Annotated in this window: 52 protein-coding genes and 1 tRNA gene (1 of these 53 running past the window's edge); 22 read left to right on the top strand and 31 right to left on the bottom strand. The window is 37.6% G+C overall.

Features of this window, described 5'->3' with window-relative positions:
* Positions 1-371 precede the first annotated feature (371 nt).
* Positions 372-746, top strand: a complete 375-nt coding sequence (locus ESZ48_RS17775; RefSeq protein ID WP_129018851.1) for an endonuclease domain-containing protein — start codon at positions 372-374, stop codon at positions 744-746.
* A gap of 542 nt (positions 747-1,288) precedes the next feature.
* Here ESZ48_RS17775 and ESZ48_RS17780 read toward each other — a convergent pair.
* The 5 genes from ESZ48_RS17780 to ESZ48_RS17800 are packed head-to-tail and all read right to left on the bottom strand — an operon-like array spanning position 1,289 to position 7,443.
* The gene (locus ESZ48_RS17780) at positions 1,289-2,266 is read right to left on the bottom strand and encodes an SDR family oxidoreductase (protein ID WP_129018852.1); all 978 of its coding nucleotides are present in this window, start codon (positions 2,264-2,266) and stop codon (positions 1,289-1,291) included.
* Positions 2,266-3,558 carry a nucleotide sugar dehydrogenase gene (locus ESZ48_RS17785; protein WP_129018853.1) on the bottom strand — a complete coding sequence of 431 codons (1,293 nt, stop codon included), beginning with the start codon at positions 3,556-3,558 and terminating at the stop codon, positions 2,266-2,268. The genes ESZ48_RS17780 and ESZ48_RS17785 overlap by 1 nt, the downstream gene beginning before the upstream one ends.
* The gene (locus tag ESZ48_RS17790) at positions 3,555-4,148 is read right to left on the bottom strand and encodes a sugar transferase (RefSeq protein WP_223266501.1); all 594 of its coding nucleotides are present in this window, start codon (positions 4,146-4,148) and stop codon (positions 3,555-3,557) included. The genes ESZ48_RS17785 and ESZ48_RS17790 overlap by 4 nt, the downstream gene beginning before the upstream one ends.
* 10 nt (positions 4,149-4,158) lie before the next feature.
* A complete protein-coding gene (locus tag ESZ48_RS17795) occupies positions 4,159-6,642 on the bottom strand; it encodes a GumC family protein (RefSeq protein ID WP_129018854.1) in 2,484 nt (827 codons plus the stop codon).
* A 9-nt stretch (positions 6,643-6,651) separates the two neighbouring features.
* Positions 6,652-7,443, bottom strand: a complete 792-nt coding sequence (locus ESZ48_RS17800; RefSeq protein WP_129018855.1) for a polysaccharide biosynthesis/export family protein — start codon at positions 7,441-7,443, stop codon at positions 6,652-6,654.
* 285 nt (positions 7,444-7,728) lie between these two features.
* Here ESZ48_RS17800 and ESZ48_RS17805 point away from each other — a divergent pair, with 285 nt between their 5' ends.
* The 3 genes from ESZ48_RS17805 (at position 7,729) to ESZ48_RS17815 (ending at position 11,741) form a co-directional block, all read left to right on the top strand.
* Positions 7,729-9,588: an ABC-F family ATP-binding cassette domain-containing protein gene (locus ESZ48_RS17805; RefSeq protein WP_129018856.1), complete on the top strand. Its 1,860-nt coding sequence runs from the start codon at positions 7,729-7,731 to the stop codon at positions 9,586-9,588.
* Between the two features lie 555 nt (positions 9,589-10,143).
* A complete protein-coding gene (locus ESZ48_RS17810; RefSeq protein WP_129018857.1) occupies positions 10,144-10,914 on the top strand; it encodes an O-methyltransferase in 771 nt (256 codons plus the stop codon).
* Between the two features lie 143 nt (positions 10,915-11,057).
* Entirely contained in the window at positions 11,058-11,741 is a 684-nt protein-coding gene (locus ESZ48_RS17815) for an ABC transporter ATP-binding protein (protein WP_129018858.1), read from the top strand.
* Between the two features lie 441 nt (positions 11,742-12,182).
* Here the strand turns inward: ESZ48_RS17815 and ESZ48_RS17825 are convergent, their stop codons facing one another.
* Positions 12,183-12,638 carry a DUF4442 domain-containing protein gene (locus ESZ48_RS17825; protein WP_129018859.1) on the bottom strand — a complete coding sequence of 152 codons (456 nt, stop codon included), beginning with the start codon at positions 12,636-12,638 and terminating at the stop codon, positions 12,183-12,185.
* Between the two features lie 144 nt (positions 12,639-12,782).
* On the opposite strand from ESZ48_RS17825, the gene ESZ48_RS17830 reads away from it, so the two are divergent.
* The 5 genes from ESZ48_RS17830 to ESZ48_RS17850 all read left to right on the top strand — a co-directional run bounded on the left by ESZ48_RS17830 (position 12,783) and on the right by ESZ48_RS17850 (position 17,422).
* A complete protein-coding gene (locus ESZ48_RS17830) occupies positions 12,783-13,229 on the top strand; it encodes a DUF4870 domain-containing protein (RefSeq protein ID WP_129018860.1) in 447 nt (148 codons plus the stop codon).
* A 269-nt stretch (positions 13,230-13,498) separates the two neighbouring features.
* Positions 13,499-13,843: a PadR family transcriptional regulator gene (locus ESZ48_RS17835; protein WP_129018861.1), complete on the top strand. Its 345-nt coding sequence runs from the start codon at positions 13,499-13,501 to the stop codon at positions 13,841-13,843.
* On the top strand, positions 13,836-15,662 hold the full coding sequence (locus tag ESZ48_RS17840) for a PspC domain-containing protein (protein ID WP_129018862.1): 1,827 nt from the start codon (positions 13,836-13,838) through the stop codon (positions 15,660-15,662). Before ESZ48_RS17835 ends, ESZ48_RS17840 begins: the two co-directional genes overlap by 8 nt.
* Positions 15,663-15,757: 95 nt before the next feature.
* Positions 15,758-16,474 (top strand): head GIN domain-containing protein, encoded by a 717-nt coding sequence (locus tag ESZ48_RS17845; protein ID WP_129018863.1) that lies wholly within the window; start codon positions 15,758-15,760, stop codon positions 16,472-16,474.
* A 111-nt stretch (positions 16,475-16,585) separates the two neighbouring features.
* Positions 16,586-17,422, top strand: coding sequence for a GIN domain-containing protein (locus ESZ48_RS17850; protein ID WP_129018864.1), 837 nt, complete (start codon positions 16,586-16,588; stop codon positions 17,420-17,422).
* A gap of 293 nt (positions 17,423-17,715) precedes the next feature.
* On the opposite strand, the gene trxB is transcribed toward ESZ48_RS17850, so the two are convergent.
* Complete coding sequence (gene trxB, locus ESZ48_RS17855; protein ID WP_129018865.1) at positions 17,716-18,696, bottom strand: thioredoxin-disulfide reductase; 981 nt, start codon at positions 18,694-18,696, stop codon at positions 17,716-17,718.
* Positions 18,697-18,934: 238 nt separating this feature from the next.
* On the opposite strand from trxB, the gene ESZ48_RS17860 reads away from it, so the two are divergent.
* The gene (locus ESZ48_RS17860; RefSeq protein ID WP_129018866.1) at positions 18,935-19,330 is read left to right on the top strand and encodes an arsenate reductase family protein; all 396 of its coding nucleotides are present in this window, start codon (positions 18,935-18,937) and stop codon (positions 19,328-19,330) included.
* A 264-nt stretch (positions 19,331-19,594) separates the two neighbouring features.
* On the opposite strand, the gene ESZ48_RS19400 is transcribed toward ESZ48_RS17860, so the two are convergent.
* From ESZ48_RS19400 to ESZ48_RS17875, 4 genes are all read right to left on the bottom strand, one after another.
* The gene (locus tag ESZ48_RS19400) at positions 19,595-19,762 is read right to left on the bottom strand and encodes a hypothetical protein (RefSeq protein WP_190246298.1); all 168 of its coding nucleotides are present in this window, start codon (positions 19,760-19,762) and stop codon (positions 19,595-19,597) included.
* Positions 19,763-19,806: 44 nt separating this feature from the next.
* Positions 19,807-19,968 carry a DUF1328 family protein gene (locus ESZ48_RS17865; protein WP_129018867.1) on the bottom strand — a complete coding sequence of 54 codons (162 nt, stop codon included), beginning with the start codon at positions 19,966-19,968 and terminating at the stop codon, positions 19,807-19,809.
* A gap of 116 nt (positions 19,969-20,084) precedes the next feature.
* Complete coding sequence (locus ESZ48_RS17870) at positions 20,085-20,738, bottom strand: SOS response-associated peptidase family protein (RefSeq protein WP_129018868.1); 654 nt, start codon at positions 20,736-20,738, stop codon at positions 20,085-20,087.
* 176 nt (positions 20,739-20,914) lie between these two features.
* Entirely contained in the window at positions 20,915-21,364 is a 450-nt protein-coding gene (locus tag ESZ48_RS17875) for a ferritin-like domain-containing protein (RefSeq protein WP_129018869.1), read from the bottom strand.
* Between the two features lie 602 nt (positions 21,365-21,966).
* Here ESZ48_RS17875 and ESZ48_RS17880 point away from each other — a divergent pair.
* On the top strand, positions 21,967-23,013 hold the full coding sequence (locus ESZ48_RS17880) for a helix-turn-helix transcriptional regulator (RefSeq protein ID WP_129018870.1): 1,047 nt from the start codon (positions 21,967-21,969) through the stop codon (positions 23,011-23,013).
* Positions 23,014-23,034: 21 nt separating this feature from the next.
* Here ESZ48_RS17880 and ESZ48_RS17885 read toward each other — a convergent pair whose 3' ends face one another.
* From ESZ48_RS17885 to ESZ48_RS17895, 3 genes are read right to left on the bottom strand one after another with little or no spacing between them, the layout of a single operon-like run.
* Positions 23,035-23,238 carry a hypothetical protein gene (locus ESZ48_RS17885; protein WP_129018871.1) on the bottom strand — a complete coding sequence of 68 codons (204 nt, stop codon included), beginning with the start codon at positions 23,236-23,238 and terminating at the stop codon, positions 23,035-23,037.
* Between the two features lie 3 nt (positions 23,239-23,241).
* Complete coding sequence (locus ESZ48_RS17890; protein WP_129018872.1) at positions 23,242-23,592, bottom strand: phage holin family protein; 351 nt, start codon at positions 23,590-23,592, stop codon at positions 23,242-23,244.
* Positions 23,593-23,601: 9 nt separating this feature from the next.
* On the bottom strand, positions 23,602-23,988 hold the full coding sequence (locus ESZ48_RS17895; protein ID WP_129018873.1) for a YtxH domain-containing protein: 387 nt from the start codon (positions 23,986-23,988) through the stop codon (positions 23,602-23,604).
* Positions 23,989-24,228: 240 nt separating this feature from the next.
* Between ESZ48_RS17895 and ESZ48_RS17900 the strand changes: the two genes are divergently transcribed.
* The gene (locus ESZ48_RS17900) at positions 24,229-25,593 is read left to right on the top strand and encodes an NAD-dependent succinate-semialdehyde dehydrogenase (RefSeq protein ID WP_129018874.1); all 1,365 of its coding nucleotides are present in this window, start codon (positions 24,229-24,231) and stop codon (positions 25,591-25,593) included.
* 193 nt (positions 25,594-25,786) lie between these two features.
* Complete coding sequence (locus ESZ48_RS17905; protein ID WP_129018875.1) at positions 25,787-26,254, top strand: hypothetical protein; 468 nt, start codon at positions 25,787-25,789, stop codon at positions 26,252-26,254.
* A 24-nt stretch (positions 26,255-26,278) separates the two neighbouring features.
* On the opposite strand, the gene ESZ48_RS17910 is transcribed toward ESZ48_RS17905, so the two are convergent.
* The 9 genes from ESZ48_RS17910 to ESZ48_RS17950 form a co-directional block, all read right to left on the bottom strand.
* Complete coding sequence (locus ESZ48_RS17910; protein WP_223266502.1) at positions 26,279-27,034, bottom strand: endonuclease/exonuclease/phosphatase family protein; 756 nt, start codon at positions 27,032-27,034, stop codon at positions 26,279-26,281.
* A 195-nt stretch (positions 27,035-27,229) separates the two neighbouring features.
* Positions 27,230-28,018 (bottom strand): glycerophosphodiester phosphodiesterase family protein, encoded by a 789-nt coding sequence (locus tag ESZ48_RS17915; protein WP_129018877.1) that lies wholly within the window; start codon positions 28,016-28,018, stop codon positions 27,230-27,232.
* A gap of 170 nt (positions 28,019-28,188) precedes the next feature.
* The gene (locus ESZ48_RS17920) at positions 28,189-29,754 is read right to left on the bottom strand and encodes a glycerol-3-phosphate dehydrogenase/oxidase (RefSeq protein ID WP_129018878.1); all 1,566 of its coding nucleotides are present in this window, start codon (positions 29,752-29,754) and stop codon (positions 28,189-28,191) included.
* Positions 29,755-29,857: 103 nt separating this feature from the next.
* The gene (gene scpA, locus ESZ48_RS17925; protein WP_129018879.1) at positions 29,858-32,074 is read right to left on the bottom strand and encodes a methylmalonyl-CoA mutase; all 2,217 of its coding nucleotides are present in this window, start codon (positions 32,072-32,074) and stop codon (positions 29,858-29,860) included.
* Positions 32,067-33,437 (bottom strand): methylmalonyl-CoA mutase subunit beta, encoded by a 1,371-nt coding sequence (locus ESZ48_RS17930; protein WP_129018880.1) that lies wholly within the window; start codon positions 33,435-33,437, stop codon positions 32,067-32,069. Before ESZ48_RS17930 ends, scpA begins: the two co-directional genes overlap by 8 nt.
* Entirely contained in the window at positions 33,430-33,708 is a 279-nt protein-coding gene (locus ESZ48_RS17935; protein ID WP_223266503.1) for an FtsB family cell division protein, read from the bottom strand. The genes ESZ48_RS17930 and ESZ48_RS17935 overlap by 8 nt, the downstream gene beginning before the upstream one ends.
* Before the next feature lie 46 nt (positions 33,709-33,754).
* Positions 33,755-34,363 (bottom strand): uridine kinase, encoded by a 609-nt coding sequence (gene udk, locus ESZ48_RS17940; protein ID WP_129018910.1) that lies wholly within the window; start codon positions 34,361-34,363, stop codon positions 33,755-33,757.
* A 49-nt stretch (positions 34,364-34,412) separates the two neighbouring features.
* On the bottom strand, positions 34,413-34,820 hold the full coding sequence (locus tag ESZ48_RS17945) for a c-type cytochrome (protein ID WP_190246299.1): 408 nt from the start codon (positions 34,818-34,820) through the stop codon (positions 34,413-34,415).
* A gap of 2 nt (positions 34,821-34,822) precedes the next feature.
* Positions 34,823-35,926 (bottom strand): PQQ-dependent sugar dehydrogenase, encoded by a 1,104-nt coding sequence (locus tag ESZ48_RS17950; RefSeq protein ID WP_129018882.1) that lies wholly within the window; start codon positions 35,924-35,926, stop codon positions 34,823-34,825.
* 227 nt (positions 35,927-36,153) lie between these two features.
* Between ESZ48_RS17950 and ESZ48_RS17955 the strand changes: the two genes are divergently transcribed.
* The 3 genes from ESZ48_RS17955 (at position 36,154) to ESZ48_RS17965 (ending at position 36,835) form a co-directional block, all read left to right on the top strand.
* Complete coding sequence (locus tag ESZ48_RS17955; RefSeq protein ID WP_129018883.1) at positions 36,154-36,417, top strand: GIY-YIG nuclease family protein; 264 nt, start codon at positions 36,154-36,156, stop codon at positions 36,415-36,417.
* A gap of 101 nt (positions 36,418-36,518) precedes the next feature.
* The gene (locus ESZ48_RS17960) at positions 36,519-36,767 is read left to right on the top strand and encodes a GIY-YIG nuclease family protein (protein WP_129018884.1); all 249 of its coding nucleotides are present in this window, start codon (positions 36,519-36,521) and stop codon (positions 36,765-36,767) included.
* Positions 36,758-36,835: transfer RNA gene (locus ESZ48_RS17965), tRNA-Pro, on the top strand. The genes ESZ48_RS17960 and ESZ48_RS17965 overlap by 10 nt, the downstream gene beginning before the upstream one ends.
* A 248-nt stretch (positions 36,836-37,083) precedes the next feature.
* Here ESZ48_RS17965 and ESZ48_RS17970 read toward each other — a convergent pair.
* The 4 genes from ESZ48_RS17970 to ESZ48_RS17985 form a co-directional block, all read right to left on the bottom strand.
* Complete coding sequence (locus ESZ48_RS17970; protein WP_129018885.1) at positions 37,084-37,959, bottom strand: class I SAM-dependent methyltransferase; 876 nt, start codon at positions 37,957-37,959, stop codon at positions 37,084-37,086.
* 355 nt (positions 37,960-38,314) lie between these two features.
* Positions 38,315-39,322: an OmpA family protein gene (locus ESZ48_RS17975; protein ID WP_129018886.1), complete on the bottom strand. Its 1,008-nt coding sequence runs from the start codon at positions 39,320-39,322 to the stop codon at positions 38,315-38,317.
* A gap of 4 nt (positions 39,323-39,326) precedes the next feature.
* The gene (locus ESZ48_RS17980; RefSeq protein WP_129018887.1) at positions 39,327-41,627 is read right to left on the bottom strand and encodes an outer membrane beta-barrel protein; all 2,301 of its coding nucleotides are present in this window, start codon (positions 41,625-41,627) and stop codon (positions 39,327-39,329) included.
* 314 nt (positions 41,628-41,941) lie between these two features.
* Positions 41,942-43,141 (bottom strand): sensor histidine kinase, encoded by a 1,200-nt coding sequence (locus ESZ48_RS17985; protein ID WP_129018888.1) that lies wholly within the window; start codon positions 43,139-43,141, stop codon positions 41,942-41,944.
* A gap of 438 nt (positions 43,142-43,579) precedes the next feature.
* On the opposite strand from ESZ48_RS17985, the gene ESZ48_RS17990 reads away from it, so the two are divergent.
* Both ESZ48_RS17990 and ESZ48_RS17995 read left to right on the top strand, forming a co-directional pair.
* Entirely contained in the window at positions 43,580-44,140 is a 561-nt protein-coding gene (locus ESZ48_RS17990) for a helix-turn-helix domain-containing protein (RefSeq protein ID WP_129018889.1), read from the top strand.
* A gap of 96 nt (positions 44,141-44,236) precedes the next feature.
* Positions 44,237-44,482, top strand: coding sequence for a hypothetical protein (locus ESZ48_RS17995; RefSeq protein ID WP_129018890.1), 246 nt, complete (start codon positions 44,237-44,239; stop codon positions 44,480-44,482).
* A gap of 173 nt (positions 44,483-44,655) precedes the next feature.
* On the opposite strand, the gene ESZ48_RS18000 is transcribed toward ESZ48_RS17995, so the two are convergent.
* The 3 genes from ESZ48_RS18000 to ESZ48_RS18010 all read right to left on the bottom strand — a co-directional run bounded on the left by ESZ48_RS18000 (position 44,656) and on the right by ESZ48_RS18010 (position 49,287).
* Positions 44,656-45,042, bottom strand: coding sequence for a response regulator (locus ESZ48_RS18000; RefSeq protein WP_129018891.1), 387 nt, complete (start codon positions 45,040-45,042; stop codon positions 44,656-44,658).
* Between the two features lie 6 nt (positions 45,043-45,048).
* A complete protein-coding gene (locus ESZ48_RS18005) occupies positions 45,049-48,474 on the bottom strand; it encodes a CheR family methyltransferase (RefSeq protein ID WP_129018892.1) in 3,426 nt (1,141 codons plus the stop codon).
* Between the two features lie 393 nt (positions 48,475-48,867).
* Positions 48,868-49,287, bottom strand: a complete 420-nt coding sequence (locus ESZ48_RS18010; RefSeq protein ID WP_129018893.1) for a response regulator — start codon at positions 49,285-49,287, stop codon at positions 48,868-48,870.
* 1,060 nt (positions 49,288-50,347) lie between these two features.
* Between ESZ48_RS18010 and ESZ48_RS18015 the strand changes: the two genes are divergently transcribed.
* The 4 genes from ESZ48_RS18015 to ESZ48_RS18030 all read left to right on the top strand — a co-directional run bounded on the left by ESZ48_RS18015 (position 50,348) and on the right by ESZ48_RS18030 (position 56,266).
* Positions 50,348-51,064 carry a hypothetical protein gene (locus ESZ48_RS18015; protein WP_129018894.1) on the top strand — a complete coding sequence of 239 codons (717 nt, stop codon included), beginning with the start codon at positions 50,348-50,350 and terminating at the stop codon, positions 51,062-51,064.
* A gap of 401 nt (positions 51,065-51,465) precedes the next feature.
* Positions 51,466-52,596 (top strand): S41 family peptidase, encoded by a 1,131-nt coding sequence (locus ESZ48_RS18020; RefSeq protein ID WP_129018895.1) that lies wholly within the window; start codon positions 51,466-51,468, stop codon positions 52,594-52,596.
* Between the two features lie 489 nt (positions 52,597-53,085).
* Positions 53,086-54,672, top strand: coding sequence for a T9SS type A sorting domain-containing protein (locus ESZ48_RS18025; protein ID WP_129018896.1), 1,587 nt, complete (start codon positions 53,086-53,088; stop codon positions 54,670-54,672).
* Positions 54,673-54,784: 112 nt separating this feature from the next.
* Entirely contained in the window at positions 54,785-56,266 is a 1,482-nt protein-coding gene (locus ESZ48_RS18030) for a hypothetical protein (protein ID WP_129018897.1), read from the top strand.
* A 178-nt stretch (positions 56,267-56,444) separates the two neighbouring features.
* Here the strand turns inward: ESZ48_RS18030 and ESZ48_RS18035 are convergent, their stop codons facing one another.
* A protein-coding gene (locus ESZ48_RS18035; protein WP_129018898.1) for a helix-turn-helix domain-containing protein crosses the window boundary here: on the bottom strand, positions 56,445-57,671 show its 3' portion. 252 nt of this gene lie beyond the right edge of the window; the window shows 1,227 of its 1,479 coding nt (coding positions 253-1,479); the start codon falls outside the window, past its right edge; the stop codon is at positions 56,445-56,447.

Consider the following 57,671-nt stretch of genomic DNA (forward strand, 5'->3'; position numbering starts at 1 on the left):
GTAGTGCAACGAAGGTAAAGAAAGGGGAGTTTGAAATGGAGTTTGAATAAGAACTGAGGAATGAATTTACCGTAGTGCAACGAAGGTAAAGAAAGGGGAGTTTGAAATGGAGTTTGAATAAGAACTGGGGAATGAATTTACCGTAGTGCAACGAATGTAAAGAAAGGGGAGTTTGAAATGGAGTTTGAATAAGAACTGGAGAATGAATTTACCGTAGTGCAACGAAGGTAAAGAAAGGGGAGTTTGAAATGGAGTTTGAACAAGAACTAGGAATGATTTTACCAGAGTGAAACGAAGGTAAAGAAAGGGAAGTTTGAACAGTTGAAAATAGTTTTATTACAACCTATCCAAATATTACCTATTTTTAATACATGTCCAAACAACACATACATACCAAAACAGAATTGCAAGGCTACAGAAAAGAACTGCGTAAAAAGTTGACACCTGCAGAAGCTTTTCTTTGGACACAATTAAAAGCTAGAAAATTAGACAACAAACGCTTTACCAAACAACACAGCATCGGCTATTATATAGTTGATTTTTATTGTGCTTCTGAAAGATTAATTATTGAATTGGATGGACAAGGACACTTCACTCCCGAAGGACAGGAGTACGACAGAAAAAGAACGATTTATTTAGAGAGCTTTGGATATAAAGTTATCCGGTTTGAAAATAAGATGGTTTTTGATTGTTTGCCATCTGTTATAAAGGAAATACGGGATTGTTTTAAAAAAACTTGTGAGTAGAACTTCAAACCCTCCGCCTCTATCTCCTACCGTCAATAGAGCCACCTCCCTTTTTCCAAAGGGAGGAGCCACAGGTTTAATGTTCATGACGTGTGGGCAAAATTACAAGCCAAAATTCCCATGTTCAGCTTACTAAAAAATAAAATCCCGCAACAAATTCCCCAATCTCAATTAAAACTCACCATGCCGCTCCCCTCTTTAGTCAAAGAGGGGAATGAATTTACCGTAGTGAAACGGAGGTAAAGAAAGGGGAGTTTGAACTTATACTAAATAAATTCTTGTTAAAACAAACAAAAAAACGGGCGCTGGCAAAAGTTTGAAATGGAGTTTGAATAAGAACTGGGGAATGAATTTACCGTAGAGAAACGAAGGTAAAGAAAGGGGAGTTTGTACTACTAAAAAAAGAATGTATTTACCGTAGTGTAATGAAGGTAAAGAAAGGGGAGTTTGTACTACTAAAAAAAGTATGAATTTACCGTAGAGAATCGAAGTTAAAGAAAGGGACTCTCTCACCTCTCACACCTCTCACCTCTCACCTCTCTCTAAACAAACGCATCCCAAGTAATCTTCAACCCTTCTCTAACCGTATACCGAGGTGAATACCCCAATAACTCCTGGGCCTTTGAAATATCTGCTAATGAATCGCGGACATCACCTTGACGTTCTGGACCGTATTCTGCTTTTAACTGAGAGTTGGCAGCCGTTTTTAGGGAATCCCATAAATAATTGATATCAATGCGTTCGCCACAGGCAACGTTGAATACCTGATTGGCGGCGGCTTTTGAAGCAAACATACCTTTGACATTGGCTTGAATCACATTATCAATAAAGGTAAAATCTCTTGTTTGACCGCCATCACCATTGATTTTTGGTGAAACATCATCTTTTAAGGCTTGCATAAACAACGGAATTACCGCAGCATAGGCGCCATTGGGACTTTGCTTTGGTCCAAACACATTAAAGTATCTAAAACCTATAACATCCGTGCCATAAGTTTTACCGAACACATCTGCATAGAGTTCATTGACATATTTGGTCACCGCATAGGGTGATAAAGGCCTCCCAATAGTGTCTTCCACTTTTGGCAAGGCCTTACTATCGCCATAAGTAGAACTGGAGGCGGCGTAAACCATGCGCTTGACTTTTGGATTGTCTTTGATGGCAATCATCATATTCAAAAATCCTGAAATATTGACCTCGTTTGTAGTGGCTGGATCGTTGATCGACCTTGGCACAGAACCCAACGCGGCTTGATGGGATACATAATCCATATCTTTTACCGCGCGGTGGCAGGTGTCGATATCCCGGATATCACCTTCCATCAATTCAAAAGCGGGATTCGCCATAAATTCGGTCAGGTTTTCGCGATAGCCATTGGAGAAATTATCGAGCACACGGACTTTTTTAGCGCCGTGCTGCAGGAGGTATTGCACCAGATTGGATCCAATAAAGCCTGCACCACCAGTGATTAAAAAATTATAGGTCGATAAATCTTCGGTATGATAAGGGTGCGTGTACATTATAATCTAGAGTCTACGGATTCTTGTGGAAATAAGCATTTGACGTCAAAAATAACGCCGATGTCTGATTTTAAATTCTCCAGATCCAACTTTAAAAACTTATCGTGGGCAACCGCGACGACAATCGCGTCGTATTTAGAAGCCAATTTGGTATCGGTACAGATCAAGTCGAAGTCGTACTCGTGTTTTACTTCCGCTGAAGAAGCCCAAGGATCATAAACATCAACCTCTACATCATAACTTTTAAACTCGTTGATGATATCAATTACTCGGGAGTTTCTGATGTCTGGACAATTCTCTTTAAAGGTCACCCCTAACACCAGGGCTTTAGAACCTTTAATCGTAGCCCCTTTTTTGATCATCATTTTAACAGTTTCTTGAGCTACATAACTGCCCATACTGTCATTCATCTTACGGCCTGCCAAAATAATTTCAGGATTGTAACCCGACTCAATCGCTTTTTGGGCTAAATAGTACGGATCCACACCAATACAGTGGCCGCCCACCAATCCTGGAGACATTTTAATGAAGTTCCATTTGGTACCCGCTGCTTCCAACACCGCTTTGGTATCGATGTCCAACAATCTGAAGATTTTAGAGAGTTCGTTCACAAAGGCAATATTGATATCGCGCTGTGAATTCTCAATCACTTTCGCTGCTTCGGCAACTTTAATGGACGGTGCCATATGGGTGCCTGCAGTAATAATGGTTTTATAAAGATTATCAACTTTAACCGCAATCTCAGGGGTTGAACCTGAAGTGACCTTTAAAATTTGAGTGACCGTATGGACTTTATCTCCTGGATTGATACGCTCCGGAGAATAGCCTGCAAAGAAATCGACGTTAAATGTCAATCCGGATTCCTTCTCCAAAATGGGTACACAGATGTCTTCTGTGACTCCTGGATACACCGTAGATTCGTAAATAACGATAGCATCCTTCTTTAATACTTTGCCTACCGTTTCACTCGCTTTTATCAATGGGGTAAAAATCGGCTTGTTGAGGGCATCTGTTGGGGTTGGCACGGTAACGATATAAAAATCGGAATCTTCAATATCTGAAGGCTTATTGGAGACAAACAGACCAGTTTTGGCCTTAGGGTCTGTCACCAAAATAGACTTAAGAAAGGTGTTATCAACTTCTAAAGTTCTATCGATACCCTGATTAAGTTCGTCAATCCGTTGTTGGTTGATGTCAAAACCGATAACCAAAAACTGCTTAGCAAATTCTACAGCAAGGGGTAATCCTACATATCCTAATCCTAATATTGTAATTTTGGGGTGACTTGTCATGATGCGTTTTTTATGGATTTTAAAATAAAGAGCAAATCTACAGAAAATCTCCAATTTCGAACGTATTTTTTATTGATTTCAACCTTATCGACCCAGATTATCGTTCTATTGTAGTTTTCGGGGTCTACCTGTTGTGCTAAAATAAGTTCTTCGTCTTTATATTTTAAGGTAGCTGGTCCTGTAATGCCAGGTTTGACGTTCAAAACAATGCGGTCTTCACCTTCTAATCGGTCTGCAAAACCTGCAAGGTCTGGGCGGGGGCCAACAAAACTCATATCGCCTTTTAATACGTTAAAGAGCTGCGGCAATTCATCTAACTTATGACATCTTAAAAATTTACCGAAGCGTGTTGCACTGGCATCCAAATGTCCCAAGCGATGGCCCTCTTGTTTTAATGTGCGGATTTTGTATATTTTAAAAGGCTTTCCAAATTGTCCTATACGAAGCTGAGAAAACACCCCCCATTGTCCTGTATCAATGGTCGCCAATAACATCAGGAGCACGATAGGCATTATAAGAAATGGAAACAGAAACACCCCAAAGAACAGGTCAAATAAACGCTTTACAAGGACTTGTTTAGAGGAAATCAAAGGAAGCAGATTAGGTGTTCATTTTTAGAAATTTCTTGATCCGATATAAGAGTGGACGTCTGCCGTTACCTTCATGATAGGCATTGCCATATACGCCATAACCATAGCCGTAGCCATAGCCGTAGCCATAGCCGTAACCATAATTGTGATTGGTCTTATGTTTGTAAAAGTTAAGTACAATACTAATATTCTTGACTTCACCCATTTTATATTTGGCGTTGATTAAGGCCAACATTCCTTTTTTGGTAAAATCCAAACGCACCATAAACAGGGTAGCATCGGCATATTGCGTGAGTTCTAAAGCGTCTGTTACCAAACCTAAAGGTGGCGTGTCTAAAACAATCATATCATAATGTTGGCGCGCATGCTCCATAAGCGACTTCATTTGTGGCCCCATTAGCAATTCCGACGGATTTGGCGGTACTGGACCAGAAGGTATAACGTCGAGATTTTCAATGAACGACTCCCTATTCAATTCATCAAAGCTGCATTCTCCAATTAAATAATTAACCACGCCTTTATCATTGTTCATTCCAAAATCTCCGAAAATTTTAGGTTTTCTTAAATCCATGCCCAATAGCAAAGTTTTCTTGCCAGATAAAGCATAGACGGTAGCGATATTAATAGAGCAGAAGGTTTTTCCTTCACCACTTACCGAAGAGGTAATCATAATGGTCTTGCCACGACCTTCTTCCTTGCCTTGTTTTTTATAAATGAACTGTAAACTCGACCGGATGGATCGGAATGATTCTGCCACAGCAGATTTAGGCTTTTCAAAAACCACCAGGTTATTTTTATAATTGTATTTCCCTATCAATCCAAGTATCGGAATACTCGACAAGCGCTCCACTTCATCAGAGCCGTGAATGGTACTGTCCAATAAGAAAATCACAAAAATCAAAAACATTGGTGCGAAAAAACCAACCATCAACGCCATCATGTAGTTGAGGGATTTATTCGGACCTATAAGCCCACCTCCGATATCCTTGGCTTCATCAATAGTTGTGATATCCGAAACATTGGCAGCCTTTACTATTGCTGCTTCTCCACGTTTTGACAAATACACATCATAGGCCTGTTGACTGATGTTCATCTTCCGCTGAATTTTTAGAAACTCCTGCTGGTCTTCAGGCAATCCGCTTAATTGCGCCTCTAGTTTGCTTATGTTTTTGGTAAGCGTATTCAATTGAGACCTGATGGTACTATTTGTAGCATTTATGGTTTCCAAAAGGACATTCTTTTCAGAATCTAACTGATTATCAATATCCTTGAACAAGACACTTCCTTCTTTAGTCGTATATTCCAAATTTTGACGCTCAATGGCCAATGCTGTGATTTTTGAGACGCTTGACAAAATATTCCCCTCTTCTATGCCCACAGAAGTTGGTGCTGCAATTTTAGTGTAATCTGTTTTTGTTCTCAAGTAGGTATCTAAAGCATTGAGGTAATTCAATTTGGATTGCTCTTGCTCTTTCTGGATATCAAGACCTTTTAATTTTTCAGAAATAATCTGCATTTCATCACTCACGTCAAATACCTTGTTCTTTTTACGAAATGAATTCATTTCATCAGTAACCCCCTTCAAATCATCATTTACCGCACTTAAGCTACTGTCAATAAATTTAATGGTATTGGTGGCATACAAGTTCTTTCGCTCTAATTCCATTTTACTTAAAATAGCACTCGTGGCATTGAGGTAGTCTACAATTTTAGACTTGTTTGTTCCCGTTAAGGATAATTTCAATACCGAAGCAGACTCCTTCGAAAAAGGTGCAATTTGAACGCCATTTTGAAAACCACTTACGACGCCATCAAAATTCAGAAATCTCACAAAATATTCCGAGTCGGTTTGCGCGATTCTATTTGGTCTAGGAACTATGGTCGCATGGAAAAATGGTAGATTAATGGGTTGCCCAAAACTATAGGTTTCTTTAAATGCACCTTTAGTGACCTTAACCTGTAATCGTTCTTTATCTTCAGGTCGCTGCACATTAGCCACCTTACCTCCAAAGTCAATAGAAAGCTCAAACTGATTGTCATTTAAAAAACGAATCCTAATTGGTGGACCCAAAACCTGGCCCTTGGTTTTATCAAGTTTTACAATAAATGGCGCATTCTTATAAATGTCTTCCATTCGGTATTTCCCCTGTCTCAAATATTGCATATAAAATTCAAGAGAATCCACAACAAATTCATTATGAGTCCTCGTCTTAACGGAAGTCATGATTTTCCCTACTTTGCCGGAAACTCCACCCCAGTTAAAAGAAATACTTGTATTGGCGGTAAAAAAAGGATTTTGTTCAGTCTCTATAGATATTAGGGAATCCAGACGATAAATGTTTTGTTTTCTTACATTAATGAGATAAGCAACTATCAATGCGATACCTACACTCAAAAGCACAAGCTTCCAGAGATTTAGCGCCTTGAATAAAAATCCTCTAAAATCAAAGTGGACACCTCTTGGTCCTGAATAATCATTTTCGTGGTCTTCCATATTAATAATCTACCTTGTAATTAATACAATGGTTGTGGTAATAAGACCTAAAACAGAAACAATCGTAGCTAATGACTCCCTGCCCGTTACACCTGTCCCCCAAGTTTTTTGCTTGAGTGGTTTAACATAGATCATATCATTGGGTTGGATATAATAATAAGGCGAATTCATAACATGAATATCTGTTAAATCTAAATGATGAATTTGTTGTCCTTGTGGATATTGACGTATGATCATCACATCCTTACGATCTCCAGTCACCGGAATTTCTCCCACATTGGCAATAGCTTGAAAGATATTGACACGTTCTTGAAACAGCACCTGAGTTCCAGGACTTCCCACCTCCCCATTGGCACTGTAGCGCAGTCCCGCCAATTTAACGGTTACAAATATGTTCGCTGTCTCTTTAAATTGTTCATCCAGCAATTTGGTTTCAATCATTTTTTCAATCTCCTCGGTTGAAAAACCCAAAACATTAATTTGACCTAAAGAAGGGATTCTGATATTGCCATGAACGTCAACCGTAAAGCCATCAAAATAGGCGCGTTCACTAGAAGTCGCATTTAAATTTCCTTCGCCAATAGGGTTGAGAATACTTACTGATTTTTGGTCAATAGATTTCACCCTAATATTCAAAATATCATTGATCTGAACGCGATATGGTTTTTGCTGCTCCACCATCATCTGCAGCGTATCAGCGGCCATATCCTTATTTTGGAGGTACACAATATCTTTATGAGGAATACAGGACGTCAACAAACTACTGAGAATTAATCCCATAACCAATAAAAATCGTTTCATAAAGCGGCACATGTGTTTCGACAAATATAAGTTATCACTAGGAATATCAAAACTATTATCAATTTTTTTGGTTTATTGGCAAATTAAACCTACAATCCAAGCATTAGGTGGCTAATTGTAATGAGCTTCCTTTTGTATTTTAGTCACAAGGGATAGTAAGTATTTGATTTCATTTAAGTTCGGTTTAAATACTTTTTAAGTATTTCTATGCTCCAGAAATGCTTTAATAATTGAAGATTTTCTCTCCCTTGATATTTATTCACGTTATTTGCAAAAAAATAGACTTTGAATTACCTAACTGTTGAATCGATCTCAAAATCATATGGCGAAGTATCGCTATTTGAAGACCTGTCTTTTAGTATCCATAAAGACGATAAAATTGCCTTTGTGGCTAAAAATGGAAGTGGAAAAACGTCCATCTTAAATATCATCTCAGGAGCGGATCAGCCTGACAACGGACAAGTGGTGATCAGAAAAGGCCTGCGCCTGTCTTTTTTATCGCAATCCCCTCAATTTGAAGACGAACTCACGATAGAAGATACGATTTTCAATTCCGATTTGCCCATCTTGAAAATCATTGAAAGTTATGAAAAGGCGCTTCTAGATCCAGAAGACGCCGATGCCTATCAAAAAGCCTTTGAGGGCATGGAACGCCATAACGCTTGGGAATTTGAGTTGCGGTTTAAGCAGATTCTCTCACAATTGAAATTGGAAGACCTCAGTCAGAAGATCAAAACCTTGTCTGGAGGTCAGAAAAAACGTTTGGCGCTGGCCACCGCATTGATCAACGAACCTGATCTTTTAATTTTAGATGAACCTACCAACCACCTCGATCTGGAAATGATTGAATGGTTGGAGCAGTATTTTGCAAAAGCACAAATGACCTTGTTTATGGTCACGCACGACCGTTACTTTTTGGAGCGTGTCTGTAATGAAATCATCGAACTCGACCACGGTAAACTCTTTACTTATAAAGGTAATTATTCCTATTATTTAGAACAAAAGGAAGCACGGGTGAGCAATGAAACTGTTGAAACCGGAAAGGCCAAGCAACTCTTTAAAAAAGAATTGGAATGGATGCGCCGTCAGCCGAAAGCACGAACCACCAAGTCGAAATCACGTATTGACGATTTTCAGGATATCAAGGCCAAAGCCCACCAACGTCGGAATGACCATCAGGTGCAATTGGAAATCAATATGGAGCGATTGGGAAGCAAAATCGTGGAATTCCATAAAGTCTCAAAAGCCTTTGGAGATAAGGTGATCTTAAAGAATTTTGAATATGTGTTCAAAAGAGGCGAACGGATTGGCATTATCGGAAAAAACGGAACTGGAAAATCGACCTTTTTAAATATGCTCACCGAATCCATCGTCCCGGATGCTGGAAAAGTAATTATTGGTGACACCGTTAAGTTCGGGTATTACACCCAAAGTGGTATCAAAATAAAGGAAGGCCAAAAGGTCATTGAGGTCATCAAGGAGTTTGGCGAGTACATCCCGCTGACCAAAGGCCGTCAGATTAGCGCTTCGCAGCTCTTGGAACGTTTTCTATTCGATAGAAAAAAACAATATGATTTTGTCGAAAAATTGAGTGGTGGCGAACAAAAACGTCTGTACCTCTGTACCGTATTGATCCAAAACCCCAACTTTTTGATTCTGGATGAACCTACCAACGATTTGGACATTGTCACCTTAAACGTGCTTGAGGATTTCCTATTGGATTTCCCAGGATGTCTGCTCGTCGTATCGCACGACCGTTATTTCATGGATAAAATTGTCGATCATTTATTTGTTTTTAAAGGCGAAGGTGAGGTAGAGAATTTCCCTGGTAATTATTCCGATTATCGCGATTATGAAGCGTCCGCACCAGTCGTGGAAATCGCAAAAGCTGAACCTGGCACAGTGGATCAAACAAAGAATGAAGCCAAGAAACTTTCTTATAATGAAAAAAAAGAGCTAAAATCTTTGGAAAGCAAAATCAGATCTTTGGAATTGGACAAAAAAGCCTTTGAGGAGAAATTTCATGACACGACTTTAAGCAAGGATAAAATCAATAAATTATCATTGGACTTAGAGAAAATAATTGACGAGTTAGCGACAAAGGAAGCGCGATGGTTTGAGTTGTCGGAGAAACTAGAAGATTGACGGGTGACCGAGGACGGGTGACGGGTGACGGGTGACCGAAGACCGAAGACGGATTATTGTTTATTATAATTATTGCACATATAAATCAGTGAAAATCAGTAAAGATCCGTGTCATCAGCGTTCCATTAAAGAGTGACCGATGACGGGTGACCGAAGACTGAAGAGGGCGTGTTATTTTTAGTATTAATTAATGCCCAGATAAATCAGTGAAAATCAGTAAAGATCCGTGTCATCAGCGTTCCATTAAAGAGTGACCGATGACGGGTGACCGAAGACCGAAGACGGATTATTATTTATTATAATTATTGCACATATAAATCAGTGAAAATCAACAAAAATCGGTGCCATCAGCGTTCCATTAAAGGGTGACTGATGACGGGTGACGGGTGACCGAAGACCGAAGACGGCTTGTTATTTTTAGTATTAATTATTGCCCAAATAAATCAGTGCAAATCAGTAAAGATCCGTGTCATCAGCGTTCTATTAAAGGTTGACAGATGAGTGAAGATGGGAAACTAGAAACATTAAACAATAGAAACAAGAAACTCTTAAACATTGCATCAAATCCTCTCCTACATAAAATTCCTCCTCAAATCAAGCAACCAACATGGCGTGCATTCCCCATTTATTTATGACTTGGTCACCAAATGTTTTTATGATCGCACAGAACATCCTGAATACGCAGCACTAACAACCTATCGTTCAGAATTACTTCAAAATACTGAAAAAATCACCATCACCGATTTCGGATCGGGTTCTAAAGTTTTTAAATCTGATGAACGCGCCATAAATGGCATTGCAAAAACTTCGGGAACCTCCTTAAAAAACAGCAAATTACTATTTCGGATCGTACGGTATTTTCAATCGGCGTCCATTTTAGAATTGGGTACCAATCTTGGCATTGCCACACACGCTATGGCTTTGGCACATCCTAAAGCTGAAATAAGTACAATTGAAGGCTGTACTGCAATTTTGAAAGTTGCAGAGCAGCAGTTCTCCACCAATAAGCTATCAAACATCACCACCGTTCAAGGAGATTTTAAATCAAGAATTCAAGAGCTGACACAAAAAAACTGGGATCTGATATTTTTTGATGGTCACCATTCAAAAGAGGCCACCTTGAGCTATTTTGAAATGCTATTGCCCACGGCACATAACGATTCTGTGTTTATTTTTGATGATATTTATTGGTCTAAAGGGATGACAGAAGCTTGGGAAATCATTAAAAACCATCCGCAGGTCACCGTTACTGTTGACACCTATAACTGGGGACTAGTTTTCTTCAGAAAAGAGCAAGTAAAAGAACATTTTAAGATTAGAGTGTAACAACTCACCGATTTGAACGTCATACCAATCGTAAATCAATTATCTTGCAATCTTGAAAAGGTCAAAGTTCAGAGTTCAGAATTTGGAATTTGGAATTTGCCTACCTGTCGGGAGACAGGGAATTTTAAACATTAAAAACACCCATGGGAAACGTCATTCATATTAGAAACATCGTCAGAAACTTCCAATTAGGATCAGAAACCGTTTATGTATTAAAAGGCATTGACCTAGACATAGTACGCGGCGACTACGTAGCCATTATGGGACCTTCGGGTTCTGGGAAATCGACATTAATGAACTTGCTGGGCTGTTTGGATACGCCAACTTCGGGCAAATACATTCTGAATGATAAAGATGTGAGTCAGTTGAGTGATGATCAGTTGGCAGAAATCCGAAACAAAGAAATCGGTTTTGTTTTTCAAACCTTCAACTTGTTGCCAAGAACCACAGCATTGGACAACGTGGCTTTACCTATGATTTATGCTGGCGCCTCAAAAGCAGATCGTCAGGCTCGTGCCACTGAAGTATTGACCGATGTTGGTTTGGCCGATCGGATCCATCATAAACCGAATGAACTTTCTGGAGGACAACGGCAACGTGTGGCGGTAGGCCGTGCTTTGGTCAATAGACCCTCCATCATTCTTGCCGATGAGCCGACGGGAAATTTAGATTCAAAAACCTCTTTGGAAATTCTCCAATTATTTGACGACATCCACTTGGCAGGAAATACCGTAATTGTTGTGACCCACGAAGAAGATGTGGCGAAAAGAGCAGCACGTGTGATCCGTTTGCGAGATGGCATGATTGAAAGTGACGAGAGGAATTAGGTTTTCAGTTGGCAGTCTTCAGTTCGCAGTCTTCAGTTGGCAGTCTTCAGTTGGCAGTCTTCAGTTGGCAGTCTTCAGTTGGCAGTCTTCAGTTGGCAGTCTTCAGTTGGCAGTCTTCCGTAGACTCTGAACTCATAACTTCCTACGCACTCATCCCTAATGCCACTTCGTGCTTCAAGCTCTGCGCTTCAAACTTCAGTAAAACCATTCGTGCATTAGTGGCAACTTTATCTCAAAAATGTTTCAAGTTTCTTGTTTCTAGTTTGTCCCAACCAAAACTCTGAACTCATAACCCTGAACTAGTTTGTCCCACCCAAAACTCTGAACTTACAACAGTCTCACCTCTCACCACTCACCACTCACCACTCACCACTAATCCCTAATGCCTAATTCCTCACCCCCAAATGCCCACTTCACGCTTCAAGCTCCGAGCTTCCAACTTTATTTCCTCACCTTCACCGTCCATTCAAAATTAAAATTTGAAACCTCAATCCCTTCTTCATTGGTTCCAACAGAATTCATCCAAAACGTTTGGCCTTCCCCGGTTGCAATCGTTTTTTTAATGGCGTCATCCACTTTATGACCATCGGTACATATAAAATAAATTCGTCCGGTTGCTTTTTTTGTAAATGCAGCATTGTTGGTGGCCACCAACATGGAAATTGGTTTGCCGCTGGATTTGATTTTTGACATCACCAACGCACCGGTAGTCAATTCTGCCGCCATGCCTTGAACCGCCCAAAACATGGAATTGAATGGGTTCTGATTGATCCATCTATGCTTGACTCTTACTTTGCACTGTTCATGATCAATATAAGTTGCTCTGACGCCGCATAAAAACGCGGAAGGGAGTTTGAAACTTAAAAAAGCATTGAGTTTTCTGGGAGATATGTCCATTATGAAAATTTGATTTGCGCTAATTTATCAATTTTATTCCACACTACAATTTGTTAATCTTTTGTTAAATTATAGTACTAGGCTTTGCATAATACCTTCCTTAAGATATATATTTGCATAAGCCACTATTATACACAAATAAAAATGTTAGACACTCACCAAAAAAATATCGCCACCTTCATCCATTTATCAACCTTCGCAAGATTCATCGTTCCTTTTGGAAATTTCATAGGACCACTCATCTTATGGATTACCAATAAAGATAAATCTGAGTTTATTGATGCACACGGCAAACAAGCTATTAATTTTCAGATTAGTATTTTATTGTACGCCATTATCTTGGGCGCCTTGACGATTCCGTTTTTTATTTTCGGACTCCTAGGACATATAGACTTTCTCAACCTTAACGCATTTGACAATTTCCATTTCGATTTTCACAGAGCCTCTCCACTCCTGTTTATTGCTGGTGGATTTGGCTTTTTGGCCATTACTGGTTTTTTATTGGAATTGGTGTTTATTGTCATTGCAAGTTTAAAAGCCAGAGATGGGGAGCTTTACAAATACCCTTTGACTATTAACTTTTTAAAATAACAAGGCGGTCTATATAATATTTTATCATCAACCCGCCCATACTGAAAAGGTACGTTCGGGGAAGTCAATCAATCAATCAATCAACTCGCACGTACAGAAAAGGCACGTTAGGGCAAGTCACGACAAAAATGTCAAAAAACGAACAGTTTTATTTTATTTAATCGTATGAGGGCAGCATATAAAAATTGCCAAAAAAGCATCAATCGAACACATTATATTTCTATGCTACTGATCAGGAGCATAAGACATTTAAAACACAGAAAAGATATATGAAAATTGAAAATACAAAAGCGCAAATGCGCAAAGGTGTTCTAGAATATTGCATCCTCTCCGTCCTCAAAGATGAAGATGCCTACGTTGCGGAAATTCTTGCGACCTTAAAAGACGCGAAAATGCTTGTCGTGGAAGGCACCATTTATCCGCTATTGACGCGGCTTAAAAATGCAGGTCTTTTAGATTACAGATGGGAAGAATCGACCTCCGGACCACCCCGCAAATATTATAACCTTACGGAAAAGGGCAAATTATTCCTCCAGGAATTAACCACCACTTGGAATGAATTAAAAAACGCAGTTAACTTAGTGACCACCAAAAAACAATCAAGAAATGAATAAGACAGTCAACATAAATTTAGCAGGGATATTTTTTCATATTGATGAAGATGCTTACCTAAAGTTACAACGCTATTTGGAGGCCATCAAACGTTCATTTACAGACACGCAAGGCCGATCTGAAATCATTGCTGATATTGAAGCGCGTATTGCTGAACTTTTTAATGAGCGGGTTCAAAACGACAAACAGGTGATCAGATTAAAGGAAGTGGATGAAGTGATTTCCATTATGGGCCAACCAGAAGATTATTTGGTGGACGATGAGATTTTTGAGGATGAACCGCACAGCGATTTCCAACAAAAAAGTAAAAGCACCTTTTCCAAAAAGTTATTTAGAGACAAGGACAATTCCTATATTGGGGGTGTTGCCTCAGGGATAGGACATTATTTAGGCATTGACGCCATTTGGGTACGGCTGATTTGGATCTTGTTGGCCTTCGGCTCTGGAGGTACATTTATTTTCATCTATGTTCTATTTTGGATTTTGGTTCCAGAAGCGATGACGACTGCTGAAAAATTGACCATGACGGGAGAACCTGTCAACATCAGCAACATCGAAAAAAAGATCAAGGACGGACTTGAAAATGTCTCACAAAACGTCTCCGATGCCGTAAAAAACATGGATTTGCCAAAACAGGGCAATAAAATAAAAGCAAGTTCAAAAACATTTTTTGACACGCTTGGTGAGATCATTCTGTTTTTCCTGAAGGTCATAGGGAAATTCATCGGAATTATTCTCATAATTATTGGTGCTTCTACGTTGATCGCGCTTATCATCGGTCTGTTTTCAATTGGCGTTGCTGAGGCTATCCGCATTCCTGGAATTGATTTCCTGGAAGCCACCAATGCGGCCAACATTCCAATCTGGACCATGTCTCTTCTACTGCTTTTTGTCATCGGGATTCCTTTCTTCTTTATTTTCTATTTAGGATTGAAAATATTGATCAATAATTTAAAATCGATCGGACAGGTTGCCAAATTCTCACTACTTGGGCTCTGGTTGATGTCTATTATCGGTTTGGTCGTTGTTGGACTCAAACAAGCCAATGAATACGCCGAAGACGCCATTGTTCAACAATCTGAAAACTTAAATATTACAGCAAAAGACACACTGTATTTAAGTATGGTAAACAATAGTCTCTACAGCAAACAATTTGGGAAACATAGCAATCAATGGAAACCGGTTTATGACCAGAACGATAAAAAACTGATTTATTTGACGGATGTTCAACTGACTTTAAAATCAACCAGAGATTCGGTTGCTTCTATCAAAATTGAGAAAAGTTCGAGAGGTAATACTTATCAAAATGCTAAAAAGAGAGCAGAAAAAATCAATTACAGTTATAATATATCAGAAAACACCTTGCAACTTAATGGTTTTCTAACCACCGATTTTGAAAATAAGTACAGAGATCAAGAGGTTGATATTACCTTATATCTTCCTGAAGGCACCGTCTTATTTGCCGATCAAAACACGTATTCCTTTCATAGAAATCACTACAGCCGATCTTCTTTTAGAAACAAGAATCTCGACAACACCAGAAATATCAACAATGGTAATATCATGATGGATGGAATGGAAGGCCAGTATTTACAGATCATTAATAACGAAATCAAATGTCTGGATTGCCCGGAGGATCTTGAATTGGAGAGTGATCCCAATGACACTACTTCAGAGTTTAAAATCGATGAAAACGGTATTAAAATTAAAAACAGCACTAACTCAGTTGAAATCAACCAGGATGGTATCAAATCCAAAAGCGAGCGTGTGAAAGTAAATATTGATAGCAATGGCATAGAAATTACAACAGACGATAATTAACGATTGGTCACCCTAAATCAACAGTTCAGACGATTGTATTTACGTTGGACGCAGATTTAGTAGATATTTGATAACACTTTAAAAAACAAACAGTCATGAGCACACTCATCAAAATCATTGTCACTGGCATTTTAAGTACATTATTAAGTTCCTGCAATTTCGGCTTGGGCGTTATGGGAAATGGCAATGTGCTTACCAAAGAACGCACTATCTCTGGAAATTTCGATCAGATTGAGGCCAGCCGGGGCATCGACGTTTATCTTAGCCAAAGCGATGTGGAAAGTGTCACCGTTCAGGCAGATGAGAATTTGCATGACATCATCATCGTCAAGGTTGAAGGCAATACACTTAAAATCTATGCCGATGAAAACATTAGTCATTCTTCAGCAAAAAAAGTAATGGTCAACTTTAAAAACATTTCTAAAGTTTCCTCTTCAAGCGGGAGCGAAGTTTATAGCACAGGCATTATTTCCGCCGAAACCTTAGAACTTAGCAGCTCTAGTGGAAGCGACATGGATTTAGAAGTAAAGGTGAACAACCTACATTGTGAGGCGTCTAGCGGCAGTGACCTCAAAGTTAAAGGAACGGCTAACAACTTGGTTGCTAAAGCCTCGAGTGGCAGTGATATCAAGGCAGAAAACTTGCTAACGGCCATTACCGATGCAAAGGCTTCTAGTGGCGCAGATATTCATGTCAATGTTTCAAGAGAATTAACTGCCAAAACAGCAAGCGGCGGCGATATTACCTATTTCGGAAATCCGGAAACAATCAATAAATCTGATGGGGTTTCTGCGAGACAAAAGCAGCAATAACAAGAAGAAACCAGCAATTTACTAACGCACTTTTAGAACCATTTCAAACCTTATTAAAAGTTTGGGATGGTTTTTGTTTATATTTGTTAGTATAAACTCTAACTCGTTAAAATGAATAAAATCATTTTTGCATTTTTATTGGCATTAGTCTCCACTACTTTTATTTCCGCTCAAGTTGATGAAAAAATTAAAGGTGATAGAAATGTAACCATAAAGCAAACCTATGTTGATCCGTTTAATTCGATTGTTGTAGGCGAAGATTTTACAGTCGAAATCATCTATAATAGCAAAGCTTCAGTCGAAGTGGAAACAGACAGCAACCTTCACGAATACGTTCTTTTTGAAGTAGTTGACGGCACCCTAACATTTAAGACTGAAAAAATGATCACCTCCAGTAAACGGATGAATATTAAAGTTAATTACACGGATGGTCTGGAGAATATTGAAGTGATTGAAAATGGAGAAATCCGTTCTTTGACCTCTTTGGAACTGAAAAATACGATCTTAAAAACCACAGGATCATCACGAGCGTATCTCAATATAAAGACGAACGAATTCAATTACACCGCATCAGATAAGGCTAGGGTAAAATTGAATGTTAATGCTACAAATGTAGTAATTGTGCTTAGTGATAACGTGAGAATGGAAGCCTTGCTCAATTCTAAATCGGCGAAAATAGACCTTTACCAACGTGCTAATGCAAAGTTGGAAGGAACATTGGAGACCACGCAATTGCGCGTAGACAACTCATCTGTATTCAGTGGAAAGGAATTCCTGACCAAAACTTGCAACCTTATTGCGGATATGAGTGGTTCTGCAACCATTCGGGTGAACGAGAGCATTACTATTGAAGCTACTGGAAATAGTGAAGTCTATTTGTACAATGAGCCGAAAATTACACTCACTAAATTCGGAGGAAATTCAAAACTACAAATGAAAGAGCGCTAGTAGGTCTTGCCTTGAGCATTTCAATTATTAAAGTGCCTGAAGAATTAGTTAATCCTAATACGTCAGGCACTTTAAATTTATATGGATTTTAGAGAACAAAATAGCGTCGGGCCAAACATCAAAACCCGATGCATTACGCTTTCAAGTTTTGCCTGCCTGTCGGCAGAAAGGGGTTTACAAAAAAAGCCTAAAGCTGAGTTTTTAAACTAAACTTTAGGCACTTATAACTTTAGACATTGAAAACTGTAAGTACTTATAACTTCAAGTACTTAAAACTCCAAATACTTTATAACTTAATAGTTAGTAGCGGTGTTGACTTCAAATGACGAATCAATTGATGCCAAATAACGTTCAGCATCCAATGCTGCCATACATCCTGTACCTGCAGCGGTAACGGCCTGTCTGTATACATTATCAGCTGCATCTCCAGAAACAAACACACCATCTATACTTGTTTTGGAAGTGCCTGGGATGTTGATGATATAACCGGTTGGATCCAATTCCAAAAAGTCCTTAAAAATATCTGTATTGGGTTTGTGTCCAATAGCCACGAAAAATCCTGTGGCAGGAATATCAAACACCTCACCTGTGATATTATTCTTCGCTCTCACACCAGTAACAAGCTGTCCGTCGCCCAGTACCTCTTCGGTATTTGTATTGTAAATAATTTCAATATTCTTAGTATTCTTTACTCGGTCCTGCATAATCTGTGAGGCTCTAAACTCATCACGTCTTACCAACATCGTTACTTTCTTACAAAGTTTTGATAAGTAATGTGCTTCTTCACAAGCTGAATCTCCAGCTCCTACAATGACAACTTCTTGATTTCTATAGAAGAATCCGTCACAAACTGCACAAGCGGAAACACCACCACCTAATTTTAAATATTTTTGTTCTGAAGGAATTCCTAAATACATGGCTGTTGCTCCTGTGGAGATAATTACCGTCTCACAATGGATTTCCTTACCGTCATGCACCCATACTTTATGTACATCTCCAGAGAAATCTACCTTGGTTATCCATCCATCTCTAATTTCAGTGCCAAAACGTTCTGCTTGTTTTTGTAACTCAATCATCATTTCTGGTCCAGTAATACCATCTGGATATCCTGGGAAATTCTCAACATCATTAGTTGTTGTCAATTGTCCTCCTGGTTGTTCTCCTTGATAAAGTACTGGAAACATATTTGCTCTTGCTGCATAAATAGCGGCCGTATAACCTGCTGGTCCTGAACCTATAATTAGGCATTTTACTTTCTCGATTGCATCTGACATAATTGGAATAAATTTAGAACTTACAAAAATAGAGATTTTGTGCCGGAACTGCCATTAATTTCATTAAAAGTTATTATCAAACAATTGGTTTTGACAATACCTTATCTCATCTTTTTTTTATATATTTAAGTTTCTGCAAAAACTGTTGCCCAACTCTCACAACTATCTGTACCACAGTTTATAAGAAAATAAGCAAATACCAAACTTAGGAAGACAATAACTTTAACTATAAAACTTTATGGGTGTGATTTCAACAGATAAAAATGAAATAAAATTATATTTCAACTCTGAAAACTCGATTGGTAAACAAATAGAAGCTTATGTTATGGCTTCTGAAAGAAAACTTTTGGCAATAGATGTTTCAAAAACCAAAGTCACTGGAACACAATGGACAGAATTGGCGATAGGCTTAGGGCTTCCTATCTCAAGTCTTATCAATCAGGAACACCCAGATTTTATAAAAAATTATGGGGACCACCCCGATTTGGACGATGAAGATTGGCTAAAAATACTTGACAAAAAACCTGAAGTGCTCACAACAGCCATTGCGATTATTGGTGAACGCTATGTGCAGCTTCAATCGCCTTCTGACTTTATCAAATATATAGAACCTGACAGCAAGGGTATTGAATAAATATCATCGCGTCAAGTTTCTTTAGGTTTAGGGTTCCGATCACACTAAAAAAGAAAGATAATCCAAAGAGCTTGTCTAGACAACCATCAGAACGAAATGCATTCTCCTCATAAGTTCTGGGGTTAGATGTTGTTAAAAAGACGTGATTAGTTCAACTTAATGCGCTTCGCTTTTGGGTTTTGCCTGACTGTCGGCAGACAAGGATTTCACAAAAAAAAAGACCATCACGTGAGTAATGGCCTTTGCTATTAAATATACTTTGTATTAATTTACAGCATCTTCAACATCGTCAACAACATCATCAATGGCATCTCCAACATCATCCGCAGCTTTTTCAATACCGCTCTTATTTGTGTCTCTACAACTTGTAAAAGTTGTCATTACGGTTCCTAAAGAAAATAGAACCACAAAAGTCATCATTAGTTTTTTCATAATTTTAAATTGGTTTTAAGTTATTAAAGGTAAAAGATAGTTTTTTATTTTTTTAATCCGCCTCTCAAAAGAGATAAAATAAATAGCACTATAAAGATAAAAAAGAAAACTTTAGCTATTCCTGCTGAAGCTCCTGCTACTCCACCGAATCCTAAAATACCGGCAATAATAGCAATTACTATAAAAATGATCGTCCAACGTAACATAATTTCGAGTTTTTAAGTTAATGTATGATAAAGGTAAACGATAATCCTGCAAGCACTTAACGCTATTAAATTAGAATTTAACTCATAAAGCATAGACTTTTAACAAACGCCATTTTTTAAGATTTTATTATGGAATTCCCCACTTCAAACACCTCATAATCAAAATCTAAGGAGTTATGATCATCAAATATTTTTTTTATCTCATCTAGGGAGGTTGAAGTGTCAAACCATTGTTTCAACTCGATTTCATTAAGAACAAGTGGTTTTAAATTGGAGATATTTGGAACGTCTTTAAAGGATTCGCTGATTTTGGTCACCACTAGTGAACAGGTAATAAAGCCATCATTAAGCTCATTGAACACTCCTGCAATGGCAAATGGCTCGTAATTTGGAAGATGTACGTGGCAACGCTCAACAGTGCCATTGGTTAACCAAGTGGTAAAAAACCCTGTGGCAATAATAACGCACCTTCTGTCTTGAAGGAGATTGGAATATAGACCATTGCCGTTTTCTAGGGTCTCAATATTAACATTCAGGGTATTGAAAACATCTTGAAAAACACTCCAGTTATCCTCAAAATTTTCTGGCAGAAGTCCCCAAATGGCATAGGATGCTTTCTTTGGATCAGAAATGGTGATCACCGAAATGGTGGATTCCTTTAACCCATCAATCACTCCTTGAGGCTTATATAGGTTTGGAAACTCAAAGTTAACACGAAATTTTTCTTCAATTGATTCCCTATTTGCGATATTGGAGATTTTATAAAACATTGCATCAATTTTCAATAGGTAAGTAACTCATATTTCACTGCGTTTTTTGACTTGAACGCATCAATTAATGACCCAAATAATTTAAGAGATTAAATTTAACACGTCGCTTTAATCTTATTATCAAAAAAAAGACACCTGAAATCGGTGTCTTCTTATCCATTTTTATTTCGCAGGAATTAGGCCAGATCTTCCAATCTTTTAATATTGACCAATCCGTGCTCGATGGCATTTTTTTGTGTTTCCAATAGTTGCTGGATAGAACCTGGAAGCGCAGTTTCATTTAAGACATCTTTATATTCTGCAACTGACGCTTTCTCACCTCGGATAGCTTCTTCAAGCATGGCTTCGTCATCATCAGTAGAAAACCACGATTTGACCTCCATCCATGTGCGGTGGGCTGCGCCTGTTACACTGCCTCCTTTATCAGGTTCTTGACCAAAGTTTTTTAACTCTGTCTTTAATTCGTGACCAAAATTATAACGCTCTTGGGCTTTACCGGAAAAGTACGTTTTTAGGCCACCGTGTTTCGCATTCTCCGCAGCCATTTTGAAACCCTTTTCAGCATCATAATTTTTTTCTAACAAGTCATTTAATCTGTTTCCTAATTTATCTGTGTAATTACTCATAATATCTGTTTTAAAGTTTATTTAAAGTTACCCAACAAAGCCTTCATCCATTAATTCATTCCACATAATGATTAACGCTTTTAATCGATCACCAATATTTAACTTTTCATTGGTTTAATAAAAAAAACGTAGAGGTAAAAAGAGTTATTTGAAAATTTAAGGCGTGATTGATTACGACGGATTTTGGTAGGGTTAAGATTATTTTACCTAATAATCCCTGCTATCGTCGTATGAAATTTCAGAATTGAAAACTAGTGTAAAAGTTTAACTTATAGACAAAAGAAAACCTCAGCATATTTGTAGTGTTGCTGAGGTCGTCCTTCCTAACTAACCAACCAGTGTATAGAGTACTAGACTCTATTTGTATACTTCAAATTTACAGAGGTATGGCCGATTGAAAGAACTCAATCCAAAAAATAGTTAACTGTATGCGATTTCACGTTTCAAACATCAAAATTGTTCTAAATTTGTCTATGGAATGTTAGAGTCATTGTTTTACTTGACGAACATTATTTATATTTGTTTAACAAGAAGTTCCCGATCTAGTATTCATCATTTCTAAGTTTTTAAAATTTCAACCTGTTTAAATATTTTGAGAATTTATGATAGAAGTAATCCTTAGTGCAGAAAGTACCGAAGGTGCCGTTAAACAAATGCAGAATTATTTTGGTGGAGAGATTTCTGAGCGATGGGGCGAATACACCTTAACTTTTGATAATGAAATTGCAAAAGGCTGTGTCAGATGTATAACATTTGATTGGGGAGTGAGTTTATTGGAGATTGATGCACTTTTTTTTCAGGACATTTTATTAATCAGTGGCAACGGGAATTCCAATCCCATCCATTTTGCCTATTGTTCTCAAGGCTGTTATAAAAATCGCTTCGAAAATGAAACCGAATTCCATACCGTAGAGCAATTCCATTCATCCATTATCGTTTCGAAAACAGGTCTGAAACTTTACACACTTTTCCCAAAGGAAATTCATATCATTCTTAATGACATCCGTATAGTGAGGACAGAGTTCTTGAAAAAACGCAACAACCAACTTTCAGAGCTCAATGAAAATCTTTATCGCGTTTTTGTAGATGATAAAGATGAAACTGCGTTTGCTTATTACAGCCCCATCCATTTGAGGATGGAGGATTACGTAAAAACATTGCGCGATTTAAAAACTGAAGGGATGGCCCGTGTGTTGTACATTGAAGGTGAGGTCTATCATTTGCTATCTATGCATATTGTACGGCACGACAGGTATCAAAATAATGAGGCTATTCCAAATTCTCTTTTAAATGACGAATTAAAAATTATTAGACGACACGCCAAGAAAATACTAGATGATCCGTCATTAGGTTATAATTTAGATCAAATCTCTAGAGATTCGGGCCTATCTCAAGCCAAATTACAAGAAGGATTTAAGTTTTTATATGCGCGCACTGTCACTGAATATATAAGACATGTGCGTTTGGAGGCTGCGCGAGATCTAATGAATACTACAGATTTGAATATCTCTCAGATTGTCTATACTATTGGCTTTACAAGCCGAAGTTATTTCTCGAAAATATTCAAGGAAAAATATGATATGACGCCTCACGAATTCAGAAAACAAGTAGTAGTGTTAAATGAGGAAAATGAAAAAACGGAAAGTTAATTCCGTTTTTTCATTTAATTTTTATCTTCTTATCAGTCTTCTTAACAAAACCAAGAGACCATATTTTCCCGCATATTTTATACCGGTGCTTACCCAATTGAGAGGTTTCATCTCCTCCGAAAAACTATGCTTGAGACCTTTTATTTCTTCCCAGGCAATTTGTCTTTCAAGGTTGATCTTATGTAAGTCGAAGTCAATTTCATCAAAAGATTTATAGTTTTTCATGGATTAAGCTTTATAGAATTTGACATAAATTTTACTGATGATCTTTCCATCAATCAGGTACCTCACTTTGTAAATAATAATTGCGATGATAAAAAACAACGCTCCAACAATGAGATAACCCAATGCCACATTCTCAAGAGCCTGACCAATGGCGATGGCTCCTGCTATGGCCAATAAAATCAAACCTATAAATAATACAGCACCAATAATTAGCGCTTTTCCCGCCATGCTAATGGTATAGGTTAATTGCTGAAAAATTTTTAATTTGAAATATTCGAAAGATTTATCAACATATCTCTCTCCAATATCCGAAGCTTTATTGGATGTATTATTTATAGATTCAAAAATATTCATAGGACAGAATTATGACTTTTGGAATTTCTTGTTTTTCTCTTTTAATGTTGCCAATTGATTTTCTAATGTCGTGATGACATCTTCAGTTTTATGGCTTGCATCAGATACAATATACTCAACTTTTTCATCCAAAGTCATTTTTTTCGCTTGAACTGATTCAACAAAACTATCCTTTAAATGAGATGCTTTATCGGCAAAATGTGAGGCTTTAGTAGCAATAGTATCTCTTGCCGCCATAGCGCCTTCTGCGATTCTTTCTTTTGCTGCTAACGCTTCATCTGAAATTCTCTGTCTAGTATTCACCCCTTTATCTGGTGCGAATAAAATTCCTAAAGTTGCTCCAATTGCTGTACCAGCCAAAAGACCGATAAGCGTATTATTACTGTTATTTCCCATAATATCGTTTTAATTTTAAATTGTTAATATTGATTTTTCGAGTTTAATCAAAAGTATAGTACAAATCAAACTTCTATTGTCTCAAAACAATAAAATTTTAACTATTACACTATTCCTCTTGGAGTCTTTAAAATTTTGGTATAATTTAGATGTTGACTCTTACATAAGATAACAAAAGTAAGTCTGAAAACCTAAATGTTAAGGTCATTTATAATGAATTTAACATTAAAAACGTCCATTATGAGCACAATCATTAAAACCGTTAACCCATTCAACAACAAACCTATTAAAGAGTATGAAACCCATACTTCTGAACAGTTAACCCGGATTTTGGAAAACTCCAAAAAAGCATTCCATACATGGCGACAAACGGCCATTAAAGAGCGCTGCAGGCTTTTGATCAACATGGCCCAAATTTTAGAAGATGACAAAGAGGATCTTGCCAAACTCATCACCTTAGAAATGGGCAAACCCCTTGCAGAAAGTCTATCGGAAATTGAAAAATGCGTGACTTTATGCGATTTCTATGCTACCAATGCCGATGATTTTTTAGCAGATGAACTGATTGACACCGATGCCACGGAGAGCTTTATAAGTTATGATCCGCTAGGCATCATCTTAGCCATCATGCCTTGGAACTATCCTTTTTGGCAAGTCCTCCGGTTTGCCATTCCAACCTTGACCGCTGGCAATACGGCCCTTCTAAAACACGCCAGCAATGTTACGGGGTGTGCCTTAGCTATAGAAAAGCTCTTTGAAAGAGCGGGTTATCCTCAAGGGTGCTTTACTACTATTTTAGTCAACCATGACGCGGTTGAAAAACTTATAGCCAACGACCTTATTAAAGCAGTCACATTAACCGGAAGTGAACAGGCTGGCAAAGCCATTGCTTCTACTGCAGGTAAACATTTAAAGAAAACCGTACTGGAATTGGGTGGCAGCAATGCGTGTGTTGTTTTGGATGATGCCGACTTAGATAAATATATGGATACTATTGTCAATGCCAGGATGCAAAATGCCGGACAGAGTTGTATTGCCGCCAAACGATTTATTGTAACTGAAAATATTTATGACGAATTTTTAAAGCGATTCAAAGACAAGGTGGCCGCACTAAAGTTTGGTGACCCCATGAATAATCAGACGACCATTGGAACTTTGGCCAGAGCCGACTTGGCAGATATTTTAAAAAAGCAGATTGATGATTCCGTGGCATTGGGGGCCACCGTAGTATCGGGCAACAAACAAGACCACGCTTTTTTTGAACCGACCATATTAACTGAGATCACTTCGGACATGCCAGTTTTTAAGGAAGAAACCTTTGGTCCTGTTGCTCCCATCATGAAGGTCAAAGATGCCGAAACCGCTTTTAAGGTGGCTTCTGAAACGAGATTTGGTTTGGGCACTATGGTATTTACCCAATCTATTGACACCGCCCAAGGCTATATTGACAGCATAGAAGATGGTGCGTACTTTGTAAATGAGCTGGTAAAATCTGATGCACGTCTGCCCTTTGGTGGCACCAAAGCTTCGGGTTATGGACGAGAGCTTTCAAAAGAAGGCATCCATGAATTTGTCAACCGAAAAACGGTGTTCATAAATCACTAATAGCTTGCTGGAGCAATTCCATAATAATTTATATTTAAATAGGTTTAAGGCTTGATTTCAATACCTTAGACCACTTGTCCAATTAATTATATTGCATCCTCAGGCATCATTTAAGTACAACTTATTTTAGAGAAGTCGTATAATTTTCGTAGATTAGAAAGACAATATTTTTAACCATCAAAATCTGAAACTTATGAAACTTCCACTATTTTTTCTATTGTTGGTCACATTAAGTGCTTGTAACGAAGGCAAAAGCTCAGATACCGTCACTGAACAAGAGGCACAACAAGACCTAGCCCTGAAACTTAATGGCACCTGGGAAATGGTTGGCTATTATAATTATGTCAATAATAAGATTACCGATTCATTTCAACCCAACCTTGGTTATAGGCAAGTAAAAATGTACACCGACCAAAAAGTCATGTGGAGCAAGAATGTTCCTTCAGACTCCTCGGAATGGTTTGGTTATGGAAGCTATAAGCAAGACAACGATGAACTTACCGAAACTTTAGAATACGGCTCAGAAATGATGCGTAGGATTATAGAAGAGAAACATGAATTCAAGTACGAACTCGTGTTAGAGAAAAACAGATTCAGCCAAATTGAAGTGGATGATGAAGGCAATCGTCTTTATTCTGAAAACTACAAACGGATTGAATAACAGAGCATTTTCAGGAATATGATTTTAGTTCAATAGCAAGTCCACGTAAACTGGAAAATGATCGGATGGAAACTTGAAATCTATCGCGCTTGAAAAGGTGGCGTATTTAACGACTTCAAACTGATCAGAAACCATAATATAATCGATGCGCTGGGTTACGGCTTCATTATATTTAAAGGCATTAAACGTGCCCTCAGGACCAAAAATCAGTTTAGCTTTCTCTCGGGAGTCTGAATATTTCGTTTTCAAATGCGTCACCACTTCAGAATCTGGTTCTACATTAAAATCGCCCATAATCAACACTGGAAGATTTTGCGTATTTACCGTTTTAATTTTATTTAAAATGAGTAGCATCCCTTCTCTTTGGGCAGTGGTCCCGACATGGTCCAAATGCGTATTAAACACCCATATTTTCTGACTACTTTCTTTCATTGTAAACAAACCATAAGTACACACCCGTGGGTACGCCGCATCCCAACCTTTGGATACCATATCCGGAGTCTCTGAAAGCCAAAACGTATGGGTTTGTTCAAGCTTAATTTTATTAGTATTATAAAAAATTCCTGAATGTTCCCCTTCTTGGCCGCCATCTCGTCCATTCCCAATAAATTTATAATCTTTTAGAGCTTTTTTTAAATCTTCAACCTGATTGGGTCTTGCCTCTTGCACCCCAAGAATATCGGGTTCAAGGAACAAAACTTGCGAGCTTAAGAACTCTTTTCTGTGTGCCCAAGCGTTTTCATTATCAGATGCTATATCCAAACGCAAGTTATAGGTCATAGCGCTAAGATGTTGACTTTTGGAACTCCCAAAAATCATCAAACAGACTAACAGACAAAAAACTCTTATTATCATAATTAAATTACTTTATATCAATGATGACTCATGACAAATCTCAGTTTTTGAAGGACGTTGAGTTATAATACCGAACTTCAAAAAGCCGTAAATTATCTTATTTCCGAATTATTTAAATTCTCAATTTTTGATGCGCTCAAATAGTAATTCAGGTTCATCGGTCGTGATATAATCGAACCCACTATTCAAAAACCAATCCATATCTTTTTCTTTATTAACCGTCCAAACGTTCAGTTTTAAGTGATGCTCCTTGGCACTTTTAATCCATTCTGGATTTTTTCTAAAAACGTTAGCTGCATAATCCAACCCAGAAATCCCTGCTTCCTTTAAAGCTTCTGGCGACATGGAACCATCTAAGAGTTGCGTTTGGGCATCAGGGTTTATTTCTATGATCTTCTCCAGAATCTCATAACTAAAACTGATATAATAAGACATATAACTTTCAGCTTTTAGCTCGTCCACCAAGGCCATGACATTTTCTGCCATCAGCACATTTCGACCTTCAGTTTTTGAAGACTTAATTTCACAGACCAATCCTGTGTTGGGATTATTCTCCATTCCAGCCAGTAAATAATCTTTTAAAGTAGGTAATAGTTCGCCATTGGATAATTTATGTTTTGACAATTCGGAGTAGGTGTGATTTTCAATAAACAAACCCATGTAGTCAGGATCATGATTGACCACCAAAACATGGTCGGCGGTCATACGCACATCAAATTCCGAACCTGCACAACCTAACGCAATGGCATGTTTTAAAGAGGCTATAGAGTTTTGTGGCAAATTCTCAGCTTTCCATGCCCCTCTGTGGGCAATTACGGGATTATTTGCAATGACACCGCTGCTTTCCATCATAGTCGATTTACATGAATTAAGACTTATAAAGGTCAGAACAAGGATTATCAAGCGCATAATATGATCTTTAAGACTTATAAAAATAAGGGATTTCACAGAACAATCCTTGTTATACTATAGTTTCTTTATTCCTAGGAATATGTTTGCAGTAAATAAAACTGTTTTTATTGCATATAGTTTTATGACCAATCGTTTTTCATTATGAGTTTAAGAAAGCAGAAATTACTTTAAGACAGGATATATTGATTTGCCAATTGGGTTAATTCAGCAATCTGCGACTGTTTCCAAGCGTCATCCTTATTTAGAAATGTCGCGATGAGCTCAGCAACTTCGGGCGCCACTTCTTTTGCTGCATTGGCATCCAAAAACAAGATGCGCACACGTCTTGCCAATACATCTTCTACAGTTCGTGCCATTTCGTTTTTTACTGCCCAGACCACTTCAGCCTTTAAAAACTCCAATCTTGGATGCAGTTTCTCACCTAATTCAGGAGCTGTTTTAATCAATTCTTCAATGGCTTTTTGATCGGTTCCATAAATATAAAGATGATCGGTATCATCCGCAGAACCATCCGCACCATGAATACTTAGGTTTTTTGTCTGGCACTTCTTATACGGTAATTTTTTCAAAGCAATCGCCTTGTTGATGGTATCTTGAGCCATCCGTCGATACGTGGTCCATTTACCACCGGTGATCGTGATCAATTCAGATTTAGAAACAATAACCTTATGACTTCTTGAAATCTCCTTCGTCTTTTCTGATGCATCTTTAGGAGCTGCCAAGGGTCGTAATCCAGCAAATACACTCAACACATCCGCTCGTGAAACACTTTTCTTCAGATAGGAATTTGCAGTTTCCAAAATAAAATCGATTTCACTCTCCAGCGGCTTTGGTTCCAAGCTATGGCTATCCAATACCGTATCTGTAGTTCCAACCACTACTCTATTATGCCACGGCACCAGAAAAAGAACCCTACCATCGGCAGTTTTGGGAATCATGATGGCGTCATTACCTGGCATAAAGCTGCGATCCAACACTAAATGAATCCCCTGACTCGGGCGCACGGTGTTTTTAGCATCCACATTGTCCATTTGTAAAATCTCATCAGTAAACACACCTGTAGCGTTTATGACTACGTTGGCATTGAAAACGTATGATTTATGTGTTTCGTTATCTACCGCACTAAGCCCATTAATTTTGCCGTTGACATCTTTATGTAGTTGGCTTACCTTAAAATGATTTAAAACCGTTGCGCCTTGCTCAATAGCAGTTTGAGCCATATTGACCGCCAGTCGTGCATCATCAAATTGACCGTCATGATAGACAACGCCACCTTTGAGATGTTCTGTTTTAATAGTTGAAAGTCGTGAAGCCGTATCCTTTTTAGAAATCCTGACCGATTTACCAAAACTTAATTTACCAGCCAATACATCGTATATTTTCAAACCAACCGTATATAGGAAAGTATCCCACCAATTATAAGTAGGGATGATAAACGATTGGTTATTTACCAAGTGCGAGGCGTTTTTCAATAGCAATCCTCTTTCATATAAGGCTTCCTTGACCAAGTCGATATTGCCCTGAGCCAAATAGCGCACACCGCCATGAATCAATTTGGTACTTCGGCTGGAGGTTCCCTTAGCGAAATCGGACTGCTCCAAAAGCAGTGTTTTGTAGCCGCGGGAAGCACTATCCAATGCCACTCCCAGACCGGTGGCACCACCACCAATAACAATGACATCCCAGTCCTTATTATCCTCAACCTGTTTCAATAAGGACGCTCTGTCAAACAAATTGTTGTTGTGTTTTTAAAATTGCTGATAAAAAGACTATCAGTAAAAAAGAAAATGATCTGAAATGAAAAAAAATGAATTGTAGCAACCTTTAAAAAGCGCATTAATCCAATAAAATCTCAAGAATCTGAATCGCTGTTTCACTGATTCTCGTACCAGGTCCAAAGATGGCAATCGCACCTGCATCAAATAGATATTGGTAATCTTGTTTAGGAATCACGCCACCAACAATAACCATAATATCATCCCTGCCGTAGTTTTTCAAGGCTTCGATGACCTGTGGCACCAGAGTTTTATGTCCTGCAGCCAAGGAGGAGATACCCAAAATATGGACATCATTTTCCACGGCTTGTTTTGCAGCCTCTTCCGGTGTTTGGAATAACGGACCAATATCCACATCAAAACCGACATCGGCATAACCAGTAGCAACAACTTTAGCGCCTCTGTCATGTCCATCCTGTCCCATTTTTGCAATCATGATACGCGGTCTGCGCCCATCTTGTTCCGCAAATTTATCGGCAAGTTCTCTTGCTTTTTTAAAGGAGCTATCGTCTTTAATTTCTTTACTGTACACGCCTGAAAAGGATTTAATTTGAGCTTTATAACGTCCGAATTCCACTTCAAGAGCATCACTGATCTCTCCCAAAGTAGCGCGTAATCTTGCTGCTTCTACGGCTAGAGCCAATAGATTCTCATTCCGTCGAAGATGGGAATCTTTTGAATCAACCTCCGAGTTTGCATTCGAATTTAAGATGTTTTTTGCCGCTGCCGTTAAATTGGCCAAAGCTTTGGCTACTTTATCGGCATCACGTTCCGTCCTCACACTATTCAACCGCTCTATCTGTGAAAGTCTAACCGTTTGATTGTCGACTTCTAACGTGGTAATCGGATCTTCTTTATCCAACCTGTAATTATTGACCCCAACGATAATATCCTGTCCTGAATCAATCCGCGCCTGTTTTCGGGCGGCAGCTTCTTCAATTCTCAATTTTGGAATGCCCGCTTCAATCGCTTTGGTCATGCCTCCAAGTTCTTCAACTTCTTCAATCAGCTCCCAAGCTTTTTGGGCGATGTCATGGGTCAATTTTTCAACATAGTAACTTCCTGCCCACGGATCGACTGTTTTTGTGATTTTGGTCTCATCCTGTAAGTACAATTGCGTGTTGCGCGCTATTCGTGCTGAAAAGTCCGTTGGCAAAGCAATGGCTTCATCCAAGGCATTGGTATGTAAACTCTGTGTGCCACCAAAAGCCGCCGCAGCTGCTTCAATAGTGGTTCGTGCCACGTTATTAAAAGGATCTTGCTCGGTCAAACTCCACCCTGAAGTTTGACTATGGGTACGTAAAGAAAGCGATTTGTCGTTTTTAGGATTAAACTGTTTCACTATTTTCGCCCAAAGCATTCGGGCCGCACGCATTTTGGCGATTTCCATAAAATGGTTCATGCCAATGGCCCAAAAGAAGGATAGACGTGGGGCAAAGGTATCAATGTCCATGCCCGCTTCAAGTCCGGTTTTGATGTATTGCAAGCCGTCTGCCAGCGTATATGCCAATTCGATATCGGCTGTGGCTCCAGCTTCCTGCATATGGTATCCTGAAATACTGATGCTGTTGAATTTAGGCATGTGTTTGCTGGTATATTCAAAAATATCAGCCACTATTTTCATGGATGGTGTGGGCGGATAGATATAGGTGTTCCGCACCATAAACTCCTTTAATATATCATTCTGAATGGTGCCTTCCAGCTGTTCGGGTTTCACGCCTTGCTCTTCAGCAGCCACAATATAAAATGCCATAATGGGCAATACCGCGCCATTCATGGTCATGGAAACCGACATTTTATCCAAAGGAATTTGATCAAAGAGGATTTTCATATCCTCCACCGAATCGATGGCAACGCCTGCTTTACCAACATCGCCCACCACACGAGGATGATCGGAATCATAGCCTCTATGGGTCGCCAAGTCAAAAGCTACCGATAGTCCCTTTTGACCCGCGGCTAAATTGCGTCGGTAAAACGCATTACTTTCTTCTGCAGTCGAAAACCCAGCGTACTGACGAATGGTCCAAGGTCGGCGCACATACATGGTGGAGTATGGACCACGAAGATTTGGCGCTATTCCAGCGATAAAATTGAGATGCTCTACATTTTTTAAATCCGCTTTGGTATAGGTGGATTTGATTTCAATATCTTCAGCAGTATGGAAAGTTTCAGGTTTCTGGTTTAAAGCTTCAGGTTGGGAATTGTTTACAGATGTTCCTCCGTCATCGGTCTTCGGTCTTCTGGCTAACCTGATATGTTGTAAATTCTTTCTACTCATCTTCCAATCGCTTTTGTTCCATAGCTTCGGCTAAACGCTTTTCAATAATAGGCTCAATTAAGGTTTTTATTGGATTCTTTTTAACGAAAGGATACAGTTCCAATTCATGCTTCATTTTATCATCTGGATTGGGATGTTTGTTGGTGCCCAATAAAATCAATTGGCCTTTATCGAATTGTTCTTGCTCCTTTGCAGCACTTTCCTTAATCTTCTTTTGGATGATCCCTTCTTTGAGTTGATGTAAAAACCCACCGTTCACCTCGATTTCCTTAAATAACTCCAAGGACTTTTCAGCGAGCTGTTGAGTCAGACTTTCTATATAGTAAGCGCCATCTGCAGGGTTGTTGACCTTATCAAAATAACTTTCATGTTTTAAAACCAATAATTGATTTCGCGCAATCCGTTCTCCAAATTCATTGTCTTTATGGTAAATAGCATCGTATGGCAAATTACAGATCATATTGGCGCCGCCTAAAATGGCACTCATACATTCTGTAGTGGTTCGCAACATATTGGTATTATAATCGTAGAGCGTTTTGTTGCGCTTGGTTGGATTTACAAAAATGAAGCACTCGGTGTTAAATCCGTAAGCTTCCGCCAAGGTTGGCCATAATGTTCTTAAAGCACGAAGTTTAGCAATTTCAAAGAAATAATTACTGCCCACTGCAACATTGAAAGTCACTATAAAAGTTTGCTTTTCTTTATCTGAAAGGATAGCGTCAAAATGATTTAAGTATTCATTGACATGCGCTAGTGCATAGGCCAATTGCTGCACCATATTAGCGCCAGCATTTTGATACAGATCCAAATGAACCGTAAAGGCATTTGTGTCTTTTACAATGGCTTCCAACTCAGCGTGGTCTGCTTTCAGATTTTTGAACCAGTTGCCGGTTTTTGTAAGGTTGCCAATAATATCCGATGCAATATGGATGTTGGCCAAATTTGGTGTGAATGCAAATTGATCAATAAACTGTGCAGATAGAAATTGACATTCAAAAAAAATAGGGGTTTTAGTCAAATTGATATTGACCAAAAGATCTTTTACTGCGATGTCTTCAGAAGGCAAAACAAATTTGATGCTTTCTGCACCACGGGCAATGGCATTGACGGCCTTACGATTTGATTTTTCAGTATTGGCCACAAAAATGGTTTGACAGATCTGCCATTCCGTAGCTTTGGTATCAGAAATATTTGGGAGTTTCTGAAATTCGTCAGCATGATAGAAAGGTTTCACATGGATGCCCTCGTCCGTCTTCCAAATCAGCGTTTCATTATAATCGGCGCCTTTTAGATCATATTGAATGAGTTGCTTCCATTGTTTGGAAGACACTTCAGAAAAATCTTCAAACAGCGTTTTACTCATGGTCATTTTGATTTTCTATACTATCCTCATATTCGATAATATAAATTTCTTCATTCTCCTTCTTCATATAATATTTTTCTCGCGCTAAGCGTTCCAGACCCTCTTCCGTGCTCAAGGCCTTGATCCCCTTTTTATCCTTTAGGATCTCCTTTTTATAGTAATCGCGCTCATTTTCCAAAGCGTTCATTTCTGAATTCAATTCGTGATGGATCAAAAAGGAATTGGCGTCAAAAAACAGCATCCATATGGCGAATCCTACAAATATGATCACGTATAGATTTTTAAAGCGATTGATATGTTTACGATTGATTTTCAAGTTATACTAAACGTTGGTTAATAATGGATTTTACGATATCAACCGCCACAGTGTTGTATTTGTTGTTGGGAATGATGATATCTGCATATTCTTTCATAGGCTCAATAAACTGCTGATGCATCGGCTTCAGGGTATTTTTGTAACGTGCCAAAACCTCATCCAAATCCCGTCCACGTTCAGAAATGTCACGTTTTAACCTTCTGATCAAGCGTTCATCACTATCGGCATGCACAAATATCTTGATGTCAAATAGCTTCCGCAATTCTGGATTGGTCAAAATTAAAATGCCTTCCACAATCATTACTTTTCGAGGATGGGTTAGAATGGTATCCCCTGTTCTGTTGTGTTTAAGGAATGAATATACCGGTTGGTGGACATCCTTACCATCACGCAAATCCCTCAAGTGACTTTCCAACAAGTCAAAATCGATGGAACGTGGATGGTCAAAATTAATTTTTTCCCGCTCATCAAAACTTAAATGTGTGGTATCCATATAATAGGAATCTTGCGAAATTACGCCCACTTCACCCTCAGGTAATTCATTTAAAATTTGATTGACCACGGTGGTTTTACCGCATCCTGTACCCCCAGCTATTCCAATAATGAGCATCTCTTGTTTTTTAGATTTCAAGGCAAATTTAACCAAATATAAAGAACTCCTATCGCTCTATTTTGGAAACTTCATCAACGGTTACTATTTTACCATCTGCATTTCCCCAGGAGTTTAAAATATAGTTCATCACATCGGCAACTTCCTCATCATAAAGCCCTAAAGCAGCCATGGCACTATTATATTTCACTCCATTTACCGTAATTTCTCCAGACAGTCCATACTTCACCGCCTTGATGCTTTCTTGACGCTTTTTCATTAAGTAATCAGAATCGGCTAAGGGAGGGTAAACGTCTGGCACGCCTTTACCATTTGGCAAATGGCAACTCATGCAAAAATCGTCATATATAGCAGCACCTCTTGCCATACTCTCCTTGAGTTCAGGCGTTTGTGCCGGAGCAGTATTACAGGAAAAAATAAAAACTAAAAATAGAAGCAATAGGTTCGTTTTTTTCATTCTTATTTAGACAATAGTTTAACAATTCCCAAATTTTCAATACCTACATAAATATAACCATCAGGACCTTGGTTGATGGTTCTTACACGTCCCAAGCCATCTAAGAAACGTTCCTCCTTAACTACTTTTCCGTCTTTTAAAACCACTTTGTCCATATAATTAAATTTCAATGAACCGACTAACAAATCGCCTTTCCATTCCGGATAAATGTCACTGGTTATAAACGCCATCCCACTTGGTGCAATGGAAGGATCCCAATAATGAAGCGGTTGCTCCATACCTTCCTTTTCGGTAATACTTGTAAGTGTTGTACCATCATAGTTGATACCGTAGCTAATGACCGGCCACCCATAATTGGCGCCTTTCTTTACAATATTGATTTCGTCACCTCCTTGAGGGCCGTGTTCGTGCGTCCAAACCTCACCGGTTTCAGGATGCAACACCATACCCTGAGGATTCCGATGCCCGTAAGAATATATAGCTTTTTTGGCATTGGGTTTACTCAAAAACGGATTATCACCTGGAATCGAGCCATCATCATTTAAACGATAGACTTTTCCACCATCTCTGGTGATATCCTGTGGATTTACGTCTCTATCTCCCCGATCTCCAATAGTAAAATAAAGATAACCAGCGTTATCAAAAACGATACGTGAACCAAAATGCTGCCCTTTTGTCGTATTTGGAGTGGCTTTATAAAGTAGTTCTTTATTGGTAAGGGAATTGTTTTCAAATTTAGCGCGCATTAATGCGGTGTTGCCACCATTACCTTCACCTTCAGGAGAAGCGTAAGTAATGTAGAGCCATCCGTTTTCCTCATAATTAGGATGTAATGCAATATCCAACAATCCGCCCTGGCCTCGATTGGATATCTTTGGAAGTCCTTGAACTTCGGTTTTATTACCTTCTTTATAATGAAGCATCTTACCCTCTTTCTCATTGATCAACATGGAGCCGTCGGGTAAAAACACAAAGCCCCAGGGAATGGTTAGGTCCGAAACAACCACTTCATAACCATGGTCATTATTAATGGGATTCTTATCCTGAGCACAGGATATAAAACCAATAAATGCAAATACTACAACAAAATAATTCTTGATTTTCATACAATTAGTCTTTAAAGTCTAAATTTAGAAATAATTATTGTTACTATTTAAAGAAAAGGTATATATTTGCACCTCGATTTTGAGGAATCAAGGTGTTTTGAAATTTTGAAGATAACCAATTCGGGGTGTATCACGCTAAGGCGTGACAAGTCTACCCAGGTTATCGCGTCACGCCCAGGGCGTGAAGGTCGTCACGCTTGAGGCGTGACCACCGAAACTGAAAAACTATGGATTATACGGTTTACATATTGTATAGCCAAAAACGTTCAAGATATTATGTTGGTCAAACAGATAATATCAATGAGAGATTAATAAGACACAATAAGGGCTTAGTAGATTCAACTAAATCAGGTGCACCATGGGAATTGATTTTTACAGAAAAAGTAAACACGAGATCCAATGCACTAATGTTAGAAAAGAAGATAAAAAAACGAGTAGCCAAAAGATATATTGAAGATAACCAATTCGGGGTGTATCACGCTAAGGCGTGACAAGTCTCACCCGGTCTGCCAAGCCGAAGGCATGGTTATCGCGCCGCGTTTGGGACGCGGAGGTCGTCACGCTTGGGGCGTGACCACCCAAACAGTAAATTATGGATTATACGGTTTACATATTGTATAGCCAAAAACGTTCAAGATATTATGTTGGCCAAACCGACAATATCGAAAAAAGATTGATACGACACAATAAGGGCTTAGTAGATTCAACTAAATCAGGTGCACCATGGGAATTGATTTTTACAGAAAAAGTAAACACGAGATCCAATGCACTAATGTTAGAAAAGAAGATAAAAAAACGAGGAGCCAAAAGATATATTGAAGATAACCAATTCGGGGTGTAGCGTAGCCCGGTTATCGCGCCGCGTTTGGGACGCGGAGGTCGCAGGTTCGAATCCTGCCACCCCGACCAGTAAAAGCCTACAAAATCATAGATTTTGTAGGCTTTTTTCATTTGTGGCGTTGCCAACGCAGTTGAGCATAAGTTAACAAATGAAAAAAGCCGTGAAAACCGCCCTTCGCGGTTTTAGGCTTTGATGAGCAACGACTCCATTATAAGGATCAATGAAGATAATCCTGCCACCCCGACCATAAAAAGCCTAATAAATTAAAAATTTATTAGGCTTTTTACATTTGTGGCGTTGCCAATGCTAGTTATTCCTAATTTTCTGCACCTATAAAGGTTAGATTATACCAATCTTCAGGTGAAGGTCTTCTGGACAAGTGCCATATTTTAAAATATGCATTCGTAAAGATCTTTTCATAATTATGTGAAAACGAACGCTCATATCCATAAACTTGGAAATTAGGATTTAAAGCAAAGTTATGATGGACATCATTGGGTTCAATGGCGACGAAGATGGTTGCCCCTAATTTATTAATTTCAGCTAAAAATACTTGAAGTTGCAACTCCGTAAAATATTCCAAAACCCCTCCGGAAGTTATAAAAATAGTGTGGCTTTGTCCATATTGTCTGACCCATTCAATTGCATCACCTGCCACAAAATTTAGTGAAGAATGTGTTTTGTATTTCTCCCGATTAAGATCCATTTGGGGTCCACTGAGATCTAAACCAATAAACTTTTCTATATTTGGAAACTTTTTACTGAGATAGTGTAATACACTCCCGTTACCGGTGCCAATTTCTACCATGGTATGAAACGGCACTGTTGAATTCAAAAGTTTCTGCTCTAGTTCGTCAAATATAAATGTCCAATTGGGTATAAATACATTTTCAAAGGCATCTTTGGTTTTTATAAAAAGTTCGGTGCCCTTATTGGTCCAATAATTTTTATGCAATTTGACCAAGCCATTATAATCTTGGTTCTTTTCAAGTTTTTTAAGAATCGCATTTCTCATCAGACGTTCCGGGATACTCATGGTATTCTTAAACACTATTGTCATTCCGCCTTCAGATAGTTCTATCGCTCTTTTAGGTCTAAGAAGCACCAACAAATGTCCAGAGGTTTCAGTAATCACAGTTCCAAAAGGCCCGTTGACAAATTGATATACAGCAGATTGTATTTTCTTTTTCATAAGGTTTTTCGGAATTAAGTAGGTCTAATTCGCTAATTTTTATTCTCGACCAAAGGTAATTCTAATTTTAGAGGCATGTTGTTTAACTGAAGTAAGTTTTTAGTTAAATGTTTATCTGTTATTTTAATTTTCCTGTTCTAACATCCTAATTCTAAATTTATGAACTCTGCATTGGAATGTTTTTGGACAGGAACATAAGGTATGGTATCTCTGCTGATCAACATCAGAAATGACATAATTTGTAAATCTTGTTATGTAAGGTTATGAGTTTCCAAAAACTTAAATTCCACGCCTATTTTTGCACTATGATAGTAAAACAGTACAAGGTATTTTGAATTGCGATTAATAATAATTTTTATCTCACAATAATAGACATATCCACACGACGTGCATGCTGTTCTGAGGACAATTTATCTTCTCCTCTAAAAGAGACAATGATTCGACTGGCGTCTATTCTATTATTGATAAAAGCTTGTTCGACAGCTTCTGCTCTACGCATAGAAAGTTGTTTATTATAATTCGCCTTTCCTACGGTGCTTGCCCATCCTTCTAGCATCACTTTTGCCTCAGGAAATTGATTTAAAATCTGGGTCAAATCTTGAATGTATGGAAAATAATCGGCTCGCAACGTTTCTGAATTGTTGTCGAAATAAACTTGTTGTTTGAAATACGACTTGATTTCGCCGGAATCTTCGGCTTTAGTCAATTTATCAGCAGCAATCATTTTTGATTCTAAACAATCCATCTGACGTCTTACATCGTTCAGCCTGCCTTTCATATCAGTAAGGCTATCTCCAAAAGAATTTTCCTTTTGAAAACTCGCTTTATACGCTTCAACACTTTTTAAAGAATCAATTTGATATTGTAACTCTTTAATCTTTGTGTTGTTCGAAGGTATGATGGTTGCTGTACTTCTATCATTTGACGGATAAATCGCACTAGGGGCTGCATTACTCGGCATGATAATCGTCGAATTATCTCTACTCCTGGACGGTAACGCATTGTTACCATAACTTAGATTGTCGATTCTTTGGTTCAAATAACGTAATTCACTTAGGATTTGCTGATTCGAAATTTGATCATAACCACCAGATTGTATTCCTTGACGCTCTTGTTCCGTACGCCGTTCGTATTTTAATCTTAGATCTGCTAAATCTTGTTTCCGCTGTCTCGTTTCTCTTTCTTTAAGTTGCGCACGTCTCGCATCTGCTATCGTGCTTAAAAATGAGCTCAGTTCCGCTTCTGTCATTACAATAATACTTTTATCAGCAGTCTTTTCGCTTTGGGCGAAAAGACTCACTGAAAATAATATACATACAGAAAGAACAATCGTTTTCAATTTATGTGTATTTAACTGTAACATCTTTTTAAAATTTTAATTTATAGCCAACAGATATTCTGTGTATATCGACAAAATTGTGAGCGGTGTAATCTGCAAACAATTTGCCACCAAATACATTAAAAGAAGTCCCTAACACCAAGTTAGGACTAAACGTACTTTTTCCGACAGCATCATTATATCCAAGTCCTAGTCCTGCATAAGGTTCTAAAATAATACCTGCATCTACTTTGAAAGGAATCACGACATTGGCGTTTATTCCAAATCCCGTATTTTTACCTGGAGCCAAGTATAGGTCTGGCATAAATTTAAATGGCGAATTAGTAAAGGCATAGTTGCCTCTTATACCAATAATCATTGACACATCATCAGCTATAACAACACCTGTAAAGACCGACATACCTTCATTTACGACCCAGCCAGTTGCAACACCTGTATCTTCAGGTTCAGATTGCACGATCGTATTACCATCTTGATCTGTTACCACTTTAGTCTCTGATGGACGTACCATCTGTGGTGCAGGCGCGGTGGTCTGTTGACCTGGTGCAATTATTAAAGTTTTGTCCTGATTTTGATTTTGATTCTGCAAATTATCACCCAGATTATTGATTCTGTCTGTGTTTCTATCGATTTTTCTATCGAGCTCATTTAATTTGTCCAGAATTTTTTGGGAAGCGTCTTCTTGACGCGCTGGCGTAAGATTTTCTCTATATACTCCTGTGTTTATCTCGAGTAACAAGCGTTCTAGACGATCCATTCTATCCTCAATGGTTTGTGGCTTACGTGATTCTTCATCAACACCTTGAATCACTTTTTCAATCAAATCTTCAAGTTCTTTTGGAGTCATTTCAACTCTCGATCCTTTTACTTCTTTTTCAGTTTTCTTAGGCGTAGTTATTGGTTCTTGACGACCGTCCTGTTCGCGTTCTAAAGCTTTTTTCTCTTCGATGATCGCTACTGCCTTCTTGGTATCATTATTTTTATAGGCGTCAGAAAGTTCAGATTCAAGCTCATCAATTCGGTCTTGATATAGCTGTGTTCTATCCTCTACTCTGTCATCAATTTCATCTTGTAAAATTCGATCGGTATTACTACCTGTTTTACCTAATTGAAAACGGATCCCCGCAGTGTACATTGTATGTTGTTTTAACTCACTTGGAGCAATCGTATTTTCCAAATCATTGTTTGCACGATCGGATGTAAATAACAAACTTGCATCTCCATATAATTCAACATTTCGGGCAACAGGAATATTTAAACCTAAACCACCTTTTGCAAAATAGCCAGAAGAGGCACCCATAAGCTCATCTTTTCCAATATAGCTTCCTTTATAGGCGTTTAAATAACCTCCACCAACTGTTAGGTAAGGCACCAAACCTCGAGAAACATTCAGTTTTGCAATAAATTCACCACCATACATGGCTAAATCGTCCCAGTCAGTAGATATCTTCTCATTATTGGTAGCTTGATAGTAGAAACCTCTAATACCTACATATTGATTCAGATCAAAACCAATTTTTCCTCCCAGAAAATAAGAATCTGACAGATTGGAATCATTATCAAAATTAACATAAGCTCCACCTGGTTCTAAAATTAATTTGAAACCACCTAATCCTCCAGAAAACTTTCTGTAATAAGCTCTGTCCAATGCACTAAACTCTTCTGGACTTCGGCCGCCTAGATACAGTTGTAATCCAGCCAATACTGACCAGTTGTACATTCTAGTGTTGTTGTTGTCATTCAACCAACCTTCAATAGTGCTTTGATCTTGCCCCTCCTGGTATAGCACAGAAGATGGATTCATATTAAAGACCGTATTTTTAGCCTCTAAATTCAAGAATAACCTATTGCCTAACTTAATCTGGGTCCCTAAACCTATGTTAGCATAAATCTGTTCTGATTTTTGCACGTTTGTAGGTGCACCCACTGCAGCAATATCTACTTTCAGTTTTTGTACCCCAGCACCAAGTGTTAAATAAGGAACAAATGTACCGCGTGTAGGAATATTGGCTTTAAACTCGCCACCTATTCGTTCCACGTCTACTTTTCTTGTGTTAAAATTATTTACGAAATCATCTGAAAAAATATCAAAACCTTCAACTGTATTATTAAGGTCGTTAGATATTTCGTAAACTCCTCTTAATTCAATGGCTTCTCCAAATCCGAAGCCCACTCTCCCTCCAAACATCACGCCATCTTCGATGGCGGTATTTTTGTCAAACCAGTTATAGCTGGCAGTAGGTTGTAAGGTTACTGTCACATCTTTCATCTGGGCGTGTACATTAGTTCCCAAAAGTGCTAAAACACAATAAGTAATTATTTTCTTCATGTCATTATTTTTTTAATTATTATTTTAATAAGGTCAATTCAATTAAAATCTTTCAATGGTTTGAAAGCTTCAAAAGATTCCATTATATTATTTTATTGTTTATACTTTAGTCCGGATAAGCGTTACATATCTCTTAACAAATGCCTTTAATCTCTACCCAAACAAATTATTTGAAAGACTTAAGTGATTTCAAGAAACCAACTAAAATCCTCCACTTGGATAATTTCTCAAAGAACTTATTATAGCTAAAATGATTTTACTGAAATGAGTGTATCGTTACATTTTTATGAAGAGTTATTGCGCATTAAAAAAAATTATGGATGAAACACTACTATAAATTCTGTTCCTTTATTTACTTCACTCTTCACGCTGATTGATCCACCTAATTTTTCCACTTGCATTTTCACCATATAAAGTCCCATTCCTTTCCCTTCCGCATGGTTGGTATGAAAGCGTTTGTATAATCCGAACATGTCAACACCACTTTTATTAAGATCTACCCCCAACCCATTATCTCTAAAGGTGAGAATCGTTTTTTCTTTGACCAATTCACTTTTAACAGTAATTTCCAAAGGCACGTCCGGCCTCCTGTATTTGATACTGTTTGAAATGAGGTTATAGAAAATGCTATACATATAACTTTTAATCGTGAACATTTCATCTACTTCACTGAAATCTATTTTAAAGTTTACCTGTTCTTTTTCTAGAATATTTGCGATGCTATCTTGAATATCTCTGACAATTTTTGAGAAAAATAGGTGCTCCTTTTTATCGTTTAATTGTCTTCCCAAACTTAAGATGACATTCAAATCAATAATTACCTCATCTAATCTTTCCGCAGAGGTAGATAACGCATTCATGATAAATTCTCTTTCGTCTTCTTTGAGATCGTTATCATTAAGCAATGCAATCAAACTAATAATATTTCCAACTGGTGATCTCAAGTCATGAGAAATAATATCAGAAAACTGTTCATGATCTTTATTACGCTGGACTAAATCTGCCGTAATTTTTTCTTTAATGGCTACCTCTTTCTTTTGTTTTGTAACATCTCTAAAAACAAGTACCACCCCCATGATATTTCCTTTTAAATCAAGAATAGGTGCACAACTGTCGTTAATAGAATATTCTTTTTTCTGATTGCGCGAAATCAATATTGTATCTGGGTCTAATTCTAAAGATTCACCAGTTTTAAGAACTTTTTTCACCAGGTTATCACCTTCTTCCCTGGAAATGCTATCGACGATGCGAAACACCTCAGATATTGGTTTGTTTTCCGCATCTTCAAATTTCCATCCAGTCAGTTTCTCTGCGACGGTGTTCATAAGTATAATATTTCCCTTCGTATCTGTTGCAATTACCCCATCACCAATACTCTGAAGTATAACTGATTGTCGTTCCTTATTAAATTGCAATGCATTACTAATAAGTTTTGGCATTACATTCTTGTCCATTAAAATAGTTTCATGGTCTTCATTACTCGGCTTTCTATTTGAAAATTTTTCACGGTTCATGACAAAAAAATAATTTAAAGTTCTACACAAGAATTCCTATAAAAAAACTATACTGCAAAGATTAACCGTTTATCGAAGAAATGTATTACACAAATTGGTTAATAAGTTGTATATATTTCGTAAATTCCTTGAATAACATTTTATATTCCTCTTTAATTGAATAGAATAAAACTATAGATTTTTAAAAATTTAATTAAAGAGTATTCAGATTTTGCTTTTCTATTATCAACTATTATATTAGATATGTCATGCCGCATGAAAGGAGATACTAAAAAGCTAATGGTCAGTTCTGCTTTTTTTCATGGTAATTGCAATAACTGCCACTCATAACGGTACATCAACACGCCAAATGAACTAAAATGGTTGTACAAATATTTTCTTTTATTATAATATTGATGGGTTGTAAAAGTAGTATCAGCCCTTACTAATTCTACATAAATGAAGTTATACATTAAATACATGGTGAGCTTAAGATGCAAGCTTATGGTAAAGTACGAATTGGAAAAACTAGGTGTCAATTATTCTCATATCGATCTTGGTGTTATCGAACTCAAAGAAAGAATTACTGATGAAGTGAAACAACAACTAAAAGTTAATTTAGCGGTGTCTGGTCTGGAATTATTGGACGACAAAAAAAGCATTCTCGTAGATAAAATAAAAAATCTGATTATTGTGATGGTTCATTTTTCTGATGAAGTACCTAAAGTCAATTATTCGGATTATATAAGCGACATGCTGGGTTATGATTATAAATATCTTTCAGTTTTGTTTTCTGAAGTTCAGGGTGTTACAATACAACAGTTTATCATCAATCATAAAATAGAAAGAGCCAAAGAGTTAATTCTATATGATGAATTGAACCTTACAGAAATATCTCATATACTACATTATAGTAGCGTGGCTCACTTATCCAGCCAGTTTAAAAAAGTCACAGGCCATACGCCTACTTATTATAAGTTGATTGGTGAAAAGAGAAAAGTTAATCTCGAGAACCTGTAACACTTGTAATTTTTAATTCCTCTTTTGTAACCTATAACAAATGGAATCTCTGATATTTATAGGAATGCAATTAAGCATTGGACAACACCTTTTAAAATGGCAATAAAAAATAAATTAAATGAGAGAAGCACAACGGAATCTTTCAAGATAAAAGATGATTGGGACAAACAGGCAAGTGCACTAAGAACTAAATATCCCACACTTTCCAGCGAAGATGTGAAATTTGAAATAGGTAAAGAAGAAGAGCTCTTTAAAAGAATAGAAACCCGATTGGGCAAAACCCCAGATCAAGTGATTGGTATTTTGAAAAACGTTTATAAAGACGTTATTGAAACAGCATGATTTATTTAAAATATATCGGAGTTAAAAAGGACCGCATCATAAAATGCGGTCCTTTTTTATGCGCAATTAAAATAAGTGAAGTCTATAAGTAACACGAACCTTTTGGAACTTACAATTCATAATTATCCATGTTTTCAGGAATTTGCTTAATTTGAAAATCAGAAAAGATGTTTTTACAAATCTTTTACCACTTCAAGAATTTGAGCAGAAAGTTTAGATATATCCGTTGGTTTATTGAGATAACTCGATGCGCCAAGAGTTCGAAATTCCTTAATGGTTTCTTTCGAAAAATAAGTGGAATACATGATGACAGGAATATGTTTGAGACTCGCATCTTTTTTTAATTGCTTTAAACAGTCACGACCATCTAAACGCGGCATGTTGATGTCAAGAAAAATATAGTGTGGTAATTGTACTGCTGTTCTTAAAATCTCAATGCCCTCTTCACAACCCTCGGCCTCTATACATGCTATAGAACCAAGTATTTTCGTTAAGCCCTCTTTAAAGAAAAACCGATCATCGGCATCATCATCAATAATCATAAAATAAGTGGTATCCATAATCTGTTACTGATTTGGTTTTTTCGATTGCTTAAAGGGAAGGATGACATGAAATGATGCCCCTTTATTTTCTTCGCCAATAGCAAAGGTGACTCCTTGGTGGTTTTTTATGATTTTTTTTGTAAGCGCTAGTCCAATGCCAGTACCGGCAAAATTTTCATTATTGTGAAGTTTTTGGAATATGGTAAAAATTTTCTTAACATATTTTTGATCAAAGCCAATGCCATTGTCCTTTACAATAATTTCCGCATAAGATAGTAATGGATTCAAACTTGGATATTTCTTAATTTGTTTTTCTGTGAGCGTGCGCGCTGTAATTGTGATAACTGAAGGTACATCGGCTCTTGAAAATTTAAGTGCGTTGCCAATGAGGTTGTAAAAAAGCTGAGTCATTTGCAACGGGATGGCATCGATGGTTGGGAGATCATCACATGTTATTTTGGCTTTCCTTTCATTAATTAGCAGTTCAAAATCGGTTAAAACATTTTTTACAGTTTCATTCAAGTCTGTTTTCACGTGTACTTTCTCGTGTTCAAGCAAGCTCGAATAATTGAGTAAATCACGGATAAGCGTTGTCATTCGAGAAGATGCATTTTCGATTTTGTCGAGATAAGATTGTGCTTCTAAGCTCAATTCCTCTTTATGATAGTTCTGTAACAACTTGGAAAAGGTTAAGATTTTCCGAAGTGGTTCCTGTAAATCATGGCTGGCAATATGTGCAAACTGGTCTAACTGCGTATTGGTTTGCTTTAATTCTTCGTTTGATTTTTTAAGATCAGCGGTTCGTTTTTTTACTTTAGTTTCTAATTCTTCAGCAAAGGTCTTAAGTTTTTGTTCTGCTAATCTTCTCTCCGTAACGTCTTCAATAGCCAGCAATATTAATTGCTCTGATGTTTTTTCATTCTTAATCTGTCGAGCGTTCATCAACAGGTTACGATTACCCAATTCAGGAAGGTTAAGGATGATTTCAAAATCATCAATATGATTTTTTTGAGACAGAACCTTTACAAGCATAGAGCGAAGTTTAAAATCATCAAACTGATGGTGCTGAATTTCATAAAACCACTTATTTTCTGTCTCCGATTCATCCACTTTAAATTTTTTATAAAAGGCAGCATTCGCGGTTTTAATATTTAGATTTTTATCCAGAACAATTAGGGGATGGCGCATCGTGCTAACGATACTGTCTGAATAAATCCTGGCAGCACTCAGTTGCTCTTGCTTCTCATACAACTCATGGTTTACGATGATTAACTCTTCATTTGTAGATTGCAGTTCCTCTTTGGATGTTTCCATTTCCTCATTCAAACTTTGCATCTCCTCATTGCTACTCTGTAATTCTTCATTAGCACTTTGTAGTTCCTCATTAGCAGCTTCCATCTCTTCGGTGATGGAGCGCATATCTTCACGATTGAAAGCCAATTCCTTTTCTAGTTGCTCAATTCGCTTTGCTGCTTCGGCTGCTTTAGTTTTTCCTATTGAAGATAACTTTTCTTCTTTTTCATTGGGAATTGCTATTTTCTCAAAACGGATGAGGTAATGCCGTTCAACGGTATCCGTAATGGGAATAATTTCTATCGTAACCGAAAACTGTTTTCCTTTAGCATCTTCCTCAGTCTGAGAATTTCTGCCCATCGGAATATTCTCTTTGATTACTGCCGCCTGATTCTTGGAAGCTTTGTGAATGGCGTTTCGCAATTCAAAACCTAAACCTTCGCGGGCCATTAACAAAAGGTTATGCGTGGGTTTTCCCTGTGGTGACTGAAGAAAATCTGTGACATCTCCGTGGATGTGCACAATATCCATTTGTTCATTAACCACAACACTTGCAGGTGATTTGGAAATCATTATGGCCTCCGCACTTTTGCGAAAATCTGTTTGTGTGGCCTCCGGTTTGATTATGGATTTAAATTTCCTTTTTGATGCTTTTTCCTTTAATTCTGTGGCAATATGCCTAAAACGACCTTTAACTGGCTTACGCGAATAAATTTTCTCTTTCTTGGCCACTGATGCAAATAAATCGGAAGATGCCCCTATGGATTCAGATTTACCCAGAAACAGAAATCCATTTTCTTTAAGTGCGTAATGAAATGTGCCGAATGCTTTCTGTTGTAAAAAAGAATCCATGTATATAAGTACATTACGGCAACTGATTAAATCCATTTTTGCAAATGGAGGATCTTTTAAAAAATTGTGAGTTGCAAACACGCACATATCACGTATGAGTTTGTTTACTTCATATCCGCCATTTATTTTCGTAAAATAATTTTCTATATGTGCTGCAGCAACCGTTTCTATTTCAGCCCTAGTGTAGATTCCTGAACGGGCTTTCTTAATTGCTTTTTCAGAAATATCGGAGGCGAAGATTTGAATTTTTGGCTGCTCGCGATCTTTATCCGGATTCGCTTTCAAAAACTCCTGTAGGCAGATGGCAATCGAATAGGCTTCTTCGCCTGTGGAGCACCCCGCAACCCATAAACGAATGAGTCCATCTGGATTTTTATTTTTAAGTATGGATGGCAAAACTTTTTCCGACAAGGTTTCAAAAGCTTTTGGGTCTCTAAAAAACGATGTTACCGGAATAAGCATATCCTGAAAAAGTGCATCCTGTTCGGCGTCATCAGTGCGCAAAAATTCTAGATAATTAGTAAGATTTTTCTTTTTTACAATGGCAATTCGTCGCGCCAAACGCCTGCGTAAAGTAGGCTCTTTGTAATGGGTAAAGTCTACGCCACAGCGCTGTCGAAGCACCGAAAGAATCTGTTTGAAAACTGACCCATCATCTTTGGCATCTGGATCTTCCTTCTCTTTTACCTTAATTTTTTTTTCTGTACTGTTTATTTGCAAAAGATGTTCGGGAATCTCCTCGGGAGCTAAAATAAAATCAACCACTCCAGCGTTGATGGCATTTTCTGGCATCCCATCATAAGCTGCCGATTCCATGTCTTGCGCAATGCTAATTCCGCCATATTCTTTGATGGATTTCAAGCCCTTAGTTCCATCTTTACCGGTTCCAGATAAAATCACACCAACTGCAAATTCTTTATGAACTTCAGCAAGTGAGGTAAAGAAAATATCGATGGACAAATTTAGAATCTTATTATCTCGTGGCGTGAGTTGCAACACACCATTTGTTGAGGTTAAAATTTTATTGGACGGAATGGTGTAAATATGGTCGGGCGCAAGATGGATGTCTTCAGTAATTTCATGCACAGGGATTTTTGTGACGCGTTGTAAGATTTCTGGCAACATACTTTCGTGCTCTGGATCAAGATGCTGCACCAACACATACGCCATTCCAGAACTTTCTGGTATCGCTGCAAGTAACTTCTTGAAGGCCTCAAGACCTCCAGCACTCGCGCCAATACCTATAACGGGAAAGTTCTGCAAGGTGGCAGGGGGTTGCTTCTTTATTTTCTTTTCTGTTGCCATTAATGTAAATGATTTTTAAATTATTTTTGCCCGTACTCTCAATCTTACGTATTAAACACGTAAATTTTATATTCGAGAATTTGGATTATAGTTTTATATGCTCTCATTGGATTTCGGTAATTATAAATTCAATTATGATTAGGCAAGCTTTGGAACAGAAACAAATTGGCGCTGTTTAGTTCTTTTCTGTTCGGTACAATGCTGTACCTCCTTCGGAGCAGGCAATAGGTAAAATTAAAGTCCATGCCCTTCACGAAAACTTTAAAACCTAGCCATGCTATTGTGTTTTCTTATCACAAAGCAATAACAAAAAGTATTTAATGATTCTAACCTTTGGAGGTATTAATACGGAACTTAGTGTGGCTAAAAAGTGTTCGCAACAATTGGGTCTGACTAGTCTTGTCCTACTTTTTCCATTGCTTTTACTAATTCTTCGGGCAATGGATAAATATCGGATAATTTGGTAAGAAAATAGTCAGCTCCAAGCTCTTTGGATATTTCTTTATCTACTTTATAATCTGAGGTGCTGTAAATAATAACTGGAATATTTTTTAAGGCATTATCTTTTTTTAACTCTATGAGACATTCCTTGCCATCCATCTTCGGCATATTCAAATCGAGAAAAATAAAATCAGGCAGCTCCGATCCCTTTCTCAATTGTTCAAGTGCATCCACACCGTTCTCGGCTTCAACACATTTAAAAGATGGATTGTATTTACGTATGGCGCTTGAGAAAAAAAAACGGTCCTCTTTATCATCATCCACAATCATTAGCAGTTTTCTATTTGAAAGGTCGTTTTTCTTAGATACCATTTAATTTAAATTTAAAATGTTTTATGTAAATTTAACCCATATAATTTGAGATGTATTACATTTTTTAGAAATATGTTATATAATCATCTTGTAGATTGGTTATGCAAAATCTTAGAAATCACTCCAAATCATCTTATTGCTACATTTTTTCAAATTGAACTAAGTTTAGAATAGTTGGTGCTTCTCCTTTAATTCTTGGCGAGAAATTTTTAAGATAACTTGGGCGAAAAAAATAACACATTCTACTATTGAATGATCGCATTTGCCAACAAAGAAAAAGATATTTTGAAGTTAGTGTTATTCTGTACCCATCACCATAAAAAAAGCCTCTCAATTTCTTGAAAGGCTTGTTTTTGCTAGTATCGGGAACCGGACTCGAACCAATGACAAAAAGGTATAGCGTATATACTCCATAGATACTCCATGGATAGTGTATGGATAGTGAATGGATAGTGAATGGAGAATCGAAATGAGTTAAAGTAAGGTAATTGTTTTGTAATGTGTGAAAATGATAGGAACGAAAATTCATACCTACCCATAATAGATTTTAATAAATTTGATATTCCTCAACTCTTTGACTTGATCCGTTAGTAGGATATAGTCTCCGCTGTGATAAAAATGACGAGTTAACCCAACCAAGCCAAAGGAAAAATTATCGCCATTACCGGCGGATGTTATGGCGAAGTCGTTTTAATTGAAGTGGAGAGCTCAAAATGCATTGGTCTTCAGGGTATTTTTTTCGACTCAGATAAAGAAGACAATCCTATAACTTACCAAAATGCCATTGCGGTGCCTTTTTTTTCGAAAATAGGAATTTCATATACCGTTTTACAGGTCATCGGAACGGAACTGCACTTTAAATATCGCGAACTAACCCAGAAATAACGCAAACAATCTTTACTCTTTCATTCAGATCCTACACTATTATGCAATACAAATATTGCTCCCCCACCGGTCAATCCTTTTAGTATTACGAAAGTTCTCAACTATTAAAAGAACTATATTTACATTATTATGTGCCACTAATTCCATTTGTACATCCAGCTGCCAATTTAATTCTATGAAAAAAACGATGACACTCGTATGCGCCATTTTATTTGTTAGTGCAAGCCATTCCCAACAGCAAGAAAAAATAAACTATTTAAAAACGTTTGCCAAAGCCTATGGCTATGTAAAATATTTTCATCCCAGTGATGAAGCATCTGAAACAGACTGGAATAGCTTTGCAGCATTCGGGGCTCACGAGATTTTAAAATGTCAGAATCAAACAGAGGTCATAGCTACACTAAACAACCTATTCCAACCTATGGCACCAAGTGTCATATTTTCTAATACGAAGCAAAACTACGATATCAGGGCAATCACACCCAGCAACACTGAATCCTATGAACCCATTTATTGGCAACACAAGGGCGTTTCAAAAGACATGATTCACCAAGATCAACGCTACAGCAGCATTAGAGTTAATAGTTACAATGAAATTGATGAATCAAGAGGCTTCGGCAGTCTAACCTTATCCATAGATCCTGAAAAGTATAAAGGAAAGGAAATAAAATATACAGGTTGGGTAAAACTTAAGGAGGGTTCCGAAGGTTCGGGACATTTATGGGTACGTGTGGACAAGTCTGACAAAACAGTTGGCTTCTTTGAAAATATGCTCTATAATCCCATTACAAGCACTGAATGGAACGAATATGAAATTATTGGGGAAATAGATGATCTCGCATCAGAGCTTTTTATGGGAGCTCTTTTAATTGGCGACTGCACTTTGTTTTAGATGAAGTCCATCTCTATTATAAAGAGCAGAATGAATGGGTAGAGATTCCTATTAAAAACAGTGATTTTGAAGCGCAAACTATTGGGGTCAAAAACCAGGATACAAACTGGACAGGAAAAAGTATAGGCTATTCATATTCTCTTTCAAATACCGAAAACAAAGCAGCTGAAAATTGCGCCGTAATCACCTACGAAGGACAATTCAAGAAAGTAAAAGTCGAACCCCAGTACGATTCCTTTCCAAAATTTGGGGAGCTCATAGAAAAAGAAATCGGGGAGAGCATCTTTTGTCAAATTCCTATAAATCTATACGGAAACATTGAACACACCTTTCCCAAAAGTGAAACATTCCACCCCTTCCTCAGTCGTTTAAATAGTTTCAATGAGTTAAATACAACGGCCATGTACTTAGGCAATGTCATAAATACCTACAATGTGTTTCAGCATTTTTATCCTTACTTTAATGAAGTGGATATGGATTGGGATAAAGAATTGGAAACCGCTCTACACAGAAGTTTAAAGGATCAAACAGAGAAAGACCATATAATAACATTACAAAAATTTACCGCACCATTAAAAGACGGTCACATCTCTGTTCATAGGTCTAACTCTGAAGTATTTGTGCCCGCTATTAAATGGGAGTGGATTGAAGATGAATTGGTTATCACTAGGGTTAAAGATAAAAATTCAGGAATAAAAATTGGCGATGTCGTCACCAAAGTAAACAACCAATTATCAGAAAACTATTTTAAAGAAATTAATTCTCGAATTTCGGCAGGGACCACAGGGTGGTTAAATTATAGCGCGCAGAACTTGAGTTTATCAGGTGAAAAAGACGAGACACTTCTCATAGAGATTAATAATAAAAATTTCGTTTTGAATCGTGATCAAAAATTAGATCGATCCGATAATAATATTCGCATGCAAGAATATAATTATAAAGTACTGGATGAGAATATATATTATCTAAATCTCTCTACTATTAAAATGGACACTATTACTGCGCTTTTGCCACAATTACAGGAGGCAAAAGGTATTATTTGTGATTTAAGAGGTTACCCTAACGGCAACCACGACTTGATTTCACATCTCTTGAAAGAAAAAGACACCTCTAAAGCCTGGATGAGAATCCCTAAAATAATTTATCCAGATCATGAAAAAGTAGTTGGCTATGAGAATGAAGCTTGGGAAATGGGAACAAAAAAACCCTATTTAGGTCATAAAAAAATTGTCTTTATTGTCGATGGAAGATCTATAAGTTATGCCGAGAGCTATATGAGTTTCATTAAAGAATATCAATTAGCAACCATAGTGGGACAACCCACAGCAGGTACCAATGGTAATATTAATCCGTTTACGCTATTGGGGAATATCATTATTAATTGGACCGGCAGAAAAGTGGTTAAACATGATGGCTCTCAACATCATGGAATAGGCATATTACCAGATATCTATGTCAGTAAAACCATTAATGGAGTTAAATTAGAGAAAGACGAATTTTTAGACAAAGCCATAGAGGTGATTTTAAATTAGCCTACTTACAAAAAATCTGTTCGATATTCACAAGAGAGATTCTTTTCATTACAACAATAAAATGTTAAAAAATAAATTATCCGACAAAGCGGTCGTTTTTGTCGATAATAGTTATAAATTTGTAGCTTGTTAGCGTTAGTCCCCAAATTATAGTCTACCATCTCAAAAATCATCATAGTTAACCCAATAACGATTATTATCATACCTACGTATTATGAAAAAACTATACCTACTTACCCTTAATTGGGTTTCCAATCACTTCTCATTCCCTCGGACTGGTATAAAACAGGTCTAACGCCTTACACATTAGAATAATTGCCAGTATGAACACTGGTACTTACATCAACAATTTTTATTTCAACCTTCCTTGGGAAATTTAAAACCCGAACTAAAGGGTTAAAATTGAACACACTCTAACTATCACCCATTAATTGCAATTATTAGAAATTATAATGCCACTCAAACTCCTGTTTTCAAAATACTCTTACCATGAATAAAAAACTACTCTTATCATGCGCTCTTTTATTTGAGATCTGTTTTACTTCTAGTGCCCAAAGTTTAGAAAAGACCATCACAGTAAATGCTGGCACTTCAGTCTTGGTAGCATATGGAACAACCCTGAACGCTCCAAACATTGACCTAAAATCAACATCAGACAAATACGCCTGCCTCTTACTGCATGGCGAATTGGCAACCAATACTGTGGTTAACTACGACCGCTATGTCAATGTTGTTGGCACTTCTGGTGTAAATGGCGGAAATGATTTAATTTCCCTGCCCGTGAAAGAAACAGGGGACGTGACTTTTGAGGAATTCCTGAATTATAGTCCGAACGGCGAGATGGTAAAAAATTCAGACATCCTACCACATTCTCCTAAAACACCTACAACTTATGCCTTTGGTCCTTATAGTAATTCAGCTCACGTTTACGTAAACTATGATGTAAATACAAATGGGACAACCCAATTAAAAAGAGGAATTGGTTATAGAGCCGCATCAAAAAGTGGTCAGACCGTACGATTCACTGGTAAAGTATCGAGCAACACTGAAACGGTTGAGATCACTGCAAACGGCAAAAATTACTGGAACCTTATAGGGAATCCCTACCCAACATATATTGACTCGCAAGCATTTTTAAATAAAAACGGAGAATTTTTAGACCCAAACGCAACAGCAATATATGGCTACAACAGTGGCAAAGCGCCAAGTGTAGGTACCATCGGGAATTTTACTATTATTAATAATTTGACCAACAGTACTGTAAATATCGCTCCAGGCCAAGGCTTCTTCATCGCCAAAAACCGTAGCTCCTCTACCAATCAAATTTCATTTACCACAGCTATGAGAACTCTTACGGGAACAGATGATTTCATTCTTGGACGTCAACCTAGTCCACATCAAATGCTGCGAATACAGGCTGGGGACAAGACTGATAATTTTGCGACCGAAATCTACTTCCATGAAAATTCCACATTAGGTCTAGATCCAGGATATGATGCTGAAATCTTTAGTGGCACAAGTTCAAATCTCATGTTGTTTTCCCATTTAGTCGAAAATAACCTTGGTCGGAATATGGCCATCCAAAGTCTGGGATTAGCTGATTTAAATGATGTAATCATTCCGTTAGGTTTAAAAGTCGCGCAAGGAAGACAGGTGACATTCAATATTCAAAGCTCTACATTACCAGTAGAAACTCAAGTTTATTTAGAAGATAAAGCAGCCAACACCTTCACTTTATTAAACACCAACAATTACACATTTACCCCTGATGCTGCAATTTCTGGAAGTGGACGGTTTTTCTTAAGGATTGGCAACACGACGCTTTCTACCATTGATATAGACAGCAGTAGCATAAGATTGTATGTAAACGATCAGACCATTTATATAAATGGGCAACTTCTGGCGGACACGAAGATCTCAATATATGACATTCAAGGACGTTTGGTTTTGACTTCCAATTTAAACGAAGGTTCTGAAAGAAACACCATAAAGACTACAAATTTAAACAGCGGCATTTACGTGGTGAAGTTGGATAATGAAAAGCAATCCCAAACCAAGAAGGTGATCATTAAATAGTTTAATAAATCAAAATTTCACCATTAAAATATACTAAGTTCAGCAGTCCATAAACCGCTGAAGCCATGAAACCCAAATCCTCAATAAAAAAATAAATTAAAACCTAAAGGTTATGAACATTCAGAAATTTAAAATTAAAGAAATTGCCTTAGCACTTTGCCTGTTAACGGGTACAATTGCCTTATCACAAGTAGGGATTGGTACTGCAGACCCAGATCCGTCATCCTTACTGGATCTTAACTCTAATTCTCAAGGACTTTTAGCGCCGCGCATGACAACAGCAGAACGGCAGGCAATTGTGAGTCCTGCAGAAAGTTTATTGGTTTTTGATACAAATGAAAAAGCGTTTTACTTTTTTAATACAACAACAAGTTCTTGGGCAAAGCTAGGAAATGATCTGTCCGCTAAGAGAAATAATTACAAGTTGATCAAATCGGCAACAGATTTAGCCACAGAATTAATTGCCGGAGGTGGATCTAGCTATAAATTAGACCAAAAAACCTATTATGAAATTAATGGCACGATAAACCTAGCACATCCCATTGAGTTGAACGATGCGTATGTTTCTGGGTTGGACGCCAACGAAGATGTGCTCTCAGCAACTGGAACTGTATTTAAAGGAAATAAAGGGGGAACCATAAAAAATGTTACTTTAAGAGGAACTAAAGCTTTTGACATTACTGGTCCAGGCACGGCAAGCAACTCCTCTCTATTGATTCAAAATACAATTATCGAAGGAATGTCAGGCAGCGTTGGAAACATAGGAAGCTTAGGCTTGGTCTTTAGCAATATTGTTAATTTTGTTAATAACAACAATGGCATTACCTATTCTAGTATTGGTAATTTATTACTGAATAATCAAGCATGGATGGATAACAATAGTGGCACTTATGAAACATTTACTGGCACTTTCGGATTGATAGAGAAAGTCAGTGGGTTTAGCACCGTAAAAGGTTCAGCTGTAGCACTAGATGTCAGTACCCCTGGTCTGACTTTAGTGACTGGCGTTTTGCAAAGCACTGTATTTTCAGGCACTTCTAGTGCTCCATACGTTAAAGGTTATGCCCCTGAACTTACTTATCCAGGACATAATTTCAGCAATGCGTGGTCTGTTGCTGCACCTGGCATTCCAAGGGAAAGTGACGATGTGGCTATTGGGGATATTAATTTATCAGCGCTGGTTGGCAGTGGGGCAACAACCACATTTACTGGCACGGGAAAGGGAAGTAGAAAAAAAATCTCTGGGACGACCAACTCATATAATCTTTTTCGATTTACTAAGGATGGAGATAACAAAATTACCTACCGAGGGAATAAACCAAGATTCTTTCAATTAGGTGCATCAATATCTTTTCAGACCTCTAGTGATTCTTTCACTGCAATACTTTATATCGCAAAAAATGGGGAAGTAATTGAGCAAACAAAAGTATATGGTCGTGGCTCTTCCAGCATATTTACATCTTCGGATATTTTAGCCTTGCCAATAATAGGATCAGTCGAATTGAAAAAAGGTGAATATATAGAAGTTTGGGCGGAGCGTAATTCCGGCATAGGAAATATGGAGACACTTTCTCTCAACCTTACCGTAAGATAGCCTTAAAACAGCGGTAATTTTATCTGCGAGTTATAAATAAACTACTTTTATGGAGTTTATTTAGACTGAAAATAAGTCGTGTTTTTTTGATTACCCTATCGCCATTATTAAAAAAGCTTGATAAATCTACAATTTGTCAAGCTTTTATTTTTTTAGCACCTTAACGTGGTTAGCCTCTCTACGCTTGAAACTTAGCGTTCAATTCTTCCACAATATGTTCGACTTTTTTGTTTTTAGCGGCGCGCTCTAAATAAATAGCGGGCTTTTGCCTGACCTCACAATCCTGAATAGGACAGCGCTCACAGGTCACACCAACGTTTTGGGTGATAATCTTATGGTCGGAAAGGAAATTAATTTTTCTCTGTAACTGTTTATTAATGAGCAAACCAACACTAATACTCCGGTAATGGTTCTCTTTGAAAGGATCTTTGGTTGCTGAAGACAACACCAAGTACTTCATCCCATCATCAGGGTAATTGGAAATTTGAAGATCGAATTCGTGTTCCTTTTCACTTTTGCTGATATCTTCCAACATTTTTATGGACACCCAACGTCTACAATAGTGTTCACCAGCTTCATTGGCATGAGGCGAATGGTGATGGGATAAATGCAATTCTTTTTTGAGATAAAATTTATCACTCCCTGCTTTATGCGTAAATCTCAAAAAGAACAAATTCTGAAGATTAAATTCTTCAGGCAAAACATTGGTCAAACGTTGATAAAAAGATTCGGCTGACGCATTGAAGCTTTCTATCGCTTTTAAAAATAAGCCTCTGTCTAAAGTTTCTTTTACAAAAATCTCATTCAAGAGTACTTTAATTTTAGCCTTTGGGATGATGAGCGCACCAGCAAAATAAGAAGCGTAAAAATTGTTCAATACCTGATCAAATGTTTTAAACTTAATCCATGGAAACGTGTACAAACGCTCCTCTATTTCAAGGAAATTATAGGCCAGTTCCTTCGCATAAATAAACGTCCGTTGCGCCTCATCAATCTCGTTGGCCAACAAAAGTGTTTTGGTTTTTGGAACAAACACCGATCTCAAATTATCTAAAGCTTCAAACTTATTCAATTCATCTTCAACCAACGTATAGCCAAATTCTTCAACCAAGATTTCTCCCAAATCCCTAGAAGTGATGGGCAGCTTTAAATTGATTTGGTAAGCTTTGGCAAACTTTAAAACGCCCTGTTCCAAATCTTCAAAATAATTATTGTTGGCTTCTTGAAAAGAACGCACAGAGGCCAAGAAAAAACTCTCCCTACTAAAATTATAGTTTTGCGCAATTTTGATAATGGTGCTGATAAATGCATTGACTTTAGATGGTGCATTGGCAACAATATCTATTAAATCACTTTCCTTTATCCCAAAGAGGTCCAACGGAATTTCCTTAAGTATTTTAGAGCT

The organism is Gelidibacter gilvus (assembly GCF_004115975.1).
GTDB classification, from domain to species: Bacteria; Bacteroidota; Bacteroidia; order Flavobacteriales; family Flavobacteriaceae; genus Gelidibacter; species Gelidibacter gilvus.

Coding starts and splice junctions, on each gene's coding strand:
- ESZ48_RS17775 (WP_129018851.1), top strand. CDS start 372: ATGTCCAAACAACACATACATACCAAAACAGAATTGCAAGGCTACAGA.
- ESZ48_RS17780 (WP_129018852.1), bottom strand. CDS start 2,266: ATGTACACGCACCCTTATCATACCGAAGATTTATCGACCTATAATTTT.
- ESZ48_RS17785 (WP_129018853.1), bottom strand. CDS start 3,558: ATGACAAGTCACCCCAAAATTACAATATTAGGATTAGGATATGTAGGA.
- ESZ48_RS17795 (WP_129018854.1), bottom strand. CDS start 6,642: ATGGAAGACCACGAAAATGATTATTCAGGACCAAGAGGTGTCCACTTT.
- ESZ48_RS17800 (WP_129018855.1), bottom strand. CDS start 7,443: ATGAAACGATTTTTATTGGTTATGGGATTAATTCTCAGTAGTTTGTTG.
- ESZ48_RS17815 (WP_129018858.1), top strand. CDS start 11,058: ATGGGAAACGTCATTCATATTAGAAACATCGTCAGAAACTTCCAATTA.
- ESZ48_RS17825 (WP_129018859.1), bottom strand. CDS start 12,638: ATGGACATATCTCCCAGAAAACTCAATGCTTTTTTAAGTTTCAAACTC.
- ESZ48_RS17830 (WP_129018860.1), top strand. CDS start 12,783: ATGTTAGACACTCACCAAAAAAATATCGCCACCTTCATCCATTTATCA.
- ESZ48_RS17835 (WP_129018861.1), top strand. CDS start 13,499: ATGAAAATTGAAAATACAAAAGCGCAAATGCGCAAAGGTGTTCTAGAA.
- ESZ48_RS17840 (WP_129018862.1), top strand. CDS start 13,836: ATGAATAAGACAGTCAACATAAATTTAGCAGGGATATTTTTTCATATT.
- ESZ48_RS17845 (WP_129018863.1), top strand. CDS start 15,758: ATGAGCACACTCATCAAAATCATTGTCACTGGCATTTTAAGTACATTA.
- ESZ48_RS17850 (WP_129018864.1), top strand. CDS start 16,586: ATGAATAAAATCATTTTTGCATTTTTATTGGCATTAGTCTCCACTACT.
- trxB (WP_129018865.1), bottom strand. CDS start 18,696: ATGTCAGATGCAATCGAGAAAGTAAAATGCCTAATTATAGGTTCAGGA.
- ESZ48_RS17860 (WP_129018866.1), top strand. CDS start 18,935: ATGGGTGTGATTTCAACAGATAAAAATGAAATAAAATTATATTTCAAC.
- ESZ48_RS19400 (WP_190246298.1), bottom strand. CDS start 19,762: ATGAAAAAACTAATGATGACTTTTGTGGTTCTATTTTCTTTAGGAACC.
- ESZ48_RS17865 (WP_129018867.1), bottom strand. CDS start 19,968: ATGTTACGTTGGACGATCATTTTTATAGTAATTGCTATTATTGCCGGT.
- ESZ48_RS17870 (WP_129018868.1), bottom strand. CDS start 20,738: ATGTTTTATAAAATCTCCAATATCGCAAATAGGGAATCAATTGAAGAA.
- ESZ48_RS17875 (WP_129018869.1), bottom strand. CDS start 21,364: ATGAGTAATTACACAGATAAATTAGGAAACAGATTAAATGACTTGTTA.
- ESZ48_RS17880 (WP_129018870.1), top strand. CDS start 21,967: ATGATAGAAGTAATCCTTAGTGCAGAAAGTACCGAAGGTGCCGTTAAA.
- ESZ48_RS17885 (WP_129018871.1), bottom strand. CDS start 23,238: ATGAAAAACTATAAATCTTTTGATGAAATTGACTTCGACTTACATAAG.
- ESZ48_RS17890 (WP_129018872.1), bottom strand. CDS start 23,592: ATGAATATTTTTGAATCTATAAATAATACATCCAATAAAGCTTCGGAT.
- ESZ48_RS17895 (WP_129018873.1), bottom strand. CDS start 23,988: ATGGGAAATAACAGTAATAATACGCTTATCGGTCTTTTGGCTGGTACA.
- ESZ48_RS17900 (WP_129018874.1), top strand. CDS start 24,229: ATGAGCACAATCATTAAAACCGTTAACCCATTCAACAACAAACCTATT.
- ESZ48_RS17905 (WP_129018875.1), top strand. CDS start 25,787: ATGAAACTTCCACTATTTTTTCTATTGTTGGTCACATTAAGTGCTTGT.
- ESZ48_RS17910 (WP_223266502.1), bottom strand. CDS start 27,034: ATGACCTATAACTTGCGTTTGGATATAGCATCTGATAATGAAAACGCT.
- ESZ48_RS17915 (WP_129018877.1), bottom strand. CDS start 28,018: ATGCGCTTGATAATCCTTGTTCTGACCTTTATAAGTCTTAATTCATGT.
- scpA (WP_129018879.1), bottom strand. CDS start 32,074: ATGAGTAGAAAGAATTTACAACATATCAGGTTAGCCAGAAGACCGAAG.
- ESZ48_RS17930 (WP_129018880.1), bottom strand. CDS start 33,437: ATGAGTAAAACGCTGTTTGAAGATTTTTCTGAAGTGTCTTCCAAACAA.
- udk (WP_129018910.1), bottom strand. CDS start 34,363: ATGCTCATTATTGGAATAGCTGGGGGTACAGGATGCGGTAAAACCACC.
- ESZ48_RS17945 (WP_190246299.1), bottom strand. CDS start 34,820: ATGAAAAAAACGAACCTATTGCTTCTATTTTTAGTTTTTATTTTTTCC.
- ESZ48_RS17950 (WP_129018882.1), bottom strand. CDS start 35,926: ATGAAAATCAAGAATTATTTTGTTGTAGTATTTGCATTTATTGGTTTT.
- ESZ48_RS17955 (WP_129018883.1), top strand. CDS start 36,154: ATGGATTATACGGTTTACATATTGTATAGCCAAAAACGTTCAAGATAT.
- ESZ48_RS17960 (WP_129018884.1), top strand. CDS start 36,519: ATGGATTATACGGTTTACATATTGTATAGCCAAAAACGTTCAAGATAT.
- ESZ48_RS17970 (WP_129018885.1), bottom strand. CDS start 37,959: ATGAAAAAGAAAATACAATCTGCTGTATATCAATTTGTCAACGGGCCT.
- ESZ48_RS17975 (WP_129018886.1), bottom strand. CDS start 39,322: ATGTTACAGTTAAATACACATAAATTGAAAACGATTGTTCTTTCTGTA.
- ESZ48_RS17980 (WP_129018887.1), bottom strand. CDS start 41,627: ATGAAGAAAATAATTACTTATTGTGTTTTAGCACTTTTGGGAACTAAT.
- ESZ48_RS17985 (WP_129018888.1), bottom strand. CDS start 43,141: ATGAACCGTGAAAAATTTTCAAATAGAAAGCCGAGTAATGAAGACCAT.
- ESZ48_RS17990 (WP_129018889.1), top strand. CDS start 43,580: ATGAAGTTATACATTAAATACATGGTGAGCTTAAGATGCAAGCTTATG.
- ESZ48_RS17995 (WP_129018890.1), top strand. CDS start 44,237: ATGGCAATAAAAAATAAATTAAATGAGAGAAGCACAACGGAATCTTTC.
- ESZ48_RS18000 (WP_129018891.1), bottom strand. CDS start 45,042: ATGGATACCACTTATTTTATGATTATTGATGATGATGCCGATGATCGG.
- ESZ48_RS18005 (WP_129018892.1), bottom strand. CDS start 48,474: ATGGCAACAGAAAAGAAAATAAAGAAGCAACCCCCTGCCACCTTGCAG.
- ESZ48_RS18010 (WP_129018893.1), bottom strand. CDS start 49,287: ATGGTATCTAAGAAAAACGACCTTTCAAATAGAAAACTGCTAATGATT.
- ESZ48_RS18015 (WP_129018894.1), top strand. CDS start 50,348: ATGAAAAAAACGATGACACTCGTATGCGCCATTTTATTTGTTAGTGCA.
- ESZ48_RS18020 (WP_129018895.1), top strand. CDS start 51,466: ATGTACTTAGGCAATGTCATAAATACCTACAATGTGTTTCAGCATTTT.
- ESZ48_RS18025 (WP_129018896.1), top strand. CDS start 53,086: ATGAATAAAAAACTACTCTTATCATGCGCTCTTTTATTTGAGATCTGT.
- ESZ48_RS18030 (WP_129018897.1), top strand. CDS start 54,785: ATGAACATTCAGAAATTTAAAATTAAAGAAATTGCCTTAGCACTTTGC.